The organism is Streptomyces sp. A012304 (assembly GCF_026008495.1).
Classification (GTDB): Bacteria; Actinomycetota; Actinomycetes; order Streptomycetales; family Streptomycetaceae; genus Streptomyces.
Genome location: NZ_BQUN01000097.1, coordinates 70,127 through 126,616, shown reverse-complemented (window position 1 = coordinate 126,616; position 56,490 = coordinate 70,127). Strand labels below are relative to the sequence as shown.

Below are 56,490 nucleotides of genomic sequence, written 5' to 3'. Positions count from 1 at the left end.
GGGCGGTCGCCGGTGCTCACGAGCGACCCGATGCGGCACTTCACCTGGCGCCGGGACCAGCGGCATCGTCCTGGCCCGCAGTTTCTGACCAGTACCGGCCGTCACCACGGCGCGGAGAGCCTGGAGGAGAGCCGGGTGCTGCTGGCCCTGGACTTCGCCGGCGACGTGGTCGACGTCGTCTCGCAGCCGCTGAAGTTCTCCTTCGCAACCTGCGGGAAGCGCCGCTCCCACACGCCTGACTGCCACGCACGGCAACTGGCCAAGTTGGTTGACCACACCTCCTCCGGGATCGGAGGGGCTCTCCTGAAGTGAGCTTGTCGGTCGCGTCACCAGGCTCCTGACGTCTTCAAAAATCCGTACCCCATGGCCCGGCCAAGCGATAGGGTCCAGATGTGCGTTGATCTTCCGGGCGGCAGCCACGTGCAGCCGCGGACGGTGCCGGGCGCCTCGTAACGGGGTCGCCCCAGCAGGCATACCCGTCATCACCACACCGGAGCTCCACACCATGACTGCTCAGCAGCCGCTCACCTACGACGCGTTCGTCGAACTCGCCGTCGCCGACTCAGCCGTCCTCGGCCTCGTCCTCAAAGGTTCCCAGGCCCACGACGGCATGATCACCCCGCACTCCGACCACGACCTGTACGTGATCGTTGCCGATGACGCCACGACCGACCTGACCCGGTTCGCGGATCACCGCAGCACCGAGCTCGACCTCGTCATCGTCACTCTCACCCAGTTCCGCGGAGCCGGGATGCCTGGCTGGGAACGCTATGCCCTCGCCCGTGCTCGGGTCGTGCTCGACCGGCTCGACGGAGGCATCGCCCGCATCCTTGCCGACTGGGCCCGGCTGGATGCCGATGAGGCGTCCCGGGACGCCGGCGGATGGCTCGACGCCTACGCCAACTCTCTCTATCGCTCGGTCAAGAACCACCGGGACGGCCTGGCTCTGGCCGCCCGCCTCGACGCGGCCGACAGCATGCGGTTCCTGCTCGAATTGCTCTTCGCTCTCCACCGTCGCCCTCGCCCTTACAACAAGTACCTGAAGTGGGAGCTCGCCCGGTATCCGCTGCCGGGCTGGGACACCGACGTGCTGCTGCCTGCTGTGGACCGCATCTCGGCAACAAGCGACGTATCCCTGCAACGGCAGCTCTTCACCCTTGTCGAGAAGGTGGCCCGAGAGGCCGGACACGGCGAGGTGCTGGACGCATGGGGCGACGACCTCGACCTCATGCGACAGCAAAAGGCAGACAGCGACACTGCCTGAGCTCCGCCCTGGTCTCACGGATCGGGAACTACCCGGGGTGTCTCCGTTCGCTGGGCTGAGCCCGCAGCAGTTCACCGGGCTGATCAGGGCACTGCGGCGCGAGGGGCGCGCCGATCCGGTCCCCACAGCCTCAGGCCACCATCCCGGCCCAGACGGGGAGGGCCAAGCCATTCATGGCCATGCTTGAACACTCCGGCAGGAAACCTGGCCGTGGTCCACGGCCTGCGGCTGACGAACGGCCGCGAGGTGGTGCTGAAGATCCGCGACGACGACGCGCGGCTGGGATCCCGTACCTGGGTGCAACACCCGATGGCGGTTGTGGGCGGATCCCCCCCCCGCAGGCTCTCTTACCAAGAGCGTTCAGTCACACCAGCTGGTGACAACCAGCCTGCCGATGTGACAACTACCGTGCCTCGGCTCACGACATCCGCGGGCGCGCGCGGTGCCAGCGTCGGGTCAGAGGTCGAACTCCAGGTGTTCGACGTCGGTGAACTCGACTTCCAGGCCGCGGGCGCGGGCGACCGGTGCCCCCGGTGCGCCGGTCCGAGCGGGCGTTGCCTCATGGCTTGTCCTCCTCCGTGTGCAGCGGATGGGCCAGTGCCCAGGGGTCCTGGCGGACGCCGGTGACCTGCCAGCACACCGCCGCGCGCGGGAGACCGCCGCGGATGTCGAAGCCGGCTTCTTCCTCATGGCGCACCACGTGCAGTCGGGGGGCAGGGCCGTCCAGTGGGGTCAGTTGGTAGCAGAGGCGGCCGTTGAGAGCGGTGAACCAGTCGGGCAGGGTGACCGTCGCCTCGCCGTGAGCGTCCAGGGTCACCGTGCCGTCGTACATGTTCTTGCGTTCCGACGACTCCACGGAGCAGTGGGCCAGAACACGGTTCGCCGGGTCGAGCGGATGGTCGATACGGAATTCGCAGGCCGACTTGTTGATCGAGCCGGTGACCTCGACATCGCCCTCGAACCGTGCCGCCTTGTCGGCACCCGCGGCCAGCAGGCCGATCTGGCCCACCGCGGCGATCCCGATACCGGACCCCGTGAGGTCGCCGATCAGGTCCAGCGCAAGCTCGCCGGTGTCGGCGAACACCGAGACACCCGCATCGCTTCCTGCGGACACCCCCACCCCGTTGGTGCTCCATCCCCGCACCCCGTTGCCGTCTCGGGAGCTGCCCTGCACGCCGTCGCCCCCTTCGACCGTTCCGAAGACCCCCACACCGACGAACTCCTGCCCGTCGGCAGTGGGGCCCTCCTCACTGCTCGCGAACACGCCCGGGTTGCCTTCTCCGCCGGTCGCGTGCACGCCGACGCCGAACTTACTGCTGCCCATCAGCCCAGGCCCTTGGATGCTCTCCCCCGCCACCCCGGCGCCGCCCGACGCCCTGCCCGAGACCCCCGGGAACGGCGTCTCGTCCTCCCCTCTCCCCTGCCCTTCCCCCTGTACACCGGGTCCCTTCGAGCTGGTGCCCAGGACGCCCGGCCCTCGCGTGCTCGTCCCCAGGACACCGGAAGCCTCGGTGCTCGTCCCGGTGACGCCGGACGACTTCCCGCTCACCCCTGTCACGCCGGGCCCCTGCGACGCCGTCCCCGACAGCCCCGGTCCCTCCCTGCTCGTCCCCGACACACCCGGCCCCTCGGCGCTCTTCCCCGACACACCGGGCCCCTTCTCCGCCGAACCCGCCATGCCCGCCCCGTCGCCGCCGCCCTGCCCCGAAACCCCCGTGCCGCGGCGGCACATGCCGTGGACGCCGACGCCCTGCGCCGCGAGGTTCACACCGAGCACGCCCGCACCGCTCTGCAAGTCGCCGCTGTCGGCCGGCCTGCCGCTGCACCCCAGCACACCCGGGCCGACCTCGTTGTCGCCGAAGACTCCGAACCTGATGGGCGGAGACTCCTGCCCCGGATCGAAACCACTCGGCAGATCCTGGGATTCGGGCGGTTTGATCACCATCGTCCTCACCTCTTGGTAGCTGTCCGGCGCCCACAGCCGCCAGCACCGGCGCGGGGCGCTCCAAAGCGCGCGGTCTTCACGTCACTCAGCGGGGCGCGTCTCGCGTACCGCCTCGTCGCGCCTCGCGGAGATCCCCATGCCGGCGGACTTCCCGTGGGCCTCCGGGTAGAGGTACAGCCCGCGCTCCCCGGGCTCCTTGTCCTCCTCCTCGGCGACCCGGTTGGCCCGCGCCCAGGCGTCGCACCGGACGCCCGTCACCTGCCAGGACACCTCGAGGCCGGGGTCGCCGCCCGCGATGGCGAAGCTGTTGCCGGAGAGCTTCCGGCTCACGTGCAGGTGGGGGGCGGCCGCGCCCACCGGCGTCAGCTGGTACCGGAACGACTCGTTGAGCGCGTCGAACCATTCGGGGAGCGGCACGGTCGCCTCGCCCTCGGCGTCCAGGGTCACGGTGCCGTCGTAGACGTTCTTCCTCTCCGGTGACTCGACGACGGAGTGGGAGAGGAAACGGTTCTCGGGGTCCAGCGGGTGGTCGATGAGGAACCCGCCGCCGCCCTCGGTCACCACGCCGTTGACGAGGACATCGCCGTCGATGCGCGCTCCGAGGGTCGTGCCGCCCGCGATCAGTCCTGTGGCTCCCAGGGCCCTGATGCCGGTGCCGTTCTGGCTGAAGGCCTCAACTCCGGAACCGAAGAAGCTCGTGCCCAGGACGCCGGGGCCGGTGTTGGGGCCGAAGCCGAAACCGAACCCGCCCGTGTCGGAGTGACCCGCGTGACCCTTGATGCCGACGCCGTCGAAGCTGGAGGCTCTGATCGCGGTTCCGTCGGTCGGGCAGTCCGCGACCACGGCGTCGCCCTGCTCGCTGCTGGCCTCGACGGCCGGTCCCGCGGCGCTCGACGCCCGCACGCCCGGCCCGTCGACACCGGTCGCCGCCACCCCGGGCCCGACCGCGCTGGAGGCCTCCACCCCGGCCGCGTCCTCGCTGGAGGCCTGCACGCCCGGCCCACCGGTGCTGGCCGCCGCCACCCCCGGCGCGTCGCTGCTGAACGCCCTCACACCCGGCCCGTTGCCGCTCTCGGCCTCCACCGCCGGCGCGTCGCTGCTGAACGCCCTCACACCCGGCCCGCTGCTGCTCTCGGCCTCCACTCCGGGCCCGTCGATGCTGACGGCCGACACGCCCGCCCCGGTGCCGGACTGGGCGGCGAGACCCGGCGCGTCGGCGCTGGACGCCGTCACACCCGGCCCGCTGCGGCTCCCCGCCGCCAAGCCCGCCCCGTCCGTACTGACCGCGACCACGCCCGGCCCGTCGGTGGACGTGCCGGTCAGGCCCGAACCGCTGTCGCTGGTGCCGAGCACGCCGGGCCCCTCGGTTGCCGTCCCCGTCACCCCGGCGTTGGAGCCGCCGCCCTGACCGGAGACACCGACGCCGAGGCGACTCCTACCCCGCACGCCAGGGCCGGTGTCCGCGTTCCCGGAGACCCCTGGCGCGGAGCCGCCGCCGTCCCCCTTGACGCCCTCCGCCTCCGTACTGGTCCCGAACACACCGGGGCCCTGGGCGCTGCGGCCCGCCAGTCCCGGTCCGGCCGTCGCCCTGCCCAGGACTCCCGGGTCGGTTCCACCCCCCTTGCCCGAGACCCCCGTACCGCGAGCGGAGTGGCCGTGGACTCCGATGCCGTGGGCGGTGAGGTTGACCCCGAGGACGCCGGCGCCGCTCTCGATGGTGCTGTCGGGCGCGGTGTCGGACGCGGCCTTCGTGCTGCTGCTGCCGATGATGCCCGGCCCGGCACCGTTGTCGCCGTGCACTCCGAAGCTGAGCGGCGGCGTCTCCTGTCCCGGGTCGAACGTACTGGAGGTGTTTCCCTGCGTCTTAGGGGGTCCGAGGGACATCTCGGTGCTCCTTTCGGGATGGGTGCGTCATCGATAGGCGATCTGGAAGCAGGACAGCTTCACCGAGTCCGCGTCGCTCGGCGCGCCCGTCAGGTCCGCGACGAGGAAGTAGCGGTGCGTCGCGTTGCTGACCCTCGCCGGCGGGTCCAGCGACGTCGGTGTGTTCAACGCGGTGACCTTGACGAGGTCCTGCGCCCCGGAGCCCGTAAGGTCCTTGTGCCGCAGGCTCACCGTGAGGGTGCCCTCGCCAGATTTGGTGCCGAACACCTTGAGGGACGTGATCTCCGCGCCCTCCGGCAGGATCACGTTCATCAGTCCGTGGGCCTGCTCCTGGCCCGCGGCCTTATGCGCCACGTCGGTGGAGATCAGCCAGGGCTGCGCTGCCTGCGTCTGGCCGCTGTCAGTCCTGGTCGGGATGAGGACCGGGACCAGCGAGAGGAAGGCCTCCTCCGGCGTTGCCAGCGGCGTGACGAACCGGATCAGCGGATTGATGTGCTCGTCCGCCAGGGTCCGGAACTCGGACTCCAATTTGTGGAACCTGATGTTGATGCCCTCCTCGCCGCCCGCCTGGACGCGGTCCTCGTTGTCGATCCAGTCCTTGTGGGAGAACTTCGGCACGTATCTCGGGGGAATCGTCATGGCTCTTCGTCCTTGTCCGGTCGCAGGGGTCGGTCGGGAGGCCGGAACGGCAGCACTTCCCACCTGTGGTAGGTCGGGAAGGTGTAGGCGGGCAGTACGTCGGTGTCGGCTTCGCGGCCGGCCAGCTCCCGGACGTGGGCGCGCAGCCGCTCGGTCCGGAACTCCACGCCGATGGGGTGGAACCAGTTGAGGACGTTCAGCACCAGGTCGTAGCGGTCCTTGCTGATGAAGAAGTCCGGCCGCGCGTCCAGGTCCCCGGCGAGGCGGACCTCGCACTGGTAGGGCCGCAGGCCCCCGGCGGAGAAGTAGCTCGCCCGTGTCAGGACCAGCCCCGGTGTGCGGCCCCGGATCCGGTTCACCGGATGGCCGAGGGTGTCGAGCTCCGCCCGTCCCTGCGCGGTGGGCGTCGTGGACCAGACGAGCTCCCGGACGGCTCCGGGGCCGAGCAGCTGACGGGACCTCAGGCGTGGCGGTCCGGGCGGGGACTCGCGCAGTGGCAGGGTGTCGGCGAGCAGCACGGTCGCCGACCCCCGGGGTGCGGCGAGCAGGCAGGGCCCGTACGGTGCGGCGGCGGGGCTGGGGGCGAGGACGAGGCAGTCGCCGCCCGGGGTGAAGGTGTCCGGCAGCAGGGTGTCGGTGGTCGTGTCGATCACGTGTACCCGCCCGGCGGCGCTCGGCGAGCCCGCCGTCGCCACGTACACGTGCCGGCCGTCCGGAGCCGCGCGCAGGGCCACCGGGACGGTCCGGTCGGGGAAGCCCCGGACGTCGGCCGTCTGCTGCCCGGTGCCGGTGGCGAAGACCTGTACGGAGGCTGTGGTCGAGCCGTCCGGTCCCTGGGTGAGGCACCCCACGTACAGTCCGGTCCCGTCGGGTGTGAGGGCGGCGTCGCGCGCTTCCGTGCCGGGCCCGGTGCCGATGACGCTGCCCTGGAGTCGCAGGGTGGAGCGCGTGACCAGACAGAAGCGGCCTTCGTCGAGCAGCACGGCGAGTGCTGCGGCGCCGGTGCCGGTGTCGAGCGCGCGGGGGACGCCCGGCAGGGTCAGAGTGCCGGTCTCCCGCTGTGTCAGCGGGTCGTACGCCCGTAGTGTGCGGTCACCGGCGTAGGCGACGAAGAGGCGGTTGCCGTCGGTGGTGAGGGCGACGGGGCGTGGTCCGGTGATGGCGGGTGCGGCGGGTGCCAGGGTGGCGGGGTCGAGCACCGAGACGCGTCCCGGCAGCTCGTGAGCGACGTAGAGCCGGCCGCCCGCGAGGGTCAGCGGGCCGGGGAAGGGCGTCACGGGTGCGGAACGGGCGAAGGTGAGCGTGGGGAAGCCGCCGGGCGGGTCGGCCGCGACGGTGAACGTGGTGACGCGGTGGCTGCCGGCGTCGGACAGGTGGAGGTGCCCGCCGTCCTGGCTGAAGCAGGCGTCGACGGCCTCGGCGTGCGGATCGGCGGTGACCGTGACCTGCTGGTCGACCGCGAGTTCGGCCGGGCCGTGCACCTCGATCGGCTCGCCCGGTGGCACGGCGACGTGGACGACGGGCCCGGCGCCGGGGGCCGTCGCGACCTCGACGAAGGCGAATCCGGCGTCGAAGGCCGCCACGGCCAGCTCGCCGGCGTCCAGCGCGGAGTGCCGCAGGACCAGGGCCCGGCCCTGGCCGCGCAGTCCTGTCGCGGCCGGGTCGAAGGAGCCGAGGACGGAGAGGGTGCCGTCGGTGGGCATCAGGTCGAGGAGCCGGTCCAGGCAGTGGGAGGTGGCCCGCTGCATCCGGCGGTCGGCGGGGGCGTCGCCGTAGGCGACCAGCGGGTGTTCGCCGAGCAGGTCGTCGGTGCGCACCAGCAGGTCGTCCGGGTCGAAGTCCTCGGTGCGCTCTCCGGCCGCCTCCGTCTCGGAGACCCCGCGCCGGCCGGAGCCGCTGATCGACTCGCCCACGGCGAGGCCCGGGGCGGCGGGGCTGATGCGCACCACGCGGCTGCCTCCCTGGACGTGGCCCGCGCGGACGACCTCCACCTGGAGTGTCACCTCCCCGGGCGCCTCGGCGGTCAGCAGGGCCGGAGGGCCCTGGCGGACGGTGGCGGCGCCGGGCCCGCACCGGACGACCGACCAGCGGACCTCGGCGCCGGCCAGGCGGTCCGGGGACGGTTCCAACGTGAGGGCGACGGGGGGCTCGCCCACGCGTACCCGGTCGATCGCGATGTGGAAGGCCGGGCCCGGCGGCTGGGCGACCTGTACCGCCCCCTCGGTGGTGTGGTGGACCCAGCCGAAACCGACCGCGTGGGCGTGCACCGCGAGTTCGTCGGAGCCGAGGGTGGAATGCCTCAGGAGCAGTGCGCGCCCGACCCGGTGCACGTCGGTGGCGGCGAGGTCGTAGGCCTTGAGGATGTGCAGTTCCTCCCCGCTTCCGTGGGGGAGTCGGGCGAGCAGCGCGTCCAGTGCCTGTTTGACGCCGAGTTGCATCTGTGTGCCGGCACTGGCCTCGCTCAGGCCGGGTCCGCCGTCGTGCGGGCTGAGCCAGCCGGGGTCGAAGTCGGGCTCGTCCTCCGGGGTGCCCACCGCGTCGGCCTGGCCGGCACGCTGGTCGCCGTCGGCCGTGATGCTCTGTCCCTGGACGAGCGGGCCCGGGAGGACCCGCAGCGGCACGGAGCCGGTCGCGGGTCGCTCCGTTCCTTCCACGATCTCGATGGGTGCCTGGGGTTCACCGTCCGGGCCGGGGCGGTTGAGTGCGGTGCGCAGCGCGTCGGGAGTGGGCACCAGCCAGCCCTGGAAAAGTGCCAGCCGCATCCGGTAGTGGTCGTCGCTCTCCCCGGTGACCGGTTCGAACGCGGTGCGGGCGGTGCGCGAGATCCGGACTTCCTCCATCAGCCCGACGAAGCCCGCGTCGACGGCCGTCCCGGTGGGGGTCTGCTCCCGGCCCAGCCCGAGGGCGATCCCCTCGGGACTGGACAGTGCGCCCAGCCGGTCCACCTGGCGCCTGGCGACCTCCACACCGTCGATGTGGAGCCGGACGACCGCCGGTCGCGGTCCGGCGGGCTCGCCGGGATCGGCCGGCAGCCGTTCGACGACCCCGGCGACGTGGTGGAACAGACCGTCGCCCACATCCCGGTCCGCGAAGACCTCGACGGCGGTTCCGGCCTGGTCGGCGATCGAGAACCGCAGGTTGCGCTCGACTTCGCGGTACGGTCCGACGGTCAGCGACCAGCCGGGCGACGAGGCGGAGTTCAGCAACGACCGCTTGGACATCACGGCGCCGGGCCGCGGGGCACCGCGGGACGCCCGGATGACGGCCTCGACCGTGAGGGGGGTCTGCGGCCCCACGTCGAAGACCGGGTCGTGCCGGACGGTGACGGTGCTCGTCCCGGTGAACTCGAAGGCCGCGGAGAAGCGCCCGATCCGTCCGCTCGACGCGCCCGCGTTCTTCGCGCCGTGGGGCGTGGCGCCGAAGCCCGCCGCGGCGTCGGCGACGTCCACGACCTCCGAGCCCGGCGCGGCCCGGTCGTCCAGGTGGTAGAGGGCCACCGTCAGGTCGTCCCAGGTGTACGGCCTGGGCGGGAACCGTGGAGCGCCCAGGTCCTGGCCGATCAGGTCGAGGCTGAAGCCGCGGGCGCTGTGTCGGCGGCGGACGGTTTCACCGCCCGCGCGTCCGACCGCGTAGCGCTGGGCGGACACATCGGCGATCTGCCCGGACAGGTCCTCGTAGTCCCAGCCGATCACCCACAGCAGTTTGGCGAGATTGCCGAGGAGCGCGGTGACCTCCCAGTCCGTGGGTGACTGCGGGGCGTGCGCGAGGGGGGCGAGGCCGGTCAGACGGGTCCGGCCGGTCAGGGTGGCGCCGGGGCCGGGGAACTCCACCGCCTTGGTCCGGCCCGCCGGCCAGCCCGCGGGGAAGTGGACCGGTGCGTGCTCCTCCTCCCGGCCCGGCCCGCGGATGAAGCGGGCCTCGACGGTGCACGGTTCGGTGATCCGGCCGCGCGGCGCGAGCAGGTAGCGCGGGGAGTCCGGCAGCCGTCCGTAACGGGCCCGGTAGGCCTCGAAGTCGACGTCGTGGACACAGCGCAGCGTGTTCCCCTCGGCGGGCTCCAGGCCCACTTCGAGCCGTTCCATGCCGCGGTCGTAGGCAGGGGTGAGCCCACCGCGCATGATGTCCAGGAAGTCGGCGCTCATTGGACCGCCACCTGGATGTCGATGAGCGGGCTGTCCAGGGCGAACCGGGCGACCTCGTCGCGTGCGAGGTGCAGGTTCTCGCCGACGGACAGTTCTTCGGCGCTGCCGTACACGCCGCCGGCGAAGCCGATGTCGCCGAAGACGGGGGCGCACCGGCGCAGTCGCAGGCTCTGCACGTCCACCACTCCCGCGACGGAGCGGACGGTCAGCACGACGTCCGAGTGCAGGACGCCCCGGCCCATGCGGAGCCGGTCGACTCCGGCGGTGACGGCCGTGAGGATCTCGCCCCGAATGGCGTCGGGGTCGTGTCCGGCCTGGACCACGAGGGTGCCCCGGATGCCGACGTCGACCTGGTTGGCCGGTTTGATGTTCGGGAAGACGGACACGGGCCGCCACTGGCGGACGGTCTCCGCGACGGCGTCGTGGACGGGCGCGATGTGCACGTCGCCGTCCTCCCGGCGCCAGGGCCAGCCCGGTTCGACGGCGACGACGACGTCGAAGAAGTACGGCGATCCGGTCTGCCGTTCGGCGGAGAACGCCCTCTGGCCGAAGCGGTAGGTGCCGTACCGGCTGCTTGAGGCGTCGATGCCGCCGAGCGGGTCGAAGATCGCAGCGTCCCGTACGCCGGGGATCTCCAGCAGCTGCACGAGCAGCGCCTCCTGGGTCCACAGGGTGCGGGGGACGCCGAGCAGTCGTGCCCGGTAGGCGTCGTCGGGTTCGGCGAACTCGCCGCCCAGGACGCCCTCGGGAGCGGTGACGGTGACCTTGGCGGGTCCGAGGTTGAGGTGGACACGGGCCCAGGTGGGTTCCAGGCGCAGGGCTGTTCCCGCCGGGACGTTGCCGTCCCTGCCTCGTACGACGGAGCGGACCCGGACGTCGACCGGTGGCGCGTCGGCGGACAGCCGGACCGCCGTGGTGGTCCGCAGGCTGGTTCGGGGCGGGTCCACCGTCTCGATGACGGTGCCCTGCGGCAGCACGATCCGACGGTCCGGATCGATGCCGGTGAGGGTCAGTGAGACCTCGCCCGTGGCCTGGAGCCGGCGCCGTTCGAGTCCGAGGTCGGTGCCGAGGAGGTCCAGGCTGGCGCCTTGCGCGGTGGTGGCGAAGTTGGCGTAGTACTGGTCCTCCAGGCTGCGCCAGAGCTCGTGCACATGCACGGCGGCGGCGTCCAGCACCTTTCTCAGGGCGCTGCCGGAGGTGAGGTCGACATCGCTGCCGAACATGGCCCGGGCCCGGGCGTGCTGGTCGGCGACGACGCGGTCGATGCCCTTGAGCGTGAAACCGTCCGCGGTCACGCCCACCGGGTCGTGGCGCGGGCCGGGACCGGTCGGCGGCCGGATGTCCGATGCGTCGTCAGTCAAGGCGTCCTCCCGACTCGAACGTCAGCGTGGAGCCGGCCACCGTCTCGATGACGGCGTAGGCGGTGTAGCCGCGGCGGGACCGGGCCGCCTCGGCGATCCGTTGACGCGCCGCCTCGTCGAGTCCGGGGCGCAGTTCGGAGAAGCGCGGGTCGTCCTCGAAGAAGACCTCGCGTACGTCGCGGACCCTGCGGTCGGCGCTGAGGCTGCGCACGAGCTGCATGCGGAGGTACTCCTTGCGGGCGGGGACACCGAGGGCGTAGCGGCCGACGGCGAGCCGGTCGAAGCCGAACTCGGTGTTCAGCCGGTCGCTTCCCGACTGTGTCTCCACCGCGAGCACCAGGGCCTGCACGAGCGCGTCACGGCCCCGCACCTGTGCCGGGCCGCCGGTCAGTTCGTCGATGACCAGATCACCGGCCTCGACCTTGAGGCTGCTGCCGAGGCTGGGCGCGCCCGGGTCGGCGGCACCCGGCGCGTCGAACAGACGGAAGTCGGCGACACCGGGCAGACCGGCGCCGAAGGGCAGACCCGGATCGAAGACGGTCATCAGCTCGCCCTACCTTTCTGATCATGGGTTGCCCCCGGCCATTTGTGGCTCTGAGCTGCGCTGGCGACCATGGCTTCGGAGGCTTGGCCGCCCCGCTCCCCACGACGACTCGGCCGCCGATTGGGAAGTGCGAACAGGTCGCTGTGCAGGGCAATGCCGGCGAGGTCGTCCGTGGTACGCGAGGCAGGATGACGGGCGGCGAACCCGGTCTGCTGATCGCGGTCCTGATCGACCACATGCAACCGTCGCCGGCGAGAAGGTCATCGGCCAGATGGTCCACACCCTGGCAAAGGAAATGTTGGCCCTCAACGAGAAGGTCGCTGAGGCCGAAAAAAAGCTCATCGAGGGCCGGTTTCGCGAACACGAACTCGCCGAGACAGTGCTCGGCATGCCGGGCATGGGCCCGAAGCTCGGTGCCGAGTTCCTGGTCGCGGTCGGCGGCAGCCTGGACGGCTTCCCCACCGCGGACCGGCTCGCGGCCTTCGGCGGTGTCGCTCCCGCCCCGCACGATTCCGGCAAGACCAGCGGAAAACTCGTCCTGTCCAGCCGGAGGCCATCGCGTACTGTTCCCGCACGACTGCAGGGTGCGAAGATCGAAAGACCTACACCTGAGCGGGGGACGTAGATGGACGTGCTGATCAGGCCTGCACGGGCAACGGAAGCCGAGGTGCTCACCGACTTGGCGCTGCGGTCCAAGGCGCATTGGGGCTATGACGCCGAGTTCCTGGAAGCGTGTCGAGAAGAACTCACCGTTGCTGCGAACGAGGTCGTACGCCGACGAACCACGGTGGCTGACAGGGACGGTCACATTCTGGGCTTTACGAATCTTGTGGGAGAGCCACCCACAGGAGTTCTGGGCATGATGTTCGTCGAGCCGCAGGCCATTGGCCAGGGGGTCGGTCGCCTGCTGTTCGAACACACCATCACGGCTGGACGAGAGCTGGGGTTCACCCAGCTCACGATCGACGCGGACCCGAATGCCGAGCCCTTCTACCGCGCGATGGGTGCAGTCCGCATAGGAAATGTTCCCTCGGGCTCCATCGCCGGCAGAATGCTGCCACAGATGATCGTCACCATCCAGCGCTGAGACAGCGCCGCTTGACCACATCATGGGGAAGCCTCCAGGACGGTCTGCCCGGGGTCGGAGACCTTCCAGGTGCCGGGGACGCCGCTCACGGTGGTCCCGCTCGCCGTGGCGAGCAGGACGGGTCTGCCGCCGACGGTCAGCTTGGCGGTCAGGCCGGCCGGTGGCGCGGGAGCGGCGATGAGGCAGGGCACGGGCGTCGATCCGTCGGGGGATCTCCCGGTGCACGGTGTGATCATCCCGGGCACGGGTTTCTCGGCCGCCCCGAACTGGAAGCCGGCTTCCATGCCGCTGCTGACCACGCCTTGTCCCTGGACGGTGACGCGGGGGTCACCGGTCGTCAGTTTCGTCTGGCCGCCGTGCGAACACTGCAGGACGGCGCCCGCCACGAGTACGAGGGGCATCAGGTGATCGCCACCTTTCCGTTCCCGACGGTCAGGCTCACCTGGCCGTCGCTCAGGGTCACGGTCCGGCCGCTGCCCGCCGTGACGGTGACCTCGCCGTCGGCGAGCGTGACGTTCGCCCGGCCGTCGCTCAGGGTCAGGGTCTTGCCGGTGGCCGCCGAGACGGTGAGGTTCCCGTCGCCGTCGATGCGCAGTTCGGTCCCGGAGGCGTGGCTCAGCAGGAACTCCTCCGCCGGGCCTTCGGTGGGGCGTTCTCCGACGGCGGAGCAGTTGGTCTTTCCGACGGACAGCTTCAGTCCGATCGCTTCCACCACCCGGCGGCCGTCGGACCCGGTGAGGTCATTGACGCCCTTGCCCGTGGGACGTGGCTCGGTGCCGGGGGACAACTCCGTCGGCAGGCACAGCCACCAGTCGCCGGCCTTCGCCTTCGGACGGTTCATCTTCGGATCGTTGGCCCAGAGGAACCCGGCGACCACCGCGTCGTCGCGGGAGTCGCGGACCTGGTTGAGCAGGGCGCGCATGCCTTCGTAGACCGGGACGGACAGTCCCACGTCGTGCCAGGCGAACGGGGAGGCCAGCGGCTTGCCTCCGAGCACCGGCCCGTGGGTGTCGACCGGCGCGTCGACGGCCGGCGAGGTCAGGGGCTCGGACGCCGGGTGCCCGTAGGTCAGGCTCGCCACCCGGTCGTCGGGCACGGTTTCGGTCACCTGGCCGACGTCGACCGAGGGCGCCAGCTTGCGTTCGTCGCGGATACGGCCGGCGATGACGTCGGCGATCGCCGTCGGGTCGGCTTTGCGGGCGGCCTCCGTGGTGGCGCGGTTGCTGTCGTCGGCCTTGAAGGCGGCGGCCCGGCCCTTGCACACATAGCCGGTGCTGGGCGAGAAGGAGTGGGTGAGCTGGAGGATGCGGAAGCCTTCCAGCGGGTTGGCGTACCCCTCGACGCCGGCGGCGACTCGTTGTCCGGCCCGTAGCTCGGGGAGGCCGAGCACGGTGAAGTCGAAGGCCGACACGGACGACTGCTCCGGCAGGTCGGTCGCGACCCGCTGTCTGCCGGTGGCGCCGACCTGGATCGGCTGGAACTCGGCCAGTCGGGCGCTGGTCATGTCCTTCGGCGCGAGCAGGCTCTCCTCGCCGCTGATGAAGGCCAGGACGGCCCCCGGGTCGGGCAGGGCGGGCAGGCCCGTCGACGGCGGAAAGGTGACGGCGGTGCCGAACTGCGCTTCGCCGTCCTGGACGAGGAGTTCGGCCCCGTGCCGGCGTGCGATCTCCTCCAGCAGGCCGAAGGCGTGCTGCGCGTCGACGCTGATCTCGGGGAGCGGCTCGGTGACCGGGGTGGGCTTCTCGGCCAGGCCCACTCCGGCCTTCCCGAGGATGTACTCGGCCATGGCGGCGGGCGTGCTGTTCCGTCTGGTGGCCCGCGCCATCTCGGGTTTGGCGCCCTCGTCGTCCACGGAGCGCGTGGTGAGCAGTTTGAAGGAGGCTTCCTCGTAGCCGCTCAGGCGCACGCCCAGGGGCGGGAAACGCTTGGAGACGGTCATCGAGTCGACCCGCCCGTGCAGGACGGGCTTGCGGGAAGCGGTGGACTCCAGGTAGCCCAGGGTGATGGCGATCTCGACACCGCCCTCCCGCTCGCCGCGATCTCCGGTCAGTGCCTTGCCGAGCGCCCGCTGCGCCGCCAGGGGCAGGGCCGCGAGGTGGACCTGGAAGTGGCCCGGCTGGCCGAAGCCGTAACTGACGCTGATCTCGGCGTCGGTGAGCACGGCACGGGTGGTGACGTCGTTGGAGAGCTTCAGCCCGAGTCCGGGGAAGTCGATCTGGTACCAGAGGATCACTCCCATCGCGGTGCCACCCCGATCACGATGCGGCTGCCGTAGTGACCGCGCCCGTTGAGGTTGCCGCGGGCCACCTTCGCCTCCAGCAGGCGGATCGCCAGCCGGTCGGCGTGGTGGACCAGGGCGGCCTCGGCGACGAGCTTGCGCAGGAACACCACCCGCGGCCCGTGCGGGCCGGGGCCGACCACGCGCAGCACGAGGTAGCCGGGTGGGGAGGTGGGCTGCTCGGTGCGGGCCGGGCAGGCCAGGTCGTAGAGGGTCTGCGGGGGGTCGTCGGGGCCGGCGTGGAGGTTGGCGTACAGGCCGAACTCGTAGCTGGTCCCGCCGATCGGGCACCGGAACGCCTGCGGCAGGCCCTCGTCCGGTTCCACGGGCAGCAGGCGGAAGTCGAGCGTGGTCACAGGGAGCCTCCCAACTGGCGCTCGACCGGCACCATGTGGCTCACGCTGGGGGCCAGTACCAGCCCGGCGGCCAGCATCAGGTCCAGGGACTCACCGAGTGCGGCGGTCACGCTCGACCGTGGGACGTGTTCCAGCGTGATGCTCACGTCGATGGCGTCGCGCTTCTGGTTGGACTGGGTGAAGCGCAGACTGGTGATCTGCATGTCGAGGCTGATGGTCATGCCGCAGACGACGGGCAGCCCGGCGAAGTTCATCAGGGGCGCGGTGGCCGGTGCGAGGACCCGCGAGGTGAGGGCCATGGATTCCAGGCCCTTCTTGTAGATCAGCCGGTACGGCCCCACCAGCACCGCCTCGATCGAGATGGTGCGGGCTGTGGGCGACACGAGCTGGGCGAGTCTGCTCCCGGCGATCCGCGCCACCTGGTAGCCCTCGTTGAGGGTCAGGCTGGTGACCGTGAACAGCGGTACCAGACCGATCAGGACGGGTACGTTCACACCGGCGACCATGGCGTGCGCCTGCCTTTTCTAATCGGGTCCCGGGGACCGGCGCCGCTTGCGGGGCGCGGGTTCGGACTCGGGGACGTCGTCCAGAATCTCGCCGTACGGCGCGTCGGGGACGGGCGGCTCGGCGGCGATGCGGGGACCGGCCGGCGGCTCGGCTGCGGTCCGGGAAGCTCCCGGCGGCCCGGCGGGCTCCCCCTCGATCCGTACACCGCCGGTGGCGGCCGGGGCCGCCGGCTCGGGAACCGCTCGGCGGGCGCTGTCGACGACGTGCTCGAACTCGTCGTCGGTGAGCCAGTCGACCTCCTCCCGGTGCCGCGCCAGCCAGTCGGCGTAGCTCTCGGCCTCGTCGAAGCCGGCCCAGCCTTGGAAGGAGGGGTTGTCGGTGAGCTGCCGTTTGATCTCCGCCAGGCGGCCGTGGACGTTCCCCTCCCGCCTGGCGTCGAGGAGCTCACGGGTGATCTTCTTGTAGTACGCGTTGGTGTGCACGGTCTGGTGCCTGGTGGCCGCCTGGGGGACGATCCCCGGATCGAGCGAGGTCCGCGGCAGGTACACGCCGTTCAGCGCGGAGTTGCGGGGTTCGATGCCGACCTGCCGCAGGATCTGGCGGGGCACCTCGGCGCGAGCGTCCTTGTCCGCGACGATGTGGTGCGGATCGTGCCCGGCGGGGCCCGGTCCCATCGCCGCCGCCAGTTCGGACGCGGCGCTGTTCGCGCCACCGGGCTCATGCGGCCGGTCGCGTGGGCTCAGTGCCTTGTCCGCGGGGATGTCGTCGGACTCGTCGAGCAGCCGGGCCTCCTCCGGACCGGCGTGCCGCGCCGCGTCCTCGAAGGCCGCCGCCAGCTCCGCGTCGTCCGCGAACCGGCCCGCCCGGTCGGGGCGTCGCGCCTCGAACTCCACGAGGATCTCCAGGGCGAGCGCCGGATCGGTCTTCGACAGCCGCTGGAGCCGGTCGAGGAGGTTCTTCATGGCCCGCCGGTTCGCCGCCCGGGTCCGGTAGCGGGCGCGGAGGCGTTTGATGCGGGCCAGCACCTCGGTCCGCTCGACCGTGGCGGCGCTCTCGGCGCCCGCCACCAGGCGCCAGGCCAGCGGGTCTCCCCGTTCGAGGGCCTCCAGCAGTTCGGCGAGGGCCGCCGTCCTGCCCTGCCGGCGTGCCTCGGCCTGGAGGCGGGCGAGTTCCCGCAGGGTCCGGTCGAGGGCCGCCGTGTCCCCCGCGGCACGCTCGAAGGCGAGTGCCACCACCGAACGGCCGACCTCCCGTACGGCGTCCATGCGCAGGGTCTCCGCCGCCAGCACGGTGAGGAACTGGGCGCCGACCTCCGCTCCCGGTCCGATCCGGTCGTAGCCGATGTGTTCCAGGGTCGCCAGCAGCAGGCTGCCGTCACCGGGCTTGAGCACATCGGCCAACGCCGCCAGTTCCCGCTCACCGATGCCTTCGGGCCCGGCCAGCCGTCGGAACGCCTGGACCAGCTCCTCGCCGAGACCGCCCGACTTGGCCGCGAGCGTCTGGAGGATCTCGGCCTTGCGCAGCGATGCCCGGAAGGCGGGCCCCAGCTCCGGATGGGCGGCCAGCTCCGCGAGGGTGGTGCCCTCGGCGACGTCGACACGCTGGAGCAGCAGCCCCAGGCGGCGTTCGTCCTCGGCGGGCAGGGCGGAGAGCAGCCTGAGGATCTCCTCGTCCGCGCGGACCTCGCGCAGGATGGCGCTGCCGGCGCGCATCGCCCGGGCCACCCGGACCAGCCGACGGGCGATCAGCTCGCCCTCGGCGGTCCTGGCGACCTTGCCGATCAGCGAGAGGAACCGCGCCACGACCGCCAGTTTCTCCGCGATCCCGGCGGCCTCCGCCGCGGCCTTGATCTCACCGATCCCGACGAACCAGGACGCCACCTCCACGACCACGGCCGAGCGCACCTTGGCGAACGCCCGCTCACCGACGTGGAGGAGCGCCGCGCCGCGCAGGCCGGCCACGAGCTTGGGACCGATCTGCTTCACCAGCAGCGCGCATTCGGCCTGTGCGGGGGCGTAGCCGTATCCGGCCAGCTCGAACAGCACGACGAGCCGGGCCAGTTCGCTCAGACCCTCGACGACCTGGGCAGGCCGTGTCAGCACCAGGGCCAGTCCCTCGACCATGCCGTACAGCAGGTTCACCACCGCGCCGATGGCCGTTTCGACCTCGAGCCACAGGGAGCGTGCCACCTGTCCCGCCACGGCGGTCGGCCCGTCCCTGCGTATGGCTTCCCTGACCTCGGGCGGCAGGGCGAACGCCTCGCGGAAGAGCCGCGTCACGCTGTCGACGGTGAGCGGGCCCTTGCCGCCGAACCTGCCGCCGACGGTGATCAGCAGGTCCCACAAGGTGTCTCCGATGTCGTCGAAGAACTTCTCGGCGACATGGGCTTCGGCCAGTCGTTCGCGGACGGCCTGGAGTTCCACGACGCTCCTGAGCGACTTCATGATGTCGACGACGGCCCGCTCGTGTTCCGCCATCGTCCACGCCTCGATCAGGACCTGCACGTACCGCGACTTCGTCGGCCAGTCGACCAGGTCGAACGCGTCCACGCCCAACCGGGCGAGGCGGTCGGCGGCCTCCTGCAGGCGGGTCGCGTCACCGCCGAGCACCTGCTCGACCAACTGGTCGAGGTCCCCGAAGACCAGCTGACGGGTCTCCTCCTCGGACAGTCCCGGTCCGCCCCGGGCCATCCGCTCGGCGAAGGCGCGGCCGGCCTCCTTATCGGGCGTCACGGGATGGTGTTCCTTGGTCACCACGGCCAGGACCGCGTAACGGTCGCCGGCGTCGTCCACGAGGCTGCGATAGATCTCGCCGCCTGTCACCGGCTGCATCTCGCGGCCGACGGGCAGACGGGCCTGCGTGCGCCTGAGGTCGTTGTTGGAGACGGTGGGCGTGGTCCCGATCGCCCACACCCAGCTCTCCCTGGCCCCCACCGGGCCCTCCAGCAGGGCGAAGGACGTCGTGCCGAAGACCCCGAGGCCGAGCTGGATCGCCCGGGTCAGGTCACGGGCACGCACATGGCGCGGTTCACCGCCCAGGGCGGCCACCCGGCCGCCGGTCAGGGGCATCACGATGTGGCGGTCCAGGGAGCTGGGGCCTTCCACGACCCGGTCCGCTCCGGCCGGCTCCCCCGCCTCGCCCTCCGGCGGCTCGGGAACGGTGGCGGACGGTACCGCGGTGCGAGCCTCACCCGTGGGCGTGGTCGGTACGGTCGCCCGGCGGGCAGGGCCCACCGGACCGGCTGCCATGGGTTCGGACGACTCGGCTTCGACCGGTTCGGGTCCGGCCGGCTCGGCTTCGACCGACGCGGGTTCAGCCGACACCGCTTCGACCGGCTCGGCTTCGGCCGCCTGACCCGCGCTCTCGGGAGCACGCGTGTCACCTGTGGTCCCGGGGGCACCGGCAACCTCTGCCGAGACATCGACGGGACCGGCGGAGGCGCCACCGGTGGCGCCGCCGTCCTCGGTGGCGTCCGCGACATCGGCCGGCACCGTGAACGCGAGCCGCGGACCACTGCGCGGCGCGGCCGCCGCGGGCTCGGACAGGTCGGCCCGCTCCGCCACGCTCTCGACCGCCACCTGCGCCGGACCGGCCGCGGGAGCGGCTCCGACGGCCTGCAGATCGGGAGGCTGGAGCGATTCCACGGCTCGTGCCACGGCACCCAGCAGCACGTCCTCGAGCGCCCGCCGTCGGTCCGGCGGAAGTTCCCGCCCGCCCGTCGACTCGAAGGTCAGCGCATCCCCGTCCGGCAGGTGCGGCCGGACGTGGAGGACGTCTCCGCCCCGGCTCATGACGCCTCCAACTCGGCCAACCGCCGTACGAGCGCGTCCCGTCGGCGCTGGGAGGCGAGGTGCTCCTCCGGGGTCATCGAGCTCTCCGCCACCGAGGACTCCTCGGCCTCGATCCGGGCCCGGAGCACGGCGATCAGGTCCGCTCTGCCGAGCGGCTCGAGTTCGATCGAGTGCGTCGTACGGACGAGGTCGTGCGGCCACTCCCCTGTCACCCAGGGGATTCCGGTCGTGACCCGGTTCGTCTCGGTGCGCTCGACCCGCTCCGCCCCGACGCTCACCGAGACCAGCGCGGCCTCCGCGCCGATCAGACGCTCACCGGAGCCTTTGCGGTGGATCGTGACGAGGATCTCCACGACGGCGTACACGGGCTGGCCGGGGCGGGCCAGTTGGAGGTCCACCAGCTCCTCGAGCCGGTTCTCGACGCGGGTCTGGATCTCCGGTTCCATCGCCTTCAACTCGGGTTCGGTCCACTCCTGGATCTTCCGGGTCTCGTACTCCTGCCGGAGCCGGGCCCCGACGACCACCTGGACGACCGCCCCGACGATCTTGAGCAGGCCGATCCCGCCGCCGCGCAGTCCGCTCGTGAACCGGACCTTCACCGGCACCCGCAGCGGTTGCCGGGACAGCGCCCCGCCGACCCGGCGGCGCGCGGCCTCGGTCCCGGAGTGGGAGGCCGGACGTCCCGGCGCGACTCCGGCTGCCCCGGCCGCGGTGACGTCGGCCCGGCGAGCGGCCCTGACGTCGGGACCGACCAGGTCCTCGAACTCCACTCCGCGGGGCAGCCCCGTCGCGTGGGACGCGTAGCCACCGGCGTTGGTCACCTTCAGCTTGACATTGAGCCCCGGTGGGATCGGCCGGCCCGCCCGGACGGCCGTCAGTGAACCCTCCAGTCGTCGCAGGACATCCGCCTTCTCGGGAAAGTCGGGCATCGCACGCACCTTGGCCGTGGCCTCTTCCAGGCTCGCGCGCAGGTTCCTTCCCAGGGCGGTCGCGGACCCGCCCTTGGCGGGGCCGGTGCTTCCGGAGGCCTTGTTGTCGATGAGCCACAGTTCGCCGCTCTGCGGATGGACGGCGATGGCGTCGACACCGTGTCCGGTCAGTCTGTGCGCTCCCGTACCGGACGACGTGATCACCATGCGGAAGCCGCGCTCCCCGAGGAGGAAGGGCAGGTCGTGCTCGCCGTACGCACCTCCCGCGTGAGCCGCGGTGACCCGGAGCGGCGCGTCGGTCGGCGGCGGAGGGCCGGCGACCGGTACCGGCGGGAGCGGCGGGCCGGCCTGCGGGACGGCCGGGGTGGCCGTGGGTGGCGCGCCGGCCGCTGATGCCGGCGACGCGCGGCCCGACCGGCGGTTCAGCTCGCCCTCCAGGGCCCGCAGATACGCCTCGGTCGTGGCGTGGGCCGGGTCGGTGTGGGGGTGCCCCAGCAGCCAGTCGCGGGCGTGGGCGTACTCGGTGTCGAGTTCCGCGTCCGAGAGCACCGCCGGGTCGTCGCCCGTCCGTCCTGCGGCCGTGGCCAGTGGCACGGACTTCAGCGCGCCTCCGCCCTCGTACGACGGGACCCGGTAGTCCCGGCCGCCCTCGTCGATGCGGTCCGCACGCAGGGGCTCCTGGGCCAGGGCGAGCCGCGCGGGTTCCCGGCCGCTGACCGTCGCCAGATGGTTCCGGGCCTGGTTCAGCCGTGCGGCGAGGGCCTCCTCGACGATCCGCCCGAGCTCCTCCAGATCCGCTGCCGACGGCTCACCGACGACGGACACGGTGATGGGGAAGTGGCACGATATCCGCGGCATTCCGGCTCCTCGGATCATCCAGTCGGCACGCCGGTTCCCGGCCCGCCGGACGGGTCGGTCTCAGCGGAACGCGTGGTACAGCTGGTCCCAGATGTCGTCCTCGATGCTCTTCCTCGTCTCCGGCCCGATGTCTCCGGTCAGCACCACGTGGATCGGGAAGTAGTAGTGCACCTCGGTGCCGGAGCGGGCCGACACGGCCGCTTCCGAGCCGGGTGCCGGGACGACCTTGTCGCCCTCGTGCACCTCGACGAGTCCGGCGCGTTCGACGGACTGTGCGTTCTCCTGGTCCGGTTCCGTCATGGGTCCTCACCACCCTGGGGAGATCAGCCCTTGGCCTTGGGCACTGTCTCGAGGCAGATGCAGTTGAACGTGGTCGTGGGCACTCCGTCGATCACCATCGTGTTGGCGACGGATGTGATGTAGCAGCTGTTGAAGGCGATGTCCTCGAACGCCCAGTCCGAGCCCTTCGCCTGCTGGACCGCGACGGTGAACTTGGTGTGCTCCATCGCCATGGCGGTCAGCTTGGCCACCACCGGGCCGATCGCCTTCACCGCCATGGTGAACGTGAACGCCTTGGGCTGGACGACGTAAGCGACGTTGTCGGCCTCCAGCGAGTGCAGTGGTTGCACGGGGACGTTGAAAGTCGGGTTGAACGAGTCGATGGGAGTCACCGCGGTGCCGTTCAGCATCACGGCGAGCCGGGTGTCCCACTTCAGGGCTTCGGGCATGGTCTTTCACTTCCTTGGGCTCGGCCTGAGGGGGCCTGGTCAGCCCGTGAAGACGAGGTCGATCCTCAGCCGGTGGACGGCTCCCGCGTAGACGACCTGGATGGTCATGTCGACCGAACGTCGTGCGCGGGCCTGCTTGATCTGCTGAGCCTCGGCCGGAAGGAGATCGGCGGGCTCCTTGTCGAAAAGGGTCAGCAGCGGAACCACGACCGAGAAGTCCTCGATCACCTGCTGCGCCACCAGCGGGGAGAGCACCGACTGCACCAGGGTGACGACGGTACGCAGCCCCACCCGGGAGATCCGGAGGTCGCCGATGGCGTCGATCAACGTGGCCTTGATCTGAAAGCTGACGTCGTCGAGCGTGCGGACGATGTCGATGTATTTCTTGTTGCGACTGGCGTCCGCCGTGTAGCCCTCCCCCAGGTAGAGCGCCTGGCCGGGGAGCAGTACGGGGCTGGTGATCCAGTTGACCAGGTTCCGGTCGTACACGTCGATGTCCGAGTCCGAGAACATCTCGGTCATGGCGATGCTGATCGGTTTGAGCAGCATGGAGATGTGCGGACGGTAGCCCGCGATCACTCCGGCGGTCGCCGCGGCCACGTCATCCGACGACTTGTGGGCGACCAGGACCATCCGCTCACTCTTGACGGACCCGGTGATGAGCCTCACGGCCTCGTCCGCCTTGAGGGTGGAGTCGAACATCGCGACGCCGATCCGTTCCTTGCCGTCGCCCAGGTCGGCGGCGACGTGGCTGGCCAGTTTGCCGATCAGCGTGCTGTTGGCGCTGTTCAGGGGGGTGTCCGCCAGGACGACGAACTGCACGTTGAGCTTGGCCACCTCGGTCAGAGCCGCATCCCACGCCTCGGGTCTGTCCGTATCCACGGGGACACCCCAGACCTTGGTCGGGGGCGGGGACTGGCCGAAGGCGATCCGCACCGCCCGGGCGAGGGCGCTGTCGCCGACGGTCGCCTCGGTGACGGCCGTGCCGGACGGGCGCGCCTCCTGCAAAGGGGAGTCGAGGGTGAGGGTGAAGTTCGCGGCACTCGCCGCGGAACTCACCACCTTGTGGTCCTCTCCGTTGTCGGCCGTTCCGATGCGGATGGCCGTGTCCTTGCGCGCGGTCTTGGCTACGACCACAGCGGATTCGCCCTTGGCCGCGTTGCTCACGAGTGCGGTGCTCCCGCGCGGGAACGCCGTGGCGATGTCCGCCGGGTTGCTGAAGTCCTTGGGCTGGGACGGTGCGGCGGCAGCGAAGCCACTGGCCCTGCCGATGATCGCGATGTCTCCGAAGGCCCGGACCGCCGGCGCGAACAGGTCGCTCGTGGGCCGGACTTCGATGTACTTGACCGTCATCGACGGCTCCTTACGTTTTTCCGTGCCGCGTACCGGCGCCGCACCGTGCCACCGGTCCGTTCCTCGGTCGGCTGCCCGGCACCGCTCACTCGGCGTCGACGAAGGCGGTCACACAGCCCTCGGCAGCCAGCAGATCGGACACCTCCCGCGCTGATCCGGGTGGGTCGGGGACGGTGAGCGCGGCAGCGGGGAAGACCGCCAGCCACGCGCTGGTGGCGAGCAGCGCCCCGCCGTCGTACGCGTCGGGACGCGGGCGTGAGTCGTCCTGCGCGCCACGGCACTGGGCCAGCCGGCGCAGGGACGCCGCGAGGTCCAACTCGGCGAAGAAGAGCACCGAGATACGCAGCCGGTAACTGCGCGCCGGCGCGTTCGGATCGAACGGGGGCGCCTGCGCGTAGTGCAGGCGGTACAAGCGAGGGAACTGGTCCTGTAGATCCCGGTAGTCGGCGACCTTCGCACGGCGCATCAGCTCGGCGAGGTCGAGGAAGTCGAACCGGGCGACGAACTCGTCCTCCGGCAGAGCGGACACGTCCTCCGAGTCGATGGATTCCAGCGCCCCCTCGGTGAGGGCGACGCGCGCCGTGACGACCGTGTCCAGTGCGAGGTCGATCCAGTGCGGCGCGGTGACGGAGGGCATCTCCAGGACCGCTCTGGACTGGGCGACGTCCGGCAGCAGCTTCTCCCAGCTCCCGTGCGCCCTCCAGGGGACACTCACCGGGACCTGGAAGTCCTTCGCCGTGACGGTGACCGAGTCGACGGACCGGACCTCCAGTCGGCTCGGTTCGTAGACCGCGGCGAGGAGGGATCGCAGCCGATCGCTCTCCGGGTCGTCCTCGGGCCGCAGGAGTCGGCCGACCTGCGCCGGGTCCAGATAGCGGATCATCATCTTGTCGGGGAATCCGGTCATGACGATTCCAGACGCACGGGGCGGCACTCGGACGACTTGACGGCGCCCGGCGAGGAGGGGCGACCTGTATTCACCGTAAGCCGATCGGGGCGCCGCGGCACCTCAGGGCGGACGGTCCGGGGCACCGGGAGTTGCCGGTTGCCGCAGGGCGAAGTACCCGCTCGCCATCAATGGTTCACGCTTCAAATGGGCCGACCCGACATGTCGGCACAGGAGTTGGCGCCCCGCCGCATCGCAGCCGCTGCTGCCCTCGGGCCCGGGGTGGTACCCGTATCGTTCGCGCAGCTCCTGCTCGGTGAAGCCCGGCGCCGGCGCGAGCGGCACACCGTGCTCGCGCTACGCCCGGAAGACGAGGCAGAGCCCTTCGTGTCCGGGCAGTGCGACGGAGACCGCCCGCATGTCGTCGACCACCCCGACGTCCCTGCCGGTCAGGGCGTCGTGGGCCCGCCAGCCCGGCTGGAAGTGCTCCGACGCGACGGCACCCGAGACGGCCGTGGAGCCGAAATTGAGCACGGTCGCCTGGATCTGTCCCGTCCGGTCGATGCGGTGCACCATGGCGAGCAGCGCGGGGTGCGGAACCGGAGGGATCTCGAGCTGGTCGGCCGTGGCGATCCCCGTCTCCTCCCGTACCCGCAGCAGGTGTTTGAGGCGCGAGGCGAAGGAGTCGGGGTCCTGGAGCTGCGCCGGAAGACCGCCGTACAGGCTGTGCCCCTTGGGCATGCCCGAACCGGACACGGTCGCGTCGGGCCGGTAGTCCAGCAGGTCGTACGCGGCTCGGTGGATCCACCGGGTGTCGCCGGTCGCCAGCAGCGACCGCACCCGTTCGCGCGGCAGCGTCAGCAGACCGCACAGATCCCAGCCGGAGAGCGAGAACACGCCGGGTTGCAGGGCGTTGAACATCGCCAGGAGCAGGTGGGCCCGCCTGATGTCGCGCACGTCCTGGTCGGTGAGGTCGTCGAGCCTGGTGTGCCCGAGGGCCGCGGCGATGACGCTGACCGTCGTGGAGGCGATGCCGTTCGTGGTGAAGATGGCGTTGTAGGGGGCGCTCGGCCCGGTCAGCGTCTGCACCAGCTCCGCGCGGATGTGTTCGGCCAGCTGTCCGCCGGTGACCTCGACACCGTGGTAGGTGAAGAGATCGTCCTTGTGCAGGGTGGCGAAGTGCACCAGCTCGTAGGTGAGTTCGTCGTGGTTCTGCAAGGCGTGCACGAGACTGGCGGCGGCCACCCCGCTCTCCAGGGCGATGCCGAGGGTCAGCCGCAGGAACTCGGTGTCGGCGGTGGCCAGCGCGTGATGGTAGGCGGGCCGGTTGACGAAGTCGTACGACAGGTCCGCGCCGGCCTCGGACGTGATCTTGATGTCGTCGACGGTCAGATTCAGCTCCTGGAAGGTGAAGCCGCCCATCTTCCTTACCATGCTGGCGATCAGCTGGTTGGCGGCCTCGGACAGCGGGTGTCCCTCCGACCAGGCCGGCAGGCCCTCGGCGCTCTTCTCGACGCCGAGGAACCCGTTGGCGTCCAGGCGCAGCGCGCCCGAACCGAGGTCGCCGAGGGAGTGCAGGGCGTCGCCGATGACCAGCCGCATGCCCGCGAAGGTGGGGTCGAGCCAGTTGATGGACGGCTGGCCCTCTTTGAAGTAGTGCAGGTACACCCAGCGCCGGGTGACGCCGTCGGGGCCGATGACCTGCCGCGTCGCGCTCCAGTTGGTGTCCTTGACACCGGGGTCGTGGAAGATCACCCGCTGGAGGCGCCCGATGATGTAACCGGCCTTCTCCAGCGCTTCCTCGGCCTCGGTGTCCAGGTTCGCCGAGTCACGCCCCGGCGGCACCGCGGGCAACAGGTGCCAGTCCTCGGGGGCGATCTGCACCATGTGGTAGATGCCGGGATAGTCGTCGACGTTCATTTCGGCGAGCCGGAAGTCGGGCCCCTTGCCGGTGTGCCCCGGCACGATGTCGTCGATGACGGTGCCGCCGTGGTCGGCGGCCACCTCGCACATGCGCCGGAAGTCGTCGTCCGTCCCGAAGGCGTGGTCGATGGCGGTGCTGATCCGGTCGAAGTGGCCGTCGACGCTGGGAGTGGTCTCCCAGCCGGCGATCCCGCCCGCCCGTTTGACCGGCCCGGTGTGCACGGCTCGGATGCCGATGTCGGAGAAGACACGCCACAGGTCGGGGTCGGCCAGGGTGTCGAGGAAGCTGTGTCCGGGGCGGGTGATGAGGGAGATGGGGTACGCCGTGAACCACACCGGCGCCGCGGTGACGGCGGCCTTGGGATCGGGGCGCGCGAAGGGGTTCTGCCACATGCTGCCCTGTCCGGTGAGTTGGACGGAGAGGTCTCGGGCGTCCTGCAGCATGGAGTGGCGTCGTAGCCAATGCACATAGGTGGGGTTGGTGCCGACGGCGTCACCGTTGCGCTCATCGGGCGGGGGCAGTTGTTCGGGCGGCCGCAACCGGGCGCGCGGCCGCAGGGACCGGGGCCGCGCCGGATAGAACTGTTCCGAGTAGGTGATCTCTGTCGGTCCGTGCTGGCTCTGCCACGAACCGTCGGCCGCCGCCGGCTCATCCGTCATGTGGTTTCTCCCTGTTCCTTCTCCCTGTTCCTTCGGTTCCTTGAGTCGGCTACCCCTGAGGGGCCGTGGGATGGCCCACGTTCGCGGAACAGAGACCTCACCGAGGCTGCTCGTCTGATCCCGCAACCCGCGCCGACCGCGGGTGGGTCATGGCCTGGGCGCAGCCCGCCGGGGCCCGCGGAAGCCCGGGCACCGCCAGGTCAATACGCGGTCGCCATCGGCGTGCGAAAGGCTTTCGGTGGGTGAACGAGTCCGGCAAGAGCACCGGTACGTGGAAGCAGTACCAGACGACGATCGCCGGCGGGTACAGCCGTGATCTCCAGTACGTCGAGGGCACGGGACGCGTCCTGATCCTTCATGCCGCGTGGGCCGGGGGAAGCGTCGGGCCCGTGAAGCCTCGCGCGGCGGGCTGAGTGTCCGCGGCGCCGACAGGTTCGCGGCGCGCCACCGGACCGTTCCTGCGCACAGAACGGTTTCTTCCTGCCAGGCTCTGCCATGTGACGTACATAGTGACCGTGGACACCCGCATCCCGGACGGCGCTCCGGAGATGGACCCACTGCAACGAGCGGGCGCCGTGGCGCTCATCGAGGACGGATTCGACTCGGTCAGGTCCGTCGAGGGATCCGACGGGGTGAAAGTCGATCTCCTCGACAGCATCGTCGCCGTCTACCCAGGCGGTGCCCATCTGAAGGTCATCGTGGACGCCCGGACGCTGGAATCCGCCGAGGACACGGTGCAGTTGCTCGTGGATGAGCTGCTGGAGCGCACCGAGCTGTTGGCGGAATGGAAGATCGAACGGTGCGAGGTCGAGCTGCACCAGCAGTTGGCCAGGGAGAGCCTCGACGCGGCCGGCGGCCCCGACGCACCGCCCGATGACCCGGCGGCCCGCAAGGCCCGGCACACCGGGGGACCGACCACCGAGGACACCGACGACAGTCACGGTGCCGAGGCGAAGACCGAGGCCGTGCGACGCCGGATGGTGGGGCTGGCGGACGAACTGCGCTCGTTCCCGTCGGCGGTGTTCGGCGTCGACGGGAAGATCGCCGTCCCGCCGGAGAGCGCCGCACTCGCCGCCGGGGCCCTGGTCCACGCGGCGGACAGCCTCGTGCGCGAGCTGTTCGAAGACGTACAGGTCCTGACGCAGGAGGACACCAACGTCGCGGAGTGCGAGGGACCCCTGTGGCACCTGGAGCGCCTTCCCGACCGGTACGCCCTGCGGTACGACGCCGGGTTCGCCCGCCGTTTCCTCGTGACCGTGATCGCCCTGACCACCCGCTTCACCGACGGCAGCTTCCGCCGACTGGGCTGCGTGGCCGAGGAACTCGCCCTGAGGTTCCTGCTGGGCGCGGCGACCACGACCCTGGAGCGGCACGGGCTTCTCGACGACGAGGTGTCCACCGCTCTCACCGTGTTCGCCGACAACGTGTACGAGGACATGCGCCACGAGTGGCTCTACGACGACTCGACGGACGGGACCGACGAGGGAACGGCTGGCGCGGCGCTCGGGATCACGCCCATGGCGTTCGGGTCGTGGTTCATCCCGTTCGTCGAAGGCGGGTACGCCCACCCGTCCGCGGCGGACGAACCCGGGACGGCACCGCGATGAGCTTGTGATCCGACAAGACGTCGGAGGACGCGCCCGGGGGCCTGCCTCGCGTGGCGGCATCGCCGCCGGGTACCGGGAAGGCCGGCACTCCACAGGTGCGGGGCCGGCCCGCGTGCCCGTCGGCGGACACGCGCCGGGAACGGGCCGGCCACGGCCGGCGCCCGGCGCGGGTCGTCGGTCAGCCGCGGGTGTCGAGTGGAGCGTGCAGTGTGAGGTGCGGGGAGAGGGCGTGCAGGAAGTCCGGGGCGTCGAAGGCCGCGCCCGCGGAGGCGACGCCGGTGGTCCGGGTGCGGCCGGTGAGGACGCGGTCGACGGCCTCCACCGCGAGCGGCGCGCTGATGGCGTAGATGTCCTGACCGGTGGCGACCGCGCGGCGTTCCGTGGCGCCGGAGCGGACGAGGACGTCGACGACGAAGGTCTGCGCGGAGCGGCCGCGTTCGTCGACGGCGGTCGGTGCCGAGGCGCCGGGAGCGGACAGGTCCGCGGCCGCTCTCGCGGTCATGTAGGTGCGCACCTCCGGGACGGCCAGGTGGCTGGGCACGGTGACGACGTCGGCCATGGTGAACTCCCCGATGACGCTCTGGGGGCCGAGCGGTGCCGGGAAGGGCCATTCCAGGGTCGGCAGAGCGTCGTCGTGGTATGCCAGCCGTCCGCCGGAGTAGCGGACGCGACGGCCTCCGCGTCGCTCTCCGGAGACCACGCCCGAGGCGAGTGTTCCGGCGGTGGGGTGCCAGCTGCTGAGGCCGTAGGCGATGTGCGCCTCGTCCGCCGCCGTCCAGTCGCCCATCGCGGTGGTGACCAACAGGTCACCGAGGCCGCCGAAGAAAGCCATCGCCGGGACCACCACGGTGCCCGCGGCGCGGGCACGCTCCGCGAAGTCCGTGAACGTGTCGAGGTTCGCCTCGATCTCGGCCGCCACGTCGACGTACGGGATTCCGGAGCGCAGCGCCGCCTCGACGAGTGGAGCGGCGGTCGCGGCGAAGGGTCCGGCGCAGTTGATCACCGCGATCGCGCCGTTCAGCGCGCGGTCGAGCGAGGCCGGGTCGTCGACCGTCGTACGCCGCGCCTCGAGCCCCGGTAGCGTCCGAGCGAGGGTCAGCAGCTTGTCCTCGTCGCGACCGAGGAGCAGCGGGAGGTACCCGCGCTCGATCAACTCCGCGACCACGAACCGCCCGGTGTGCCCGTAGGCGCCGTACACCGCCACGTTCCGACCCGATCCCATGCCTGCTCCCGTGCTCGAAGTGGTCCAGTGCGCCCATCCTGTCCGCGGCGGCCCTCCGACGCCCAGTGTCCGGAACGACATGACCCGTACAATTCCCGACATGAGTTCTGTTCCGCGGTCCGTCGCGGTCGCCGCCACCGACGGGATGCTCCACTTCGAGCTGGCCCTGGCGTACGAGGTCTTCGGCTCCGCCCCGGCCGCCGTGCCCGGTCCCTGGTACGACGTCAGCGTGTGCGGCACGCAGGCCGTGCGGGTCGGCCGGTTCCTGCTGGAGCCGGACTGCGGGCTCGACCGGCTCGCGCACGCCGGCACCGTGATCGTCCCCGCCCTGGCGGACGTCGGCGTGGACCCGCCGGCCGACCTCGTCGAGGCGGTGCGCGTGGCCCACGCGTCGGGTGCGCGGGTGGTCTCCCTGTGCACGGGCGTGTTCGTGCTCGCCGCCGCCGGCCTGCTGGACGGGCTGAGCGCGACCACGCACTGGGCGCACACCGAGGAACTTGCCGCGCGCTACCCCCGGGTGAAGGTCGACCCGGACGTGCTCTACGTCGACAACGGCAACGTGCTCACCTCCGCGGGCAAGGCCGCGGCGATGGACCTGTGCCTGCATCTGGTCCGCCGCGATCACGGTTCGGCGATCGCCAACGTGGTCGCCCGCCGCCTGGTCGTGCCGCCCCACCGGGCCGGTGGGCAGGCCCAGTTCGTCGCCACTCCGGTGCCCGCCCAGGACGGCCATCCGCTGGCCGAGCTGCTCCCCTGGGTGATGCGGCGGCTGGACCAGCCGCTGACCGTGGAGGATCTGGCCCGCCAGGCGAACATGAGCTCACGCCACCTCGGCCGTCACTTCCGCTCGATCACCGGCACCACTCCCCTGCAGTGGCTGCTGACGCAGCGGATCCGCCGTGCGCAGGAGCTGCTGGAGAGTACGGACAACAGTGTCGACACGATCGCCGCGGCCGCGGGCATGGGCACGGCGACGACCCTACGCCGCCACTTCCACCGCACGATCGGTGTGTCGCCGGACGCCTACCGCCGCACCTTCCGGGCGTGAGCCAGCTCCATCAACGCCGTGAGCACGGCCGCCGCCTCACCGGGGGCGGCGGCTCGCCGTGTCCGTCCGCGCCGTGGTGGCCGTGTCCTCGGCCGCCGGTGCCGGAGGCCGCACCCACCCCGCAAACCGCTGACCAGGGGCAGCGTCAGCGCGCCAGTACCGCAGAACGGTCTCCCGTACGACCTCGACCCGTTCCGCGGCGATGAGACAGCCGACGGGCTCCAGCCCGCCCGCGTCCGCCTCGAAGGCGACGAGCACCGGCGGCTCCGCGCCGAGCTGACGGGTGACTCTCCCGTACTCCTCGCTCGTCGGCGCGCGGAACACCGGATCGGAGAACCGCGCCGGGCAGCTGACGAAGGCCGGGTCGCCGAAGACCAGCTCCAAGCCGTGGTGGTAGGTGAGATCGTGCCCGGCCGCCAGCCGGAGCTCCGCGGCGTCCCAGGCGATGACGTCCCAGTCCCACCAGGACCCCTCGGGGAGCTGGACTTCGACGCGCCGACGCTCCGCGTCCACTCTCGCCTCCCACCGCTGATACGCACTCGACCACACCGACTTGACCACTGCCGCGCTCAGGTGTCCAGTGACAGCGCGTTCCTGGCGTGCGCGATGGACGCCTCGGAGGCCGGTCCGCCTGGGTTCTCCGTGGCCAGGGCCTGGCTGAGGCTCATGAAGGTGCGCATCCGCTGTTAGTAGCGGGCGTACGCGGTGCGGTGGTCGCCGTGGGCGCGGGCGAGGCAGTCGGCCCGTGCGCAGGCCTGATCTACAGTCATGTCTGTGATACATGCCCGTGCTTGACGGCGGGTTCGTCGCCCATGCAGAACAGGAAGATGGGAGCCATGAGCGGTATGACGGGGTTCGTCCGATCCGGGTCGCTGGGGGTGGCCATCGCGGTCCTCGACGACGGCAGCGGAGCGTGCGACCCCAACGACGAGGTGCTGGTCGCCGCCCCCAACTGGACGGCCGCCGCACGGCTGATGCGCGAGCGTGGCTACCGGCGCGTGCACACAAGCGCGGGCCGGATGAAGCCGTCGCCCGACGCCGTCGCTCTCGCCCTGGGCACTCCCGGCGTCGTGTACCGGCGGAAGTGGGCGACGGGCGAGGAGTGGCAGCCCTTGCTCTGAGGGGCGCCGCACAGCGCCTCGCCACGGCTGCTTCCGCCGCCCGGCTGAGGGCGGCCCGTGCGCGGCCCGCGACGCCGACCACCGGCAGGGTCCGGCCGCGACGAACGCGCCGGGAACGCGGTGGGCCGCCACCGTCCGTACGCCGTACACCGGCTACACGGTCGAAGTGAGGATCTCCCTCGCCGATCTGCCCGCTGCCGCCGACCCGGTCGGCCTGACCGGGAACATCATGGTCTACGACTCCGACACCGAGGACCGTACCGGGCAGTCCCGCCTGGCCTGGTCCACCTTCGGCAGCGCCCAGGCCGACCCCTCCGTGTGGGGCGCCCTGCGCCTGCCCGGCCACCCGCCTCCGCCCGGGCGGCCGATCGTCCCCGGCCCCGCGGTGATCCCCCTGGAAGCGGCCGACAGCCATGACTCACCCGCGTCCGTCGCCCAGAGCCACCGCACCGGCGTCCCCCTCGCGGTGGGACCGCGACGCTCTCGCTGAGGTCGCGCACCGGCCCGCCCCTCGAGCGTCGTAACCCCCGTCCCCGCGCCGCCGCCGACCCGCGGGTGGTCGGACTCCGACGGGAGGTGCTGACGTGCCGGGCAAGGCCGGGCGCTCAGGCCGGCCGGGACTGCCGGGGTGGCTTCATGGCCCAGCGGATGGTCCGGGTCAGGGCCTGGCCGGCGGGGCGTACCGCGAGGTCCTCGACGACCGGCACCCGGGGCAGCCACAGCATGCTCCGGGCCCAGGGCGGGAGCAGCGCGACGGCGTTCGCGGCCAGCCCGCCGTAGAAGGGCCGTGCCGTGAGGGGCAGGGGAGGCTGGAGGAGCAGGAAGCGGGCGGCGGCCCGGGCCTCGGCCGTGGCCCGCAGTTCGGGCCGGTAGGCGGTCAGGCGCTCGGACAGCTCGCGGCGGTCGCGCGGCGGGTCGCTCACCCCGAGCGCCTCGGCGACGCGGGCGGTGTCGCGGACATAGGCGTCGTAGCCGGCGGCGTCCAGCGGATGGGCGCCGTAGCGTTCGTGGGCGCGCAGGAAGCTGTCCGTCTCGGCGACGTGCACCCAGCCGAGCAGGTGCGGATCGGCCGCGTGGTACGGCACGCCCTCGGCCGTCGTCCCGCGGATCCGTTCATGGATGCCGCGGACGTGGTCGACCGCCCGCTGGGCGTCCGCGGCGGTGCCGTAGGTCGTCACGGCCAGGAAGGTGCTGGTGCGCTGGAGGCGGCCCCACGGGTCGCCGCGGTAACCGGAGTGCCCTGCCACCGCCGCCATCGCGAGGGGATGCAGGGACTGCAACAGCAGTGCGCTCAGCCCGCCGATGAACATGGAGGCGTCGCCGTGGACCGTGCGGATCGGGCGGTCCGGCCCGAACCAGCGCGGTCCGGGGGTGTCGTGGATACGGGCACGCGTCGCCGGCCCGTCGGGACCGGCGACCCGGCGGAACAGGGCCCGGCCCAGCTGCTCACGGACTACGGTCAGCACGGTCGGCCTCCCCTCTCCTGCTGCCCAGTGTCCCGCACACCTGCCCGAATCCGGGAAGCCCCCGATGCCGGCCATGAGCCGCCGGACCACGGCAGCTCACCGGCGACCGCCACCGCCCGCGTCGACTGCGCCGCGCCACCGGCATGCCGAGACGCCGGCATCCCGGCATCCCGGCATCCCATACGCAGACACCGAGATACCTCCGGCGGAGGCGGATCACCGCACCCCGATGATCCTCCGCAGCATGTCCAGGAACTGATCGCGCTCGGCCGCCGACAGGGGGGCGAGGAGCTCGTCGTTGGCCCGCTCCCCCGCCTCCGCGCACTCCGCCAGGCGCCGTTCGCCCTCGGCGGTGAGACCGACCGCGTTCTTGCGGCGGTCGGCGGGGTCGGGGGCGCGGACGACGAGGCCCGCCGCCTGGAGATCGTTGAGGACGCCGACCAGGTCCTTCGGGTCGAGTGCCACCGCCCTGCCGAGATCTGCCTGGGCGACCGGGCCGAGATCCGCGACGGCCGCGAGGACCACGTGATGCCACATCCGCATGTCGTGTCGCGCGAGGGCATCCGCGACCAGGCCGCGTCCACGGGCCGCCGCCCGGCCGAGGAGCCAGCTCGGGAGGGCCCGGATCCGGCTGGGCGCCGGCGGGTTGTCTGCCATGCGCCGCAGCATACGAGAAAACGTTGGAGTTCCCCACGATTGATCGATACCGTTGGGAACTCCAACGAATGGCGAAGTTGTCGGGAGGCGATCACGCATGCGGCGCATTCGGTACGAACACAGCGGTGGCCCCGGGGCCTTGTTCCAGGAAGAGGTCCCCGTGCCGGAGCCCGGAGCCGGTGAACTGCTCATCAGGACGGAGGCGATCGGCGTCACGCTCCCCGTCGTACGCAAAGTACGCGAAGGCGCGCGGCCCGTCCCGCTCGGTGGCGAGCTGGCCGGTGAAGTGGTGCGCGTCGGTGACGGAGTGACCGGATACGCACCGGGCGACCGGGTCACCGGCCTCTGCTTCGGACACGCGTACGCGGAGTACGCGCTGCTGCACACCACGATGGCCTCCCCCGTTCCGGCGGGCACCGGCGGGACAGACGCGGTCGCCCTGGTCCGCAGCGGTGTGGTGGCGCTCGGCGCCCTGGAGGCCGCGCGCCCGGAGAAGGGCGAGTCGGTTCTGGTCACCGCGGCGGCGAGCGGGGTCGGCCATCTCGCCGTGCAGTTGGCCCGGCTGAGGGGCGCCGCACGGGTCGTGGCCGCCGTGGGCGACCCCGCCAAGGCGGATTTCGTACGCTCCCTCGGCGCCGACGCCGTGGTGAGCTACGGGCAGGAGAGCTGGGGCGAGCCGGTCGACATCGTGCTCGACGCGGTCGGCGGCACGCTGCTCGCTCCCGCCCTCAAGGCGCTCGCGCCGGGTGGACGGCTGGTCGAGTACAGCTCGGGCGGCGGCACCATCGAGGCGTACGACCTCCTCGTAGGCGGCAGGTCGGCCATCGGCTTCCAGGTGGCGATGGTGGCCAGGAACCAGCCGCAGCGGTATGCGGGATGGATCGAGGAGCTGTGGCGGCTGTTCACCGAGGGGGCGCTGCGCCCCGCGGTCCACGCCGTGTTCCCCCTCGCGGACGCGGCCCGGGCGCACGCCACGATCGAGGACCGGGCCAATCGGGGGAAGGTCGTCCTGGTGCCGTAGGAAGGGCGAACTCACCATTCGGTGCGGTGTCTCGTCGGACCGGTGAAGGCAGAGCGAGCGAGGGAGTCGACGACACCGTGAACAACACGTCCCAGCCAGGAGACGGCAGGCCCGATCCGGCCCTGAGCGCGATCATGGGCGAGCGGCGTCAGCTGATCAATCTCGCCTACCGGCTCCTCGGTTCCCTGGCCGAAGCCGAGGACGTCGTCCAGGAGACCTACGCCCGCTGGTACGCCATGTCCCCGCAGCAGCGGGACGGCATCGTTTCCCCCGGCGGCTGGCTGACGACGGTCGCCAGCCGCATCTGCCTCGACCTGCTCGGCTCGGCGCGGGCAAGACGGGAGCGCTATGTGGGCGAATGGATCCCGGAACCGCTGCCCGACCGCACGGAGTGGATCAGCGGGCGGTGGGACGGCACCGCCGTCGACCCCGCCGACCGGGTCACCCTCGACGAGTCGATCAACATGGCCTTCCTCGTCGTACTGGAATCGATGACCCCGGCCGAACGCGTCGCGTTCATCCTGCACGACGTCTTCCGCTACCCCTTCGCCGAAGTGGCCGAGATCGTCGGCCGGACACCGGCGGCGTGCCGTCAGCTGGCCTCGTCGGCCCGCCGGCGCATGCGCGCGGCACAGCGGCCCGCGACTCCGGCGGCCGAGCGTGCCGCCGTCGTCCGAGCCTTCAAGCAGGCGTGGGAGGCGAAGGACATCGACGCCCTCATCGCCCTGCTGGCCCCCGACGCCACGGCGAGCGGCGACAGCGGCGGGATCGCCCCGGCCGCGCTCCACCCGGTCGAAGGCGCCGAGCAGGTCGCGCGCTTCTTCGCCGACCGGGCCCGTGCGGTGCCCCATGTGACGATCAGGGAGTGCACGGTCAACGCCCAGCCCGGCCTGGCGGCCCAGCTGGACGGCGTCACCGTCTCGGTGCTGGCGTTCGACATCGCGGGCGACCGGATCCAGCGGATCTGGGGCGTGCTCAACCCCGACAAACTCCGGCCCTGGACGACGTCGTAGGGGTGCGCCACGAACCTGCGGACGGCCTGCCCTTCACGGAGACCGCCGACCCCGCGCCCGGTCCCGGTCAACTCCTCGTCGATGACGGCAGGGGCCATCGGGGTCCGGCTGGTGGTGACAACACCAGGCTCAGCACACACTCCCCTCCCGTCGCCGTGCGCTGCCAGGGTTGCCGCCATGACCCAGCGCACCACTCTGATCACCGGCGCCACGCAGGGCATGGGCCGTGCCCTCGCACTCGACCTGGCCGCGCGCGGCGGCACCGTCCTGCTGCACGGCCGGGACCCCGGCCGGCTGGAGGCCGTGGCCGACGAGGCACGCGCCGCCGCCCCCGACACCACCGTCCGCACGTACCTGGCCGACCTGTCCGACCTGGACCAGGTGCGCGCGATGGCCGACCGGATCCGTACGTCCGAACCGCACCTCGACGGCCTGATCAACAACGCGGTGGCGGGCGGTGGTGCCGAACCCCTCACACGCGAACTCAGCCGCCAGGGGCACGAACTCCGCTTCGCCGTGAACCACCTCGCCCCGTACGCCCTCACCCGTGATCTGCTGCCCCTGCTCATCTCCTCCGCGCCCGCCCGAGTGATCAACGTCGCCTCGGTCGGCCAGGAGGCCATCGACTTCGACAACGTCATGCTGGAGCGGGACTACGAGGGCCTGCGCGCCTACTGCCGAAGCAAGCTGGCCATGATCATGGCGACCTTCGAGCTGGCCGCCGAACTGCGCGGAACCGGAGTCACGGTGAACACCCTCCACCCGGCCCACCTGATGGACACCGACGGCGTCCGCGCCTACGGCCTCACCCCCGTCACCGGCACGGAGGAGGGCGTCCGGCCGACGGTCCGCCTGCTCCTCGACCCGGAACTCGCCACCACCACGGGCCGCTACTTCGACCGGTTCACGGATACGCGCGCCCATGAGCAGGCGTACGACACCGAGGCCCGCGAACGGCTGATGAAGCTGACGCACGGTCTGATCGCCTAGGGTCGCCGCTGCCGGGCCCCGCTGTCCGTCCGGCCCCACGACGTCCGCGCTCCCGCCTCCGGCCGGACGGCGGCGTCAGGTGGATCGGCTTGTGTCCGGGGCGTCCACGACCTCGTCCGCGATGTGCGCCGCCCAGGTCTCGATCTGGTGGAAGTCACGGAAGTCCCCGCCCTTGCCGGAGCGGAGGATCATGCCGGCGACAAGGCCCTTCGCGCCCTCCTCCAAGCGGCCTCCGAAGGTGATGTGACCGCGTGCGTCGAGCCGGGTCATCGCCTTGGACACGCCGCTCACCGGCGGGATGTCACGCTCGGAGGCGGACCGGTCGAGCGGGCCGCTGCTGAAGAACCACAGCGGCCGGTGGGCGAGTGTCCGGCGATGCCGGCGGACGAAACGGCGGGCGTCCTTGTGCCAGCGGCCGGCGTAGAGTCCACCGCCGACGATCACGGCGTCGTACGGCTCCACGCTCGTCACCGAGCCGGCGTCGGCTGTGTGGACCGTCAGCCCCTCCTCGCGCAGCACGCCGGCGATGGTCTCGGCGATCTGCGCGGTCGATCCGTTGGTCGTTCCGTAAGCGACCAGCACATGGGTGGCCATGGCGGCACGCCTCCTCTCATGGGGTTGTCGCACCCCGTCAGTCGTGCGGGACCAGTACGACCGGCTCCCGGACGTGATGGATCAGAGCATGGGCGACCGGTCCGGTGTGCGCGCCGATCGCCGCGCGGCGCATACGGTGGCCCACCACCAGCAGGCCCGCTCCTTGCGCGGCGTCGACGAGGACATGGGCGGGGCGCCCTTCGCGCAGGTCGTCCTCGACGGCGACGGTGGGGAACTTCTCCCGCCACGGCTCCAGCAGCACCGCCAGGTCCCGTTCCGCCTCCGCCGCGGTCCGGGCGCGTCCGGCGGCGTCCGGGAGACCGTGCGCGAGCGGCGCGTGCCAGGCGTGTACGACACGCAGGGGCGCGTGGCGCATCTCGGCGGCGTGGAACGCGAATTCCAGGACCTCGTGGGACGTGCCGTCGACATCGACGGCGACCGCGACGTCACGGAAGGGCGTGCGCTGCGACGGCTTGCCGTCCGCGTCCGGCAGGTGCTCGTCCTCGGCTGTCTCACCGGCCCGTACGAGGACCAGCGGCCGTTCGATACGGGCGGCGGTGGCCAGGGCGACGGAGCCGGAGACGAACCCGGCGAGGCCGGTGGGGCCTTGGCTGCCGATGACCAGGAGTTCGGCGTTCTCCGACTCGGCCAGCAGCGCGGGGACAGGCATCGTGCGCACCTGTTCGGCGGTGATGCGCAGCCTTGGGTGCCGCTCGCTCAGCCGCTCGAGTGCGGTGCGCAGCACCTGGTGGGCGTGGTGCTGGGGTGCCTTCAGTTCGGGCAGGGCCGACCCGGTCTCCCCCTCGGGCAGGCCTGCCTCCCAGGCGTGCACGAGCCGGAGCGGCAGACCTCGGCGCAGGGCTTCCCTGGCCGCCCAGTCGGCCGCGGCCAGGCCCTCCCGCGTATCGACGACACCGACCACGATCGGCCTGATCATGACCGTCACCTCCTTGATCCGGATCTCTCACTGCTGTGGTACGACGGCCACCGGGCACCGCGCGTGGTGCAACAGCGTGTGGCCGACCCGGCCGAGCTGGAGCCCGCCGTGGCCGTGGCGTCGCCGCGCCCCGACGATCACCAGATCGGCGGCGGCCGAGCGGTCCACCAGCACCTTGTGTGCGGGGCCCTCCACCGTCGTAGGACGCACCCGTACCGCCGGGTGGTCGGTGATCGCGTCGCGCAGCAGCTCGTCGAGCAGGGCACGGGCCCGCTCCTCGTGGTACCGGGCCGGTGTCCCGCCCGGTGCGGCCGGGTCGGCGCTTTCGTGCGCCGGGCACCGCCAGGCCCGTACGACGTCGAGGACGCACGCGCGGAGTCCGGCCTCGCGGAAGGCGAACCTCACGGCGTCACCACTCGTGTCCGGGTTCCCGGCGCCGAGCAGCATCCGCTCGTGTGTCCCCGCCAGGCCGGCCTTGTCGCCGCGGACCACGATCACGGGGCAGGGTGCGCGGGCCGCTACGGCCAGGCTGACCGAGCCGAGGAGCAGTCCCCTCAGTCCACCGCGTCCACGCGACCCGGTGACCAGGACGGACGCGGTGTCGCCGGCGTGCAGGAGGGCGGAGGCTGCTTCCTCCGGGAGGATGTCGGTGGAGACCTTCACGTCGGGGTCGCGCAGCTGAGCGCGCTCGGCCGCGGAGGCGACGATGTGCTCGGCCATCACCCGGACCGACGGGCGCCTCGGACCGCCCGACGGCACGGTGCCTTCGTAGTGTTCCCAGAGCGAGGCATGGATCAGCCGCAGCGGCAGGCCGTGCCTGGCGGCCTCGTCCACCGCCCAGTCGACGGCGGACAGGCTGCTGTCCGATCCGTCGACGCCCACGACCAGGGGCAGTTCCATGGTCATCTTCCCCGCCGCCTCTCGTCGTTCGCCGGGCGGCCCTGAGGGGCCACCCTCAACGTCGCACTCCTGGCGGCCGGCGAGGAGAGGCCGTTCGGCCCCTTGGCCGCCCACTCGGCCCATGGATCGGGGAGGTCCTCGCCGGAGGCTGTACGCACGGCCATGGAGGGGCAGCCCCGTGCGACGCCCCGACCGGCGCCGTCACGGCGGGGATCGTGCCGGCCGTCACCGGCGAGCCCCGGCTGGGACGCCGCTGCCGACCGTCGACGGCATGGGCCGAAGGTCCCCGTCGTCGGGCCCGAGCGGCCCGTGGTGCCGTACGCCGCCCGGGCGGAAGCTGGCATCAGGAAGCCCCGACGGCATCCGCGGGGCGGCCGCCCCCCTTTCGGGGGACGGGCCGTCGGACGAAAGGAGCCGGAGCGATGACACCCACGACGACCCTGGCCGCGGCCCTGCCGACCACGCACCGCGAACGACTCATGCGGGTCGCCCACGAGGTGTCCTTCGAGGCGGGCACCCGCCTGTTCGAGGAGGGCCGACGCGCCGACCGCTTCTGGATCATCCGGTCCGGGACCGTCGCCCTCGATCTGCGCGTGCCCGGTCGCCGCGCCGCCGTCGTCGAGTCGCTGGGCCCCGGTGAACTGGTCGGCTGGTCCTGGCACTTCGCGCCCTACGTGTGGCAGCTGGGCGCCGAGGCCCTGAGCCCGGTGCGCGCCTGGGAGTTCGACGCGGAGGCCGTGCGGGCGATGAGCGCGCGGGATCCCGCGTTCGGCCGGGCGATCGCGACCTGGGTCGGCCGGGTCGTCGCCCACCGGCTGCACGCCGCCCGTATCCGGCTGCTCGACCTGTACGCCCCGTACGGCAGCGGCGGCCTGACCTGACCGCCTCGCCTCGCCTCGCCTCGCCTCGCCCGAGTGGCGTCTGCGCGGGGGCCGCCGCTCGGCGCCGGCGGCCGGCCGAGCCGAGCGGGGATCACCGCCGTCGACAGCGATGGCGCGGCCACGACACCGCCCTGAGCCCGGTCTGCCGCACGCGCGACGGTTCTGCCGCACGCGCGACCGGCTCTCCTGTGAGCCGCAGAGAACGACCGTGATCGTGCGGAGCCAGTGCGGGGACGCTCCGTGCCGCGTCTGGGCCGTTCGGCCCTGGTGACGGCGGCCCCCGCGCGTGATGATCGTGGGCATGGGCTCTGCGCGAGTCCGTCCGCCCGGGAACAAGGGGTCGTCATGGCCGAGGTACGCACCTTCACGGAGGAGAACCCGATCCGGGTCTTCCTGCTGGACGATCACGAGGTGGTACGGCGCGGTCTCGCCGACCTGCTGGACGCCGAGCCGGACATCTCGGTCGTCGGAGACGCCGACAGCGCGGCGCACGCGCTCACCCGCGGGCCGGCCGTCCGCCCGGACGTGGCCGTGCTCGACGTACGTCTGCCGGACGGCGACGGCATCACCGTCTGCCGGGAACTGCGCAGCCGCATGCCGGAGCTGGCCGTTCTGATGCTGACCTCGTTCGACGACGAGGAAGCGCTGCTGGACGCGATCATGGCCGGAGCCTCGGGTTATGTCCTCAAGCAGATCAGGGGGTCCGCTCTGGTCTCGGCGGTGCGCACGGTCGCCTCCGGGCAGTCCATGCTCGACCCGGCGACCACGGCCCGGCTGATGGAGTCGCTGCGTACCGACCCGGCCGGAGAACCGGCCGTGGCCCCGGAACTGGCCGGTCTCTCGCCCCGCGAGCGGGACATCCTCGCGCTGATCGGGGAGGGGCTCACCAACCGGCAGATCGGCCGGCGGCTGTACCTGTCGGAGAAGACGGTCAAGAACCACATCTCGCGCCTGCTGGCCAAGCTCGGTGTGCAGCGGCGCGTCCAGGCCGCGGTCCTGGCCTCCCATCTCGGACAGCCCGGCACGGGTGGGCGCCCGGCAGGCTGAGCGGCTGCGGCCGGCCCCTACGGGGCGCGTACCGGCACCCGCCACACCAGCCGGGTGCCGCCTCCCTCGGGCCGCTCGCCGATCGTCAGGGCGCCACCGAGCGAGACGGCCCGTTCCTCCATGTTGTCGAGCCCGCCGCGCCGTCCCCCGTGCGGCACGCCGCGGCCGTCGTCGGTGACAGCGAGCGTGAACTCACCGTCGGCGCACCGCAGATGGACGTCCACCGCGTGGGCGCCCGCGTGCCGGGCGGCGTTGCTCAGGGCCTCACCGAGCACCGCGAGCGCGTGGTCGGCGACGTCCTTCGGAACGTCCGTGTCCACCAGTCCTTCGACGCGCAGAGCGGGAGCGAAGCCCAGGGACGTGGCGGCGGCCGACACCGCCTCCGACACCCGGCCGCGCAGTCCGCTCGCCTCCTTCGTCCCGCCACGGGCGCGCAGGCCGAAGATGGTGGACCGGATGATCCTGATCGTCTCGTCGAGATCGTCCACGGTCCGTGCCAGCCGCTCCGCCGCCTCCGGATGCTCCACGAAGCGCTGTGTGCTCTGCAGCGTCATGCCCGCCGCGAACAGCCGCTGGATGGCCAGGTCGTGCAGATCGCGCGCGATGCGGTCGCGGTCCTTCAGCAGCGTGATCTGCTCGGCGTCCCGGCGCCGCTCGGCGAGTTCCAGGGCCAGCGCCGCCTGCCCTGCGAATCCCCGCAGCGGACCGGCTTCAGCGTCGGTGAAGGGCGTCCGGCCTGCCGCGCGCCCCAGCAGGAGCACTCCGATGGCCTTGGCCTCCGCTCCCAGGGGCACGCCGACCACCGGACCGAGCCCCGCCCACTGGGGCGCCTCCCCGCTGGTGCGGGAGTCGTGCCGGATGTCGGCGCTGACCACCGGTTCCGCCGTGTCCAGGACGGCTGCCACGAATCCGTCCCGCGCGGACATCACCACTCCCGTGCGCCGTTCGGCGTCCGGACCGGTCGCGTGCAGAGGGCGCAGCGCGCCCTCGCCGGGCACGCACTCGGCGATCATCCCGATGTCGGCGGAGGTGATCTGCCGTGCCTGCTCGATGATCAGCTGGAGCACGTCCGCGCTGGGGGATCCCGACAGCAGGGCCCGTGTGACCTCGCTGCTCGCCCTCAGCCACCGTTCACGCAGCCGGGTCTCCTCGTACAGCCGGGCGTTCTCGACGGCCACGCCCGCCGCCACCGCGAGCGTGGACAGCACCGATTCGTCCTCGGCGTCGAACTCCGGGGCGCCGCGCTTCTGGGTGAGGTAGAGGTTGCCGAAGACCTGGTCGCGCACCCTGATGGGCACGCCGAGGAAGGAGTGCATCGGCGGATGGTGCGGCGGGAAGCCGTGCGAGGACGGGTGGTCGGAGATCTCCGTGAGCCGCAGCGGCTGGGGGTGGCGGATCAGCTCCCCGAGGATGCCGTGCCCACTGGGCAGATGCCCGATCCTGGCCCGCTGCTCCTCGCTGACGCCGACGGTGTGGAACTCCGAGAGCATGCGGTCCTCGCCGATCACTCCCAGCGCGCCGTACTCCGCGTCCACGAGCGCGACAGCCGCCTCGACGATCCGCCTGAGCACCTGGGGCAGGTCCAGCTCCCGCCCGACGGAGAGCACCGCCTCCAGCAGGCTGTGCACGCGGTCCTGGGCGCCCCGTGCGGCGTCGATGCGCGCCTGCAGTTCGTCCAGCAGCTCGTCGAGTCGCAGCTTGGGCAGGTGGTGCTCCTGTGTCCCGAGCCATTCACCGCTCATCGCCACCTCCGACCGGTTCGCCCGGACGGGAAGCCGCCGTCAGGCGTATTCCCCACCCTCACGATAGTGGTCGATGCCCGGGGCGGACGATCGTCCACCGCGCACCGCACAGCAGGCAGCGGCCGGGCGTGGCCCCTAGAGTCGTCGACATGACCGCCCAGTGGGGAGGAGGCCTGTGGAGATCATCGCGTACGGAGTCCTCACCGACGAGGAGCCGCTGCTGCGGGAGACCTTCGCCGAGGCGTTCGCCGGCCGCCACGAGCTGCGCTGTCTGGATCTCTTCCTGAACCGGGACACCGTTCCCATCGCCGCGGGCCATGAGGCGGTGCTCAGCAGCGTCAACGACACCCTCGACGCCGAGGTGCTGCGCCATCTGGCCGAGCACGGCACCAGGCTGATCGCCCAGCGGTCCACCGGCTACAACAACATCGACCTGGCCACCGCCCGTGACCTCGGGCTGACGGTGGCCCGGGTGTCGTACTACTCGCCCTACTCGGTCGCCGAGTTCGCCTGGGCGCTCGCCCTGGCCGTGGGCCGGCGGATCGTACGGGCCGCTCACCGCACCCGTGAGTTCGACTTCCGGCTCGACGGGCTCATGGGCCGTGACCTGCACGGTCGCACGGCCGGTGTGATGGGCACCGGCAAGATCGGTACGGCGTTCGCCCGCGTCGCCCACGGCTTCGGCATGCGCCTGCTCGGCTGGGACATCGCCGAGAACGCCGACTGCCTGGCCCTCGGCATGGAGTACGTCCCGCGCGAGCGGCTGTTCGCCGAGTCCGACCTGGTCAGCCTTCACGTACCGCTGCTGCCGGACACCCACCACCTCGTGGACGCCCGGGCTCTCGCCCTGATGAAGCCGGACGCGGTCCTGGTGAACTCCAGCCGCGGCGGCCTGGTCGACACCGACGCCCTGCTGACGGCTCTGCGCGCCGGCCGCCTCGGCGGGGTGGGCCTGGACGTGTACGAGGAGGAGGCCGGGGTCTTCTTCCTCGACAAGTCCCTGGAGGTGATGACCGACGAACGCCTGGCCCGCCTGATGACCTTCCCCAACGTGCTGGTCACCTCGCACCAGGCGTACTTCACACGGGATGCCGTCGGCCAGATCGCCGAGACCACCGTGCGCAACATCGAGGACTACTTCGCCGACCGCACGAGCGACAACACGCTCATCCGTCCGGGTTCCGGCTGAGTCACCGCCCGGCGTCGACCCGGAAGCCGCCCCGGCAGGGACCTTCGGCCCTGTGCCCCGGGTCCGCTGCCGTTGGATGCTGGTGGGACCGGTCGGTACCCGGGTGAGGAGGAAAGCGATGCCACACACCGTGGAATGGAAGGTGCGTCTCCACCTTTTGGAGGACGACGAGGGAACGACGACGGCACGCGTGGTCCTGGACACCGGCGCCGCCGCACTCACCGGGCACGGGTCCGCGCACTGCCATCCGGCGGACACGAACGTGCCGGAGATCGGCGACGAACTGGCGGCGGGCCGGGCCATGAGCAACCTCGCCCAGCAGCTGCTGAACGCCGCCGAACGCGACATCGCGGGCGCGGGCGCGTCCCGTCAGGACATCGAGGGCGCCGGCGCGTCCCGACAGGCCGCCGGGTGGCCCCTGTGACCCGGACAGAGAACAAGCGGTGAGGAGAGGGAGGCGACCATGCGGGCTCACCTCGGCGACCGACTCGTCGTCGAAAGCCCGGCGACCGGCGCCACCAGGCGCGACGGCGAGATCGTCGGACTGCACCACGAGGACGGAACCCCTCCCTACGACGTCCGCTGGTCGGACACGGACGAAGTGACGCTCGTGTTCCCCGGGGCGGACGCGCACATCCACCATGTGGAGCAGGCACAGCCCGGCACCGCCCGGGAGTCCTCCCGGGCGGCCACGGATGAGGCGGGGACCGTGCCCGCGGCCGCTGTGTGGGCCGGAGCCCCCAACCCCGGCGACATCGGCCGGCGCGTGGCCGTCGAACGACACAGACAGCGGCTCAGCCGGGAGGAAACGGCCCGCCGCGCACGTATGTCGCCCGACTACCTGGAGTATCTGGAGGACCAGCCCGCCGACCCCAGTGTGGCGACGCTCATCCGGCTGGCCGACGCGCTGGGCACCAGCGTGAGCGCCCTGCGCGGGGGAGGCATGGACCTCCCACCCGGTCAGGGCCGTGCCCTGCTCAGCCCTCGGCTGCGGGACCTCGGCGCGGATGAGTGCCGCAGCCTGCTCTCCACGCACGGCGTGGGGCGCATCGCCGTGTCGGCGTCCGACGGCCGCCCGGCGGTCGTCCCGGTCAACTACGAGGTCGTCGATGACGCGATCGTCTTCCGGACCACGCCCGGTTCCCTGCCCGCCGCGGCCGTGGGGCGGGAGGTCGCCTTCGAGGTCGACCACGTGGACGAGGCCCTGAGCCAGGGCTGGAGCGTACTCGCCGTCGGCCCCGCGAGCGTCGTCACGGACCCCGACGCCGTGAGCGGACTCGTCCGACGGGCCCACACCACGCCGTGGCCGGGCGGTGAACGCACCATGTGGGTGTCGATCCGGCCCACGAGCCTGACGGGCCGCCGCATCACTCCGGCCGATCAGTAGGCGGCCGCGGGCAGTCCCGCGGGGCGGCCAGGCAGCCGCCTCAGGGGCCGATGTGGATGTGGGACGCCCACAGCCCCGGCATGCGGGGGTAGGCGGCGCGCAGTTCGCGTACCGTCTCGTGCAGGGCCAGGGCGGGGTCGTACGCGCGCGAGGTGAGACGTCCGTAGAAGCTCTTGGTGGCCCTCACCGCGACCTGGTCGTTCACGCGCCACAGCGTGCCGACGACGTCCCGGTATCCCGCCACGGCCAGCGCGGCGCCGAAGTGGGTGGACTCGTCGGGCAGCAGGGCCGAGTTCTGGGTGGTCTCACAGGCCGACAGGAAGGCGAGTTCGGCGTCCGGCAGGTCCAGCCGCAGCACGTCGTCGGTCGAGAAGGGACGCTCCTCGTAGTCGTGCAGCAGCAGCACCGTGCCGTCGTGCGTGTTGACGCCGTGACCCGCGAAGTGCAGCCACGGATGGCCGGCCAGTTCCCGTACGACCGCGTCGTGCGTGGCCTCGGCGCCGCGCAGCGTACGGGCCGCGGGGAACAGGCCCGCCAGGAAGTCCGCCTCCGCGCCGGCACCGGGCAGCGACGACACGCCCGCCGTCTTTGACATGCTGACGACGAGTGGCCGGCGGTCGGCGGCGGGTGTGCGGCGCCGGCCGCGTTGCAGCAGCCGGACCGTCGGGGCGTACGACGACACCGCCAGGTCCAGCAGTGAGGGGCCGCCGGGGACGGAGGCCGCGTGCAGGGGGAGGAAGCACAAGGGGCCGGAGGGAACCCACCACACCCGTCGCGGCTCGTCCCCCGGCGCGAGTCCGGCCGGCTCCAGGACCGGCGCCACCGCGGACTCCCACAGTGTCTCCAGCACGTCACCGACCGAACGCTGAAGCCGCAGGTACTCCCCCTGGTCCCGCGCGGCCAGCGCCGTCTCGCTCTCGGTGAGGGCGCCGTACAGCGTGCGCACCATCTCCTCGACCTGGGCGGCCGCCAGAAGGGGCAGCTGTACGACGTGTGTTCCCTCGGGCCGGAGCACCAGGGCGTCTCCGCGCAGGGACCCGGTGTTGAACAGGACGACGGGCTCCCCGTCCCGGGCCGCCGCCGCCAGTTCGCCGTGCCGCGGGGCCCGCCGGAACCGTTCGAAGCCCTCGACCGCCCGGATGCGTTCCGCGACCCGGTCACGCCGGGCGAGCAGACTGCGCCGACGGTCGGCGTGGTCGGGGCGGATGGCGTCCGTGCCGGTGTCGAAGCGGTGCAGTGCGTCGGCGGCCGCCCGGTACTCGTGTGCGAGGGCGGGCGCGATCCGTGCGAGGTCGGCCGTCTCGGTGCGGTCCCCCAGCGTCTCGTGCAGCAGGATCGCGCGGTTCTCCTCCAGGGCGACCACCGCCTGCTCGGGCTCACCGGCGGAGACGAGACAGGTCACCAGGTCGGCGAGGAGGCCCCGGGCGTGCAGCAGCCAGTGCCGGCGGGCGGAGGCGGGGATGCCGAGGCGGTCCTGATCGCGGGCCAGCTCCAGCCCCGCCCGCAGCTGGTCGGCCGCCTGTGTCCACTGCTGGTCGCGCATGGCCAGCAGGGCGTAGGAACGCACTGCCTTGATCTGCCGGAACGGCCCCTCGTTCCCCGTGTCCGCCGTGGCGGCCGCGCCGAGGGCCGCCAACGCCGGCTCGACCGCGTCGGCCTGCCCGAACAGGGCGGCGCCCATGCCCGCCGAGCCCAGCAGCTGCTGCCACTGGCCCTGGAGCTGGGGATCGTGCGCGGAGGCCGCGACCCGCCGGGCCGCCTCGGCGCGGACCTCCGCCAGCGTCGCGTGATCCGAGCGGGCCATGGCCAACAGCAGCCTGGCCTGTGCCCGGTACAGCCGCACGCCGCTCACCAGCTCGGCGCGGTCCGGCTGGTCCGGTGACGCCGTCGTCGCCGTGTCGGCGATGTCGTCGCTCTCCCCGAGGAGGGCGCCGGCCCGCGCGAAGACGTCCAGCGCCTCCGTGAGATCGCGTTCCGCCTCGTCCGTGCCCGCCAGGGCCAGCGCCCGGCGGGCGAGAGCGTGGCCGAGGTGCATCAGGATCGTCGCGGGCAGGTGCTCGCGCTCGGGCGACGCGCCGTGCGCGACCAGGCCCCACGCCTCGCGCAGGGCCGCGATGCCCTCCTCCACGTCGTCGGTGCCGCAGTTCACGCCGTACATGTCGTACTTGTACTGGTGGGCCAGCGTCAGGGTCCGGCCCAGGTCCATCAGATAGCCGGCCCTGTGCTCGGTGTTCTCCGCGGGGACCTCGTCGAGGGCGAAGCGCAGGTTCACCACGGACCGGTGTACGTCGTCCCAGACGCCCGAGTGCACGAAGCGGACGTTGAGCAGACGGGCGTGCTCACCCCAGTAGAAGGCGGAGAGCAGCTTGTCCTCGTGACCCAGCAGTTGCCTCGCCAGGGCACCGGCGAACCCGGCGTCGCTGAGGGCGGTCATCGCCTCTTGAAGGAGACCGGGATCACCCGTGGCGTGGAAGCGGCGTTCCTGTCGCTCCGCCTCCGCGAGGCCCGCGAGCTCCATCACGGCGAACTCCGCCGCCGCGGAGGCCTTCAGCCTGCCGCTCTCCTCGGGCGAGGCGGCGTGCAGCGGTCCGACCACCTCCAACCACCGCCGCACACTGGGCAATTCGGGTTCGCCGCCGGTGCCGGCGTCCTGAGCGCCGAACGCCGGGGGCGGTGCCGCCGGGGCGGAACGTGTCGCCTTGGACGGCGCCGCCGGGGCGGACCGGGCCGGGCGGGCCGGGGGTGGGGGCTCCTCCCCGATGGACCACAGGAACGCGTCCACGTCCGCCTTGAGGTGCTGGTCGTAGAGGTTCCCGGACACATGGCGCGCGTCCTCCACGACGTCGTCGCCGGCCACACCGCCCCGCAGCGCCACGAGGTGCCGTTTACCCGCCAGGTAGTCGGTGAAGGGCCGTTGGTCGCCGCGCCGCCGACGGCGTGCCGTGGGCAGGTGTCTGCCCTTGCTCAGCACCTCGGCCTCGCGCAGCACGGCCAGCGGTTGGACGGCGAGCTGGGAGTGCTGGAACAGCAGCCACAGATCGTGGTCCGTCGCGCCGGCCTCGTCCCCCAAGTGCCGCCAGCGCGCCCGGTGCAGCCTCGCCAGGCGCTGCAACACCGCCGCGCACAAGGTGTAGCTGTCGCGCGCCCGTAACAGGATCCACGGCACCCCGGCGGTGAGCGACCTGTCGAACAGCCGCGCCGGGTCGCGTGCCCCGACCACCTCGTCGATCCGGCGGACGAAATCCGCCACCAACTGCTCCGGCTTCCTGGCCAATCACCGCTCCCACAGCGTGACTTCAGTGCCGCAGCGTAACTTACCGATTGTCACTGCCGACTTCATGGAAACGGGCCTGCCGATGCCGCTTCCCTCCACCGTCGTCCAGCTTCTGCTGGTCGTGGTCGCCGTACTGCCGGGCATCACCTACCAGTTCGTACGGGAGCGCGGGCGCGGCCCGGTCCCCGGGGAGGCGGAGACCGGGCACCGGATCCTCAGGGCGCTGACCGCGTCGGTGGTGCTGGACAGCCTGTACTTCGCCGTGCTCGGCCCGCATCTGCTGGAACTGTTGCAGCCGGCCGGCTACCCCGCACGGACGCGGGACGGGGCCCTCCACGCGCTGCTGCTGCTCTTCGTCGTGCCGGCGCTGGGCGCCACGCTGGTGTCCTGGCGTGAGCGGCGCAGGCTGCGGGGGCGCTACCGTCCCACACCGACCGCGTGGGACCACGTCTTCCGCGACCGGGGGGCCTCCTTCGTGCGCGCCCGCCTCAAGGACGGTACCTGGGTGGGGGGTTGGTACGGTGGCCAGTCGTACGCCACGTCCTATCCGCAGCCGCCGGAGCTGTATCTGCAGTCGACGTGGCGGATGGCCCCCGACGGCAGTTTCGTCGGCCGGGTCGAGGGCACGTCGGGTCTTTTTCTGCGGGCGGAGGACATCGACATACTGGAGCTGCTCGAACCACCGTCACCTCCGAGCCCTTGAACCGACCGGCCTCGACCGCGCACAGGAGAACCTCACCATGGCACAGGGCAGTACTCCCGACGACGGCCTGACCCCCGACGAACTGGATCTGCTCCTCTTCCCCGGCGAGCCCCGGGGCTACTCGCCGGCCTCGTCGGAGCCCGAACCCGAGCAGGCGCCGCAGGGGCCGGCGGGAGCCTCCCCCACGGCACCGGACACGACGTCGAGCACGACGGCGCCGGAAGGCACCTGAGCCCGCACCGCCGGCCGCGAAGGAGTCGCTGGTCGACAGCGGTCTCAGCCGGAGAGGACCGCGGTCTCATTCCTGTGCGGGCACGGTGCCGGCCTGACCGCCGTCGAGGATGTCGTGGAGCCAGGCTCGTTCGGCGCGGCTCATGGCGCGGGCGGTGATGAGCATGCCACGGCGGTAGGGATCGGTGATCTCCTCCGCCCGCAGGGGGCGGTCGCCGTCGTAGAAGAAGCTCGCGGGTGCCTCCAGGAACTCCAGCCGCCGGCGCAGTACCGCGTGCTGCTGCTGGATGTCGGGGAGCAGGGAGAGGAACGCCAGGACGGTGAAGAAGCGGGCCTGGTCGGTGATCTCGTGCTGGGCAGGGTCGCGCAGGCGGCGCAGCAGCTCCTCGCGTCCGGCGTCGGTGAGGGTCAGCACGTACTTCTGCGCGGCGGCGGCGCCCGGTTCGGTGTGCCGGCTCAGCAGACCGCGCTTCACCAGGCGGTTGATCGCCGGATAGAGGCTGCCGTCGCTGACCGGCCGAGTGTGGCCGGACAGCTGTTCGACGCGACGGCGCAGCTCATAGCCGTGCAGCGGTCCCTGCGCGAGGTGTCCCAGGATCACGAGCTCCAACACGCCTCCATGGTCGCACAGCGAGCCGATATACCACGGTTCGAGGTGTCATGGTCGACGGCACGGCGCGTCCTCCGCGGCTCGGCGGGCGGACGGCGGAGGCAGGCGGGCCGGGAACGGGGGCGCCGGGAAAGAGAAAAGGCAAGGGAGCCTGCTGCTCCTTGCCACTCTCAACGTATAGCGCACCGGGGGGCTTGCGGCAAGGCCCCCGTGGTGCCGCAGAATCACCCGCCGAAGCGAGGATCCGCGGGAACAAAAGGGGGATTGCAGTGATCGACGTGATCGTTGCGGGCGGTGGACCGACCGGGCTGATGCTGGCCGCCGAGCTGCGGCTGGCCGGGGTGCGGGTGGTCGTGCTGGAGAAGCTGGCCGAGCCGACGGGGCAGTCCCGTGCGCTCGGCATCCATGTGCGCACGGTCGAGGTGATGGACCAGCGCGGACTGTTGGACCGGTTCCTCGCGGCCGGTGAGAAGTTCACGATCGGCAGTCTCTTCGGCGGCATGGCCAAGCCGTGGCCGGAGCGGGTGGACACGGGCCATCCCTACGGCGTCGCCGTCCCGCAGACCGTCACCGAGCGGCTGCTCGACGAGCGCGCCGTCGAACTCGGCGCCGAGATCCGGCGCGGCTGCGAACTGGTCGGGCTCAGCCAGGACGAGGAGGGGGTGACCGCCGAGCTGGCGGACGGCACGCGGCTGCGCTCGCGCTACCTCGTCGGCTGCGACGGCGGACGCAGTGCGGTGCGCACGCTGATCGGTGTCGGCTTCCCCGGTGAGCCGGCCAGGGTCGAGACGCTGCTGGGTGAGATGAAGGTGGCCGTACCGCCGGAGACGGTGGCCGCCACGGTGGCCGAAGTCCGCAGGACCCAGCTGCGGTTCGGCGCCATGCCCCTCGGGGACGGGGTGTACCGCCTCGTCGTACCCGCCGCGGGGGTGGCCGAGGACCGTACGGCCGGGCCGACCCTGGAGGAGTTCAGGCAGCGGCTGCGGGAGACCGCCGGCACCGACTTCGGCGTGCACGCGCCGCGTTGGCTGTCCCGGTTCGGCGACGCCACCCGGCAGGCCGAGCGCTACCGGGCCGGCCGGGTGCTGCTGGCCGGCGACGCGGCGCACATCCACCCGCCGACCGGCGGGCAGGGGCTCAACCTCGGGATCCAGGACGCGTTCAACCTCGGCTGGAAACTGGCCGCCGAGATCAACGGCTGGGCGCCGGACGGGCTGCTGGACAGCTACCACGCCGAGCGGCATCCGGTGGCCTCGCGCGTGCTGACCGGCACCCGCGCGCAGATGGCGCTGCTGGGGACCGATCCGGGGGCGGCGGCACTGCGGGAGCTGTTCTCGCGCCTGCTCGACTTCGAGGAGCCCAACCGGTACATCACCGAGATGATCAACGGGCTCGACGTCCGCTACGACTTCGGCGAGGGCCACGAACTGCTCGGCCGGCGGATGCGGGACCTGGAGCTGAAGCAGGGCCGCCTCTACGAGCTGACGCGCGAGGGCCGCGGGCTGCTGCTCGACCGGACCGGCCGGCTCTCGGTGGAGGGCTGGGCGGACCGGGTCGACCACGTCGTCGCCGTCGGCGAGGAACTGGACGTGCCCGCGGTGCTGCTGCGGCCGGACGGCCATGTGGCCTGGGTCGGTGAGGATCAGCGGGATCTGCTCGGCCGCATGCCGAAGTGGTTCGGCGTGGCGGCCGGTTGAGCCCGACCGCACCCGGTCCGCCCGCCGACGGCCTCCCGCGCGGGCCGTCGGGGGGCGGACCGGCCCTCGGTCACCGCGGTGACGGGCCGGGCCAGACCGCCGAGGCGTCGTCGCGGTGGGGGTCGGGCAGCCGGATCGGGCGGACGGGGACGGTCCGCCCGGCTCCGTCGGTGACCGCCGTCCACGGCGCGGGGTGCCCGGAGTAGCAGAGGGTGGTCAGGACGAACACGCCGTCGGCGTAGATCTCGACGTACTCGCCGATGGTCAGGACGCGCAAGGTGGCCGCCGGTGCGGTCAGGACGGTCTCGCCGATGCGGGCGCCGTCGGGCCCGCTCACCCAGAGGTTCTTGCCGTCGCAGCCGACGGTGAGGGCGGGGCGCCCGCCGTCGGGAACGTCGGTGCGCAGGGTGATCTCGACGGGGCCGGACAGGGGGAGGTCGCCGACCGCGTGCAGGACGGGCCGGTCGGTCTCCTCGCCGAGCCAGGTGTCGAGGCCGGACCACCACTGGAGGCGCGGGGCGTCGTCCTCCGGGGTGACCAGGAGTTTCGGCTGGGCGATCATGCCGCGGCAGCGCTCCCCCGTGTCGGTGAGGCCGACGCGGCGGGGTGTGGTGTGCAGGACGACGCGGGAGCCGTCGGGCGCGGTGACCACGCGGGGGGCGTAGGCGCCGGTCGGGCCGAGGGGGCCGCGGCGGGTCCAGGGTCCGCGCAGGCGGGGGGCGGTCCAGGCCTCGAAGCCGCGCGTGGCGCCGATGGAGCCCAGGAGCAGCCAGCTGCCGTCGTCGAGGCGTTCCAGGACCGGGCACTCCAGTTCGTCGACGTCGCCGGGTGAGACGAGCGGCGGGTGGACGGTCCAGTGCTCCAGGTCGTCGGAGGTGGCCCAGGCGACGCAGCCGCTGACCTCGACCGGGAGTGAGGCGTCGGCGGCGCAGACGACCATGACCCAGCCGTCGCCCTCGTCGTCGCGGACGACGAAGGGGTCGCGCCAGCCCATGCGTTCGCCGGTGCGGTACCAGCGCGCGTCGGCCTCGACGACCGGTGCGGTGCCGTGCCGGCGCCAGCCGGTGCCGTCCGTGCGCTCGGAGTAGGCCAGGCCGACCGTCTGGAGCGGCCAGCCGCCCGCCGTCAGCCCGCTGACCCCGGTGTAGAACATGGCCGTTCCGGCGCCGTGCCGTACGGGGTGCATGGTCCACACGGCCTGCTGGTCGAAGCGGCCGGGAAGGCCCGTGCCGAAGCAGGTGCCGGCGGGCTGCCAGGAGACCAGGTCGGTGGAGACGGCCCGCCCGTAGGAGGTCTCCATCCGCAGGTGGTCGAACTCCTGCGTCCAGGGCCCCTGGAGGTGCAGCACGGCATAGGTGCCGTCGTCGTCGCGCAGGACGGCGAAGTCGTTCACCACGAGGCCGGGCGGGGCGTATCGCATGCACACTTCCTGTCGGCTCACAGTGCCCAAACGCGTGCGCTGACCACTGAAGATGAATGTCTCGCTTGAGAATCGGCCCAAGTAAATATGAACGCAAACGCTTGCGCAACAGCGAGGTCGGGTTTACGGTCTCGTCACTCACAGATCACATCGACGTGAAGCCAACGGGAGGAAGTGCGCCGTGACGGTCAGCATCAACGACGTCGCCCGCGCCGCCGGGGTCTCGGCGTCCACCGTGTCGCGCGCACTGCGCGGCCGGCAGGGCGTGTCCGAGGAAGTGCGGGCCCAGATCGCAGCCGTCGCGGCCCAACTGGGCTACACGGCCTCGCGGTCGGCGTCCAGTCTGGCCAGCGGGCGCACGTTCACCATCGGCGTCGTCGCGCCGTACATCGGCCGCTGGTTCTTCGGAACCGTGCTGGACGCCGCCGAGCAGGTGTTCAGCGCCGCCGGCTACGACGTGCTGCTGTACAACCTGGGCACGCCGGAGGCACGCAAGCGTTTCTTCACCAAGCTGCCCGTGCGCAAGCGGGTCGACGCCGTGCTCTCCCTGCTGATCCCCGACCAGGAGGAGGCCGCCGCCCTGCGTTCCCTCGGGGTGCCGCTGGCCGGCACGGTCGGCGGGGCACGGCCCGGTTTCACGGTGGTCGGCATCGACGACCGGGCCGGAGCGGAGAGCGCCGTACGGCATCTGGTGAACCTCGGCCACCGCCGGATCGCCATGATCTCGGGGGCCAGCGAGCCGCTGCACTGGACCACCCCCGTCGAACGCCGCCGGGCGTACCTCGATGTGCTGGCCGACGCGGGTATCCCCCATGACCCGGCGCTGGAGGCGGACGGCGGCTACACCGTCGAGGGCGGCGAGCGGGCCATGACCGAGCTGTTGGCCACCTCCCGCCCGCCGACCGCCGTGTTCGCCCAGTCCGACGAGATGGCGATGGGCGCGCTGCGCGCTCTGCGCCGTCACCGTCTGCGGGTGCCCGACGACGTGTCCATCGTCGGTTTCGACGACCATGAGCTCGCCGAGGTCGTCGGGCTGACGACGGTCGCCCAGCCGGTCGCCGGCCAGGGCGCCGAGGCCGCCCGGCTGCTGCTGCGGCAGCTCGACGAGCCGGACACCGGGACGCCCGGCCATGTGCAGATGCCGATCCGCCTCGTCCTGCGCGAGACCACCGCCCCGCCCAACCCCCGCGGGCCGCAGTAGATCCCCGGCCGCTCATCGAGCCCCACACCCCCCGCACCCGAAGCACCCAGCAGTTGCGAACCCTCACCCCCGCACCGAGCACGGAGGCACCCACCATGAATCCCCGACCCAGAAGGCACCGGCACGCGGCTTGTACGGGCCTGGCCCTCGTGCTGCCCCTGGCCGCTCTGGCCGCCTGCGGCGGCGGAGGCGGCACCGACGCCTCCGCCGAGGCGGGCAGCGGCAAGGGCACCATCAGCGTGTGGGCCCACCAGGGCCAGAAGAGCGAGGCCGCCGCGCTGCAGAACGCGGTGAAGTCCTTCAACTCCTCGCAGAGCGCGGTCAAGGTCGAGCTGAGGCTGATACCCGAGGCCGACTACACCAAGACCGTCACCGCCACCGACGCCTCCGAGCTGCCGGACGTCCTGGAGTTCGACGGCCCGACCATGGCGAACTTCGTCTACAACCGCAAGCTCGCCGCGCTCGACTCCTACGTCTCCGCCAAGACCATGGCCAACGTCACCGACGCCGCCAAGGCGCAGGGCGAGATCGACGGCAAGCACTACGGCCTCGGCATGTTCGACTCCGGGCTCGGCGTCTACGGCAACAAGCAGCTACTGGACGCCGCCGGTGTCACGTACCCCAAGGGTCTGGCCGACGCCTGGACGGCCGAGGAGTTCACCGCCGCGCTCGCCGCGCTCAAGGCGAAGGACGCCGACGGCAGGGTCCTCGACCTCCAGGAGAGCGGCGGTCTCAACAACGAGTGGGGCACCTACGGCTTCGCCCCCGTCGTCTGGTCGGCCGGCGGCTCCCTCCTCAAGGACGGCAAGGCGTCCGGCGCCCTCGACACCCCCGCGGTGGTGTCCGCCCTGAAGACCTTCCAGTCCTGGAAGCCCCTCGTCGACCCCAACACCGACGGCAACGCCTTCACCAAGGGCCGTGTCGCCCTGAGCTGGGTCGGCCACTGGATGTACCCCGGGTACAGCACGGCCCTCGGCGACGACCTCGTCGTGCTGCCGCTGCCCGACTTCGGCAACGGCCCCAAGACCGGGCAGGGTTCGTGGGCCTGGGGCATCGGCGCGAACACGAAGAACGCCAAGGCCGCCGGCGCCTTCCTCGACGCCCTCCTGAACGACACCAACGTCACCGCCATGACGACGGCCAACGGCGCGGTGCCCGCCACCCGGACCGCGCTCGCCAAGAGCGGGCTCTACAAGCCGGGCGGCCCGCTCCAGCTCTTCGCCGACCAGCTCGCCAAGCCCTGCGGCGACCGTGACATCACCAAGTCCTGCGTCGCCGTCACCCGCCCGGTGACCGCCGGATACCCCGTCGTCACCGCGAAGTTCAGCGAGGCACTGAACTCCGTCTACGGCGGCGCCGACCCCAAGAGCGCCCTGAGCAAGGCCGCCCGCTCCATC

Annotated in this window: 48 protein-coding genes and 2 pseudogenes; 22 read left to right on the top strand and 28 right to left on the bottom strand. The window is 72.0% G+C overall.

The window, feature by feature from the left end; genetic code table 11:
- Positions 1-12 precede the first annotated feature (12 nt).
- On the top strand, positions 13-312 hold the full coding sequence (locus ALMP_RS22785; protein ID WP_264931167.1) for a hypothetical protein: 300 nt from the start codon (positions 13-15) through the stop codon (positions 310-312).
- 193 nt (positions 313-505) lie between these two features.
- A complete protein-coding gene (locus ALMP_RS22780; protein ID WP_264931165.1) occupies positions 506-1,264 on the top strand; it encodes a hypothetical protein in 759 nt (252 codons plus the stop codon).
- A 559-nt stretch (positions 1,265-1,823) separates the two neighbouring features.
- Here ALMP_RS22780 and ALMP_RS22775 read toward each other — a convergent pair.
- From ALMP_RS22775 to ALMP_RS22750, 6 genes are all read right to left on the bottom strand, one after another.
- Positions 1,824-2,588 carry a hypothetical protein gene (locus tag ALMP_RS22775; protein WP_264931163.1) on the bottom strand — a complete coding sequence of 255 codons (765 nt, stop codon included), beginning with the start codon at positions 2,586-2,588 and terminating at the stop codon, positions 1,824-1,826.
- A gap of 702 nt (positions 2,589-3,290) precedes the next feature.
- Positions 3,291-5,093 carry a hypothetical protein gene (locus tag ALMP_RS22770; RefSeq protein ID WP_264931161.1) on the bottom strand — a complete coding sequence of 601 codons (1,803 nt, stop codon included), beginning with the start codon at positions 5,091-5,093 and terminating at the stop codon, positions 3,291-3,293.
- Positions 5,094-5,120: 27 nt separating this feature from the next.
- Positions 5,121-5,732, bottom strand: coding sequence for a hypothetical protein (locus tag ALMP_RS22765; RefSeq protein ID WP_264931159.1), 612 nt, complete (start codon positions 5,730-5,732; stop codon positions 5,121-5,123).
- Entirely contained in the window at positions 5,729-9,874 is a 4,146-nt protein-coding gene (locus ALMP_RS22760) for a LamG-like jellyroll fold domain-containing protein (RefSeq protein ID WP_264931157.1), read from the bottom strand. The genes ALMP_RS22765 and ALMP_RS22760 overlap by 4 nt, the downstream gene beginning before the upstream one ends.
- Complete coding sequence (locus ALMP_RS22755; RefSeq protein ID WP_264931155.1) at positions 9,871-11,235, bottom strand: baseplate J/gp47 family protein; 1,365 nt, start codon at positions 11,233-11,235, stop codon at positions 9,871-9,873. Before ALMP_RS22755 ends, ALMP_RS22760 begins: the two co-directional genes overlap by 4 nt.
- Complete coding sequence (locus ALMP_RS22750) at positions 11,228-11,779, bottom strand: hypothetical protein (RefSeq protein WP_264931153.1); 552 nt, start codon at positions 11,777-11,779, stop codon at positions 11,228-11,230. Before ALMP_RS22750 ends, ALMP_RS22755 begins: the two co-directional genes overlap by 8 nt.
- A gap of 226 nt (positions 11,780-12,005) precedes the next feature.
- Between ALMP_RS22750 and ALMP_RS22745 the strand changes: the two are divergent.
- Positions 12,006-12,314 (top strand): annotated as a pseudogene (locus ALMP_RS22745) (transposase); the annotation flags it as partial.
- Positions 12,315-12,404: 90 nt separating this feature from the next.
- Positions 12,405-12,866 carry a GNAT family N-acetyltransferase gene (locus ALMP_RS22740; RefSeq protein ID WP_264931151.1) on the top strand — a complete coding sequence of 154 codons (462 nt, stop codon included), beginning with the start codon at positions 12,405-12,407 and terminating at the stop codon, positions 12,864-12,866.
- A 20-nt stretch (positions 12,867-12,886) separates the two neighbouring features.
- On the opposite strand, the gene ALMP_RS22735 is transcribed toward ALMP_RS22740, so the two are convergent.
- The 11 genes from ALMP_RS22735 to treS form a co-directional block, all read right to left on the bottom strand.
- Complete coding sequence (locus tag ALMP_RS22735; RefSeq protein WP_264931150.1) at positions 12,887-13,267, bottom strand: hypothetical protein; 381 nt, start codon at positions 13,265-13,267, stop codon at positions 12,887-12,889.
- Positions 13,267-15,105, bottom strand: coding sequence for a hypothetical protein (locus tag ALMP_RS22730; protein ID WP_264931148.1), 1,839 nt, complete (start codon positions 15,103-15,105; stop codon positions 13,267-13,269). Before ALMP_RS22730 ends, ALMP_RS22735 begins: the two co-directional genes overlap by 1 nt.
- Positions 15,096-15,500, bottom strand: a complete 405-nt coding sequence (locus tag ALMP_RS22725) for a hypothetical protein (protein ID WP_264931145.1) — start codon at positions 15,498-15,500, stop codon at positions 15,096-15,098. Before ALMP_RS22725 ends, ALMP_RS22730 begins: the two co-directional genes overlap by 10 nt.
- On the bottom strand, positions 15,497-15,994 hold the full coding sequence (locus tag ALMP_RS22720) for a hypothetical protein (RefSeq protein ID WP_264931143.1): 498 nt from the start codon (positions 15,992-15,994) through the stop codon (positions 15,497-15,499). Before ALMP_RS22720 ends, ALMP_RS22725 begins: the two co-directional genes overlap by 4 nt.
- Positions 15,995-16,024: 30 nt before the next feature.
- Positions 16,025-19,798, bottom strand: a complete 3,774-nt coding sequence (locus ALMP_RS22715; protein WP_264931142.1) for an AHH domain-containing protein — start codon at positions 19,796-19,798, stop codon at positions 16,025-16,027.
- Positions 19,795-21,585: a hypothetical protein gene (locus ALMP_RS22710; protein WP_264931140.1), complete on the bottom strand. Its 1,791-nt coding sequence runs from the start codon at positions 21,583-21,585 to the stop codon at positions 19,795-19,797. The genes ALMP_RS22715 and ALMP_RS22710 overlap by 4 nt, the downstream gene beginning before the upstream one ends.
- Before the next feature lie 60 nt (positions 21,586-21,645).
- Positions 21,646-21,885 carry a hypothetical protein gene (locus ALMP_RS22705; RefSeq protein ID WP_264931138.1) on the bottom strand — a complete coding sequence of 80 codons (240 nt, stop codon included), beginning with the start codon at positions 21,883-21,885 and terminating at the stop codon, positions 21,646-21,648.
- A 23-nt stretch (positions 21,886-21,908) separates the two neighbouring features.
- The gene (locus tag ALMP_RS22700; RefSeq protein WP_264931136.1) at positions 21,909-22,313 is read right to left on the bottom strand and encodes a hypothetical protein; all 405 of its coding nucleotides are present in this window, start codon (positions 22,311-22,313) and stop codon (positions 21,909-21,911) included.
- Between the two features lie 39 nt (positions 22,314-22,352).
- Positions 22,353-23,666, bottom strand: a complete 1,314-nt coding sequence (locus tag ALMP_RS22695; protein WP_264931134.1) for a hypothetical protein — start codon at positions 23,664-23,666, stop codon at positions 22,353-22,355.
- A gap of 85 nt (positions 23,667-23,751) precedes the next feature.
- Entirely contained in the window at positions 23,752-24,573 is an 822-nt protein-coding gene (locus ALMP_RS22690) for a hypothetical protein (RefSeq protein ID WP_264931132.1), read from the bottom strand.
- Positions 24,574-24,909: 336 nt separating this feature from the next.
- A complete protein-coding gene (treS, locus tag ALMP_RS22685) occupies positions 24,910-27,135 on the bottom strand; it encodes a maltose alpha-D-glucosyltransferase (RefSeq protein WP_264931130.1) in 2,226 nt (741 codons plus the stop codon).
- A 242-nt stretch (positions 27,136-27,377) separates the two neighbouring features.
- On the opposite strand from treS, the gene ALMP_RS22680 reads away from it, so the two are divergent.
- A complete protein-coding gene (locus tag ALMP_RS22680) occupies positions 27,378-27,548 on the top strand; it encodes a hypothetical protein (RefSeq protein WP_264931227.1) in 171 nt (56 codons plus the stop codon).
- 84 nt (positions 27,549-27,632) lie between these two features.
- Positions 27,633-28,742 (top strand): hypothetical protein, encoded by a 1,110-nt coding sequence (locus tag ALMP_RS22675; protein WP_264931129.1) that lies wholly within the window; start codon positions 27,633-27,635, stop codon positions 28,740-28,742.
- 178 nt (positions 28,743-28,920) lie between these two features.
- Here ALMP_RS22675 and ALMP_RS22670 read toward each other — a convergent pair whose 3' ends face one another.
- On the bottom strand, positions 28,921-29,964 hold the full coding sequence (locus tag ALMP_RS22670) for a trans-acting enoyl reductase family protein (protein ID WP_264931127.1): 1,044 nt from the start codon (positions 29,962-29,964) through the stop codon (positions 28,921-28,923).
- Positions 29,965-30,064: 100 nt separating this feature from the next.
- On the opposite strand from ALMP_RS22670, the gene ALMP_RS22665 reads away from it, so the two are divergent.
- Entirely contained in the window at positions 30,065-31,012 is a 948-nt protein-coding gene (locus ALMP_RS22665) for a helix-turn-helix domain-containing protein (RefSeq protein WP_264931124.1), read from the top strand.
- 36 nt (positions 31,013-31,048) lie between these two features.
- On the opposite strand, the gene ALMP_RS22660 is transcribed toward ALMP_RS22665, so the two are convergent.
- Positions 31,049-31,525, bottom strand: a complete 477-nt coding sequence (locus ALMP_RS22660; protein ID WP_264931123.1) for a hypothetical protein — start codon at positions 31,523-31,525, stop codon at positions 31,049-31,051.
- Between the two features lie 323 nt (positions 31,526-31,848).
- On the opposite strand from ALMP_RS22660, the gene ALMP_RS22655 reads away from it, so the two are divergent.
- Both ALMP_RS22655 and ALMP_RS22650 read left to right on the top strand, forming a co-directional pair.
- Complete coding sequence (locus ALMP_RS22655; protein WP_264931121.1) at positions 31,849-32,133, top strand: hypothetical protein; 285 nt, start codon at positions 31,849-31,851, stop codon at positions 32,131-32,133.
- A gap of 118 nt (positions 32,134-32,251) precedes the next feature.
- Positions 32,252-32,623, top strand: a pseudogene (locus tag ALMP_RS22650) (sugar-binding protein); the annotation flags it as partial.
- A 115-nt stretch (positions 32,624-32,738) separates the two neighbouring features.
- Here ALMP_RS22650 and ALMP_RS22645 read toward each other — a convergent pair.
- On the bottom strand, positions 32,739-33,599 hold the full coding sequence (locus ALMP_RS22645) for an oxygenase MpaB family protein (RefSeq protein WP_264931119.1): 861 nt from the start codon (positions 33,597-33,599) through the stop codon (positions 32,739-32,741).
- 216 nt (positions 33,600-33,815) lie between these two features.
- Positions 33,816-34,256, bottom strand: coding sequence for a MarR family winged helix-turn-helix transcriptional regulator (locus ALMP_RS22640; protein ID WP_264931117.1), 441 nt, complete (start codon positions 34,254-34,256; stop codon positions 33,816-33,818).
- Between the two features lie 97 nt (positions 34,257-34,353).
- Between ALMP_RS22640 and ALMP_RS22635 the strand changes: the two genes are divergently transcribed.
- The 3 genes from ALMP_RS22635 to ALMP_RS22625 all read left to right on the top strand — a co-directional run bounded on the left by ALMP_RS22635 (position 34,354) and on the right by ALMP_RS22625 (position 37,280).
- Positions 34,354-35,277 carry a zinc-binding dehydrogenase gene (locus ALMP_RS22635; RefSeq protein ID WP_264931115.1) on the top strand — a complete coding sequence of 308 codons (924 nt, stop codon included), beginning with the start codon at positions 34,354-34,356 and terminating at the stop codon, positions 35,275-35,277.
- Positions 35,278-35,411: 134 nt separating this feature from the next.
- Positions 35,412-36,290, top strand: coding sequence for an RNA polymerase sigma factor SigJ (gene sigJ, locus ALMP_RS22630; protein ID WP_375803519.1), 879 nt, complete (start codon positions 35,412-35,414; stop codon positions 36,288-36,290).
- A 177-nt stretch (positions 36,291-36,467) separates the two neighbouring features.
- The gene (locus ALMP_RS22625) at positions 36,468-37,280 is read left to right on the top strand and encodes an SDR family NAD(P)-dependent oxidoreductase (protein ID WP_264931111.1); all 813 of its coding nucleotides are present in this window, start codon (positions 36,468-36,470) and stop codon (positions 37,278-37,280) included.
- A 75-nt stretch (positions 37,281-37,355) separates the two neighbouring features.
- On the opposite strand, the gene ALMP_RS22620 is transcribed toward ALMP_RS22625, so the two are convergent.
- The 3 genes from ALMP_RS22620 to ALMP_RS22610 are packed head-to-tail and all read right to left on the bottom strand — an operon-like array spanning position 37,356 to position 39,711.
- The gene (locus ALMP_RS22620) at positions 37,356-37,874 is read right to left on the bottom strand and encodes a flavodoxin domain-containing protein (RefSeq protein WP_264931109.1); all 519 of its coding nucleotides are present in this window, start codon (positions 37,872-37,874) and stop codon (positions 37,356-37,358) included.
- 37 nt (positions 37,875-37,911) lie between these two features.
- Positions 37,912-38,811 (bottom strand): universal stress protein, encoded by a 900-nt coding sequence (locus ALMP_RS22615; RefSeq protein ID WP_264931107.1) that lies wholly within the window; start codon positions 38,809-38,811, stop codon positions 37,912-37,914.
- Positions 38,812-38,838: 27 nt separating this feature from the next.
- A complete protein-coding gene (locus tag ALMP_RS22610) occupies positions 38,839-39,711 on the bottom strand; it encodes a universal stress protein (RefSeq protein WP_264931106.1) in 873 nt (290 codons plus the stop codon).
- 422 nt (positions 39,712-40,133) lie between these two features.
- Here ALMP_RS22610 and ALMP_RS22605 point away from each other — a divergent pair, with 422 nt between their 5' ends.
- Positions 40,134-40,592 carry a Crp/Fnr family transcriptional regulator gene (locus tag ALMP_RS22605; RefSeq protein ID WP_264931105.1) on the top strand — a complete coding sequence of 153 codons (459 nt, stop codon included), beginning with the start codon at positions 40,134-40,136 and terminating at the stop codon, positions 40,590-40,592.
- Between the two features lie 345 nt (positions 40,593-40,937).
- Positions 40,938-41,639: a response regulator transcription factor gene (locus ALMP_RS22600; protein ID WP_264931104.1), complete on the top strand. Its 702-nt coding sequence runs from the start codon at positions 40,938-40,940 to the stop codon at positions 41,637-41,639.
- Positions 41,640-41,656: 17 nt separating this feature from the next.
- On the opposite strand, the gene ALMP_RS22595 is transcribed toward ALMP_RS22600, so the two are convergent.
- A complete protein-coding gene (locus ALMP_RS22595; protein ID WP_264931103.1) occupies positions 41,657-43,381 on the bottom strand; it encodes a GAF domain-containing protein in 1,725 nt (574 codons plus the stop codon).
- Between the two features lie 175 nt (positions 43,382-43,556).
- On the opposite strand from ALMP_RS22595, the gene ALMP_RS22590 reads away from it, so the two are divergent.
- From ALMP_RS22590 to ALMP_RS22580, 3 genes are all read left to right on the top strand, one after another.
- Complete coding sequence (locus tag ALMP_RS22590; protein ID WP_264931102.1) at positions 43,557-44,570, top strand: 2-hydroxyacid dehydrogenase; 1,014 nt, start codon at positions 43,557-43,559, stop codon at positions 44,568-44,570.
- Positions 44,571-44,688: 118 nt separating this feature from the next.
- The gene (locus tag ALMP_RS22585) at positions 44,689-44,994 is read left to right on the top strand and encodes a DUF1876 domain-containing protein (protein ID WP_264931100.1); all 306 of its coding nucleotides are present in this window, start codon (positions 44,689-44,691) and stop codon (positions 44,992-44,994) included.
- A gap of 39 nt (positions 44,995-45,033) precedes the next feature.
- Positions 45,034-45,957, top strand: coding sequence for a pyridoxamine 5'-phosphate oxidase family protein (locus tag ALMP_RS22580; RefSeq protein ID WP_264931099.1), 924 nt, complete (start codon positions 45,034-45,036; stop codon positions 45,955-45,957).
- 40 nt (positions 45,958-45,997) lie between these two features.
- Here the strand turns inward: ALMP_RS22580 and ALMP_RS22575 are convergent, their stop codons facing one another.
- Complete coding sequence (locus ALMP_RS22575; protein ID WP_264931097.1) at positions 45,998-49,231, bottom strand: CHAT domain-containing protein; 3,234 nt, start codon at positions 49,229-49,231, stop codon at positions 45,998-46,000.
- A gap of 82 nt (positions 49,232-49,313) precedes the next feature.
- On the opposite strand from ALMP_RS22575, the gene ALMP_RS22570 reads away from it, so the two are divergent.
- Both ALMP_RS22570 and ALMP_RS22565 read left to right on the top strand, forming a co-directional pair.
- The gene (locus ALMP_RS22570) at positions 49,314-49,934 is read left to right on the top strand and encodes a DUF6338 family protein (protein ID WP_264931096.1); all 621 of its coding nucleotides are present in this window, start codon (positions 49,314-49,316) and stop codon (positions 49,932-49,934) included.
- A 37-nt stretch (positions 49,935-49,971) separates the two neighbouring features.
- Positions 49,972-50,166 (top strand): hypothetical protein, encoded by a 195-nt coding sequence (locus ALMP_RS22565; RefSeq protein WP_264931095.1) that lies wholly within the window; start codon positions 49,972-49,974, stop codon positions 50,164-50,166.
- A gap of 66 nt (positions 50,167-50,232) precedes the next feature.
- On the opposite strand, the gene ALMP_RS22560 is transcribed toward ALMP_RS22565, so the two are convergent.
- Positions 50,233-50,778 carry a PadR family transcriptional regulator gene (locus tag ALMP_RS22560; RefSeq protein ID WP_264931094.1) on the bottom strand — a complete coding sequence of 182 codons (546 nt, stop codon included), beginning with the start codon at positions 50,776-50,778 and terminating at the stop codon, positions 50,233-50,235.
- 266 nt (positions 50,779-51,044) lie between these two features.
- Here ALMP_RS22560 and rox point away from each other — a divergent pair, with 266 nt between their 5' ends.
- A complete protein-coding gene (rox, locus tag ALMP_RS22555) occupies positions 51,045-52,472 on the top strand; it encodes a rifampin monooxygenase (RefSeq protein WP_264931093.1) in 1,428 nt (475 codons plus the stop codon).
- 70 nt (positions 52,473-52,542) lie between these two features.
- On the opposite strand, the gene ALMP_RS22550 is transcribed toward rox, so the two are convergent.
- Positions 52,543-53,892 (bottom strand): mucin-1, encoded by a 1,350-nt coding sequence (locus ALMP_RS22550; RefSeq protein ID WP_264931092.1) that lies wholly within the window; start codon positions 53,890-53,892, stop codon positions 52,543-52,545.
- Between the two features lie 181 nt (positions 53,893-54,073).
- Here ALMP_RS22550 and ALMP_RS22545 point away from each other — a divergent pair, with 181 nt between their 5' ends.
- Together ALMP_RS22545 and ALMP_RS22540 are read left to right on the top strand one after the other, a co-directional pair.
- Complete coding sequence (locus tag ALMP_RS22545; RefSeq protein ID WP_264931091.1) at positions 54,074-55,093, top strand: LacI family DNA-binding transcriptional regulator; 1,020 nt, start codon at positions 54,074-54,076, stop codon at positions 55,091-55,093.
- Positions 55,094-55,188: 95 nt separating this feature from the next.
- On the top strand, positions 55,189-56,490 hold a 1,302-nt coding region (locus tag ALMP_RS22540), incomplete at its 3' end, for an extracellular solute-binding protein (RefSeq protein WP_264931089.1).

What these genes read in the sequence shown, in the direction of transcription:
- ALMP_RS22740 (WP_264931151.1), top strand. Translation starts at nt 12,405, where the DNA reads ATGGACGTGCTGATCAGGCCTGCACGGGCAACGGAAGCCGAGGTGCTC.
- ALMP_RS22580 (WP_264931099.1), top strand. Translation starts at nt 45,034, where the DNA reads ATGCGGGCTCACCTCGGCGACCGACTCGTCGTCGAAAGCCCGGCGACC.
- ALMP_RS22700 (WP_264931136.1), bottom strand. Translation starts at nt 22,313, where the DNA reads ATGCCCGAAGCCCTGAAGTGGGACACCCGGCTCGCCGTGATGCTGAAC.
- ALMP_RS22620 (WP_264931109.1), bottom strand. Translation starts at nt 37,874, where the DNA reads ATGGCCACCCATGTGCTGGTCGCTTACGGAACGACCAACGGATCGACC.
- ALMP_RS22595 (WP_264931103.1), bottom strand. Translation starts at nt 43,381, where the DNA reads ATGAGCGGTGAATGGCTCGGGACACAGGAGCACCACCTGCCCAAGCTG.
- ALMP_RS22690 (WP_264931132.1), bottom strand. Translation starts at nt 24,573, where the DNA reads ATGACCGGATTCCCCGACAAGATGATGATCCGCTATCTGGACCCGGCG.
- ALMP_RS22730 (WP_264931148.1), bottom strand. Translation starts at nt 15,105, where the DNA reads ATGGGAGTGATCCTCTGGTACCAGATCGACTTCCCCGGACTCGGGCTG.
- ALMP_RS22610 (WP_264931106.1), bottom strand. Translation starts at nt 39,711, where the DNA reads ATGGAACTGCCCCTGGTCGTGGGCGTCGACGGATCGGACAGCAGCCTG.
- ALMP_RS22760 (WP_264931157.1), bottom strand. Translation starts at nt 9,874, where the DNA reads ATGAGCGCCGACTTCCTGGACATCATGCGCGGTGGGCTCACCCCTGCC.
- ALMP_RS22570 (WP_264931096.1), top strand. Translation starts at nt 49,314, where the DNA reads ATGCCGCTTCCCTCCACCGTCGTCCAGCTTCTGCTGGTCGTGGTCGCC.
- ALMP_RS22780 (WP_264931165.1), top strand. Translation starts at nt 506, where the DNA reads ATGACTGCTCAGCAGCCGCTCACCTACGACGCGTTCGTCGAACTCGCC.
- ALMP_RS22615 (WP_264931107.1), bottom strand. Translation starts at nt 38,811, where the DNA reads ATGATCAGGCCGATCGTGGTCGGTGTCGTCGATACGCGGGAGGGCCTG.
- ALMP_RS22640 (WP_264931117.1), bottom strand. Translation starts at nt 34,256, where the DNA reads ATGGCAGACAACCCGCCGGCGCCCAGCCGGATCCGGGCCCTCCCGAGC.
- ALMP_RS22670 (WP_264931127.1), bottom strand. Translation starts at nt 29,964, where the DNA reads ATGGGATCGGGTCGGAACGTGGCGGTGTACGGCGCCTACGGGCACACC.
- ALMP_RS22775 (WP_264931163.1), bottom strand. Translation starts at nt 2,588, where the DNA reads ATGGGCAGCAGTAAGTTCGGCGTCGGCGTGCACGCGACCGGCGGAGAA.
- ALMP_RS22770 (WP_264931161.1), bottom strand. Translation starts at nt 5,093, where the DNA reads ATGTCCCTCGGACCCCCTAAGACGCAGGGAAACACCTCCAGTACGTTC.
- ALMP_RS22565 (WP_264931095.1), top strand. Translation starts at nt 49,972, where the DNA reads ATGGCACAGGGCAGTACTCCCGACGACGGCCTGACCCCCGACGAACTG.
- ALMP_RS22635 (WP_264931115.1), top strand. Translation starts at nt 34,354, where the DNA reads ATGCGGCGCATTCGGTACGAACACAGCGGTGGCCCCGGGGCCTTGTTC.
- treS (WP_264931130.1), bottom strand. Translation starts at nt 27,135, where the DNA reads ATGACGGATGAGCCGGCGGCGGCCGACGGTTCGTGGCAGAGCCAGCAC.
- ALMP_RS22550 (WP_264931092.1), bottom strand. Translation starts at nt 53,892, where the DNA reads ATGCGATACGCCCCGCCCGGCCTCGTGGTGAACGACTTCGCCGTCCTG.
- ALMP_RS22715 (WP_264931142.1), bottom strand. Translation starts at nt 19,798, where the DNA reads ATGAGCCGGGGCGGAGACGTCCTCCACGTCCGGCCGCACCTGCCGGAC.
- ALMP_RS22655 (WP_264931121.1), top strand. Translation starts at nt 31,849, where the DNA reads ATGAGCGGTATGACGGGGTTCGTCCGATCCGGGTCGCTGGGGGTGGCC.
- ALMP_RS22705 (WP_264931138.1), bottom strand. Translation starts at nt 21,885, where the DNA reads ATGACGGAACCGGACCAGGAGAACGCACAGTCCGTCGAACGCGCCGGA.
- ALMP_RS22735 (WP_264931150.1), bottom strand. Translation starts at nt 13,267, where the DNA reads ATGCCCCTCGTACTCGTGGCGGGCGCCGTCCTGCAGTGTTCGCACGGC.
- ALMP_RS22710 (WP_264931140.1), bottom strand. Translation starts at nt 21,585, where the DNA reads ATGCCGCGGATATCGTGCCACTTCCCCATCACCGTGTCCGTCGTCGGT.
- ALMP_RS22665 (WP_264931124.1), top strand. Translation starts at nt 30,065, where the DNA reads ATGAGTTCTGTTCCGCGGTCCGTCGCGGTCGCCGCCACCGACGGGATG.
- ALMP_RS22625 (WP_264931111.1), top strand. Translation starts at nt 36,468, where the DNA reads ATGACCCAGCGCACCACTCTGATCACCGGCGCCACGCAGGGCATGGGC.
- ALMP_RS22765 (WP_264931159.1), bottom strand. Translation starts at nt 5,732, where the DNA reads ATGACGATTCCCCCGAGATACGTGCCGAAGTTCTCCCACAAGGACTGG.
- ALMP_RS22600 (WP_264931104.1), top strand. Translation starts at nt 40,938, where the DNA reads ATGGCCGAGGTACGCACCTTCACGGAGGAGAACCCGATCCGGGTCTTC.
- ALMP_RS22750 (WP_264931153.1), bottom strand. Translation starts at nt 11,779, where the DNA reads ATGACCGTCTTCGATCCGGGTCTGCCCTTCGGCGCCGGTCTGCCCGGT.
- sigJ (WP_375803519.1), top strand. Translation starts at nt 35,412, where the DNA reads ATGGGCGAGCGGCGTCAGCTGATCAATCTCGCCTACCGGCTCCTCGGT.
- ALMP_RS22605 (WP_264931105.1), top strand. Translation starts at nt 40,134, where the DNA reads ATGACACCCACGACGACCCTGGCCGCGGCCCTGCCGACCACGCACCGC.
- ALMP_RS22695 (WP_264931134.1), bottom strand. Translation starts at nt 23,666, where the DNA reads ATGACGGTCAAGTACATCGAAGTCCGGCCCACGAGCGACCTGTTCGCG.
- ALMP_RS22585 (WP_264931100.1), top strand. Translation starts at nt 44,689, where the DNA reads ATGCCACACACCGTGGAATGGAAGGTGCGTCTCCACCTTTTGGAGGAC.